At 69.6% G+C, this 56,045-nt stretch carries 63 protein-coding genes (1 of these 63 running past the window's edge); 53 read left to right on the top strand and 10 right to left on the bottom strand.

From position 1 onward, the window contains the following. Both ACH34W_RS50695 and ACH34W_RS50690 read right to left on the bottom strand, forming a co-directional pair. On the bottom strand, window positions 1-142 hold the 5' portion of the coding sequence (locus ACH34W_RS50695; protein ID WP_395968472.1) for a YdcF family protein. Its footprint begins 779 nt before the window's first position; 142 of the gene's 921 nt are visible here — the first part of the coding sequence; the start codon lies at window positions 140-142; its stop codon lies off the left edge, out of view. Window positions 143-151: 9 nt separating this feature from the next. Beyond that, the gene (locus ACH34W_RS50690) at window positions 152-916 is read right to left on the bottom strand and encodes a GntR family transcriptional regulator (protein WP_395968471.1); all 765 of its coding nucleotides are present in this window, start codon (window positions 914-916) and stop codon (window positions 152-154) included. A gap of 240 nt (window positions 917-1,156) precedes the next feature. Here ACH34W_RS50690 and ACH34W_RS50685 point away from each other — a divergent pair, with 240 nt between their 5' ends. The 28 genes from ACH34W_RS50685 (at window position 1,157) to ACH34W_RS50550 (ending at window position 27,883) form a co-directional block, all read left to right on the top strand. Further along, window positions 1,157-1,369: a BldC family transcriptional regulator gene (locus ACH34W_RS50685; RefSeq protein ID WP_395968492.1), complete on the top strand. Its 213-nt coding sequence runs from the start codon at window positions 1,157-1,159 to the stop codon at window positions 1,367-1,369. After that, window positions 1,366-1,674 (top strand): hypothetical protein, encoded by a 309-nt coding sequence (locus ACH34W_RS50680; protein ID WP_395968470.1) that lies wholly within the window; start codon window positions 1,366-1,368, stop codon window positions 1,672-1,674. Before ACH34W_RS50685 ends, ACH34W_RS50680 begins: the two co-directional genes overlap by 4 nt. After that, complete coding sequence (locus ACH34W_RS50675) at window positions 1,671-2,198, top strand: hypothetical protein (protein WP_395968469.1); 528 nt, start codon at window positions 1,671-1,673, stop codon at window positions 2,196-2,198. Before ACH34W_RS50680 ends, ACH34W_RS50675 begins: the two co-directional genes overlap by 4 nt. Further along, window positions 2,195-3,799: a winged helix-turn-helix domain-containing protein gene (locus tag ACH34W_RS50670; protein ID WP_395968468.1), complete on the top strand. Its 1,605-nt coding sequence runs from the start codon at window positions 2,195-2,197 to the stop codon at window positions 3,797-3,799. The genes ACH34W_RS50675 and ACH34W_RS50670 overlap by 4 nt, the downstream gene beginning before the upstream one ends. Further along, the gene (locus ACH34W_RS50665) at window positions 3,796-4,245 is read left to right on the top strand and encodes a hypothetical protein (protein WP_395968467.1); all 450 of its coding nucleotides are present in this window, start codon (window positions 3,796-3,798) and stop codon (window positions 4,243-4,245) included. Before ACH34W_RS50670 ends, ACH34W_RS50665 begins: the two co-directional genes overlap by 4 nt. Beyond that, on the top strand, window positions 4,242-4,547 hold the full coding sequence (locus ACH34W_RS50660; protein ID WP_395968466.1) for a hypothetical protein: 306 nt from the start codon (window positions 4,242-4,244) through the stop codon (window positions 4,545-4,547). The genes ACH34W_RS50665 and ACH34W_RS50660 overlap by 4 nt, the downstream gene beginning before the upstream one ends. Beyond that, on the top strand, window positions 4,544-5,038 hold the full coding sequence (locus tag ACH34W_RS50655) for an ATP-binding protein (RefSeq protein WP_395968465.1): 495 nt from the start codon (window positions 4,544-4,546) through the stop codon (window positions 5,036-5,038). Before ACH34W_RS50660 ends, ACH34W_RS50655 begins: the two co-directional genes overlap by 4 nt. Window positions 5,039-5,051: 13 nt before the next feature. Next, on the top strand, window positions 5,052-5,753 hold the full coding sequence (locus ACH34W_RS50650) for a hypothetical protein (protein ID WP_395968464.1): 702 nt from the start codon (window positions 5,052-5,054) through the stop codon (window positions 5,751-5,753). Window positions 5,754-5,867: 114 nt separating this feature from the next. Beyond that, the gene (locus ACH34W_RS50645) at window positions 5,868-6,380 is read left to right on the top strand and encodes a hypothetical protein (RefSeq protein ID WP_395968463.1); all 513 of its coding nucleotides are present in this window, start codon (window positions 5,868-5,870) and stop codon (window positions 6,378-6,380) included. Further along, complete coding sequence (locus ACH34W_RS50640; RefSeq protein ID WP_395968462.1) at window positions 6,377-6,658, top strand: hypothetical protein; 282 nt, start codon at window positions 6,377-6,379, stop codon at window positions 6,656-6,658. The genes ACH34W_RS50645 and ACH34W_RS50640 overlap by 4 nt, the downstream gene beginning before the upstream one ends. A 132-nt stretch (window positions 6,659-6,790) precedes the next feature. After that, window positions 6,791-9,139 carry a hypothetical protein gene (locus ACH34W_RS50635; protein ID WP_395968461.1) on the top strand — a complete coding sequence of 783 codons (2,349 nt, stop codon included), beginning with the start codon at window positions 6,791-6,793 and terminating at the stop codon, window positions 9,137-9,139. A 39-nt stretch (window positions 9,140-9,178) separates the two neighbouring features. Next, on the top strand, window positions 9,179-9,643 hold the full coding sequence (locus ACH34W_RS50630; RefSeq protein WP_395968460.1) for a hypothetical protein: 465 nt from the start codon (window positions 9,179-9,181) through the stop codon (window positions 9,641-9,643). 46 nt (window positions 9,644-9,689) lie between these two features. Continuing rightward, complete coding sequence (locus ACH34W_RS50625; RefSeq protein ID WP_395968459.1) at window positions 9,690-10,784, top strand: hypothetical protein; 1,095 nt, start codon at window positions 9,690-9,692, stop codon at window positions 10,782-10,784. Beyond that, window positions 10,781-12,523, top strand: coding sequence for a hypothetical protein (locus ACH34W_RS50620; RefSeq protein ID WP_395968458.1), 1,743 nt, complete (start codon window positions 10,781-10,783; stop codon window positions 12,521-12,523). The genes ACH34W_RS50625 and ACH34W_RS50620 overlap by 4 nt, the downstream gene beginning before the upstream one ends. Then, entirely contained in the window at window positions 12,520-13,146 is a 627-nt protein-coding gene (locus tag ACH34W_RS50615) for a hypothetical protein (protein WP_395968457.1), read from the top strand. The genes ACH34W_RS50620 and ACH34W_RS50615 overlap by 4 nt, the downstream gene beginning before the upstream one ends. Next, a complete protein-coding gene (locus tag ACH34W_RS50610; RefSeq protein WP_395968456.1) occupies window positions 13,143-14,015 on the top strand; it encodes a hypothetical protein in 873 nt (290 codons plus the stop codon). Before ACH34W_RS50615 ends, ACH34W_RS50610 begins: the two co-directional genes overlap by 4 nt. A gap of 37 nt (window positions 14,016-14,052) precedes the next feature. Continuing rightward, the gene (locus ACH34W_RS50605) at window positions 14,053-14,844 is read left to right on the top strand and encodes a hypothetical protein (RefSeq protein ID WP_395968455.1); all 792 of its coding nucleotides are present in this window, start codon (window positions 14,053-14,055) and stop codon (window positions 14,842-14,844) included. A 91-nt stretch (window positions 14,845-14,935) separates the two neighbouring features. Continuing rightward, a complete protein-coding gene (locus ACH34W_RS50600) occupies window positions 14,936-15,505 on the top strand; it encodes a hypothetical protein (RefSeq protein WP_395968454.1) in 570 nt (189 codons plus the stop codon). Beyond that, window positions 15,502-15,675, top strand: coding sequence for a hypothetical protein (locus tag ACH34W_RS50595; RefSeq protein WP_395968453.1), 174 nt, complete (start codon window positions 15,502-15,504; stop codon window positions 15,673-15,675). Before ACH34W_RS50600 ends, ACH34W_RS50595 begins: the two co-directional genes overlap by 4 nt. Then, window positions 15,672-17,000, top strand: coding sequence for a DUF5131 family protein (locus ACH34W_RS50590; protein WP_395968452.1), 1,329 nt, complete (start codon window positions 15,672-15,674; stop codon window positions 16,998-17,000). Before ACH34W_RS50595 ends, ACH34W_RS50590 begins: the two co-directional genes overlap by 4 nt. Further along, entirely contained in the window at window positions 16,997-17,284 is a 288-nt protein-coding gene (locus tag ACH34W_RS50585; protein ID WP_395968451.1) for a hypothetical protein, read from the top strand. The genes ACH34W_RS50590 and ACH34W_RS50585 overlap by 4 nt, the downstream gene beginning before the upstream one ends. 1,167 nt (window positions 17,285-18,451) lie before the next feature. Next, entirely contained in the window at window positions 18,452-20,773 is a 2,322-nt protein-coding gene (locus ACH34W_RS50580; RefSeq protein WP_395968450.1) for a hypothetical protein, read from the top strand. 642 nt (window positions 20,774-21,415) lie between these two features. Beyond that, window positions 21,416-22,108 (top strand): hypothetical protein, encoded by a 693-nt coding sequence (locus ACH34W_RS50575; protein ID WP_395968449.1) that lies wholly within the window; start codon window positions 21,416-21,418, stop codon window positions 22,106-22,108. 252 nt (window positions 22,109-22,360) lie between these two features. Then, on the top strand, window positions 22,361-23,137 hold the full coding sequence (locus ACH34W_RS50570) for a hypothetical protein (RefSeq protein WP_395968448.1): 777 nt from the start codon (window positions 22,361-22,363) through the stop codon (window positions 23,135-23,137). 55 nt (window positions 23,138-23,192) lie between these two features. Further along, window positions 23,193-24,305, top strand: coding sequence for an XRE family transcriptional regulator (locus tag ACH34W_RS50565; protein WP_395968447.1), 1,113 nt, complete (start codon window positions 23,193-23,195; stop codon window positions 24,303-24,305). A 235-nt stretch (window positions 24,306-24,540) separates the two neighbouring features. Beyond that, window positions 24,541-26,070, top strand: a complete 1,530-nt coding sequence (locus ACH34W_RS50560; RefSeq protein ID WP_395968446.1) for a DUF2637 domain-containing protein — start codon at window positions 24,541-24,543, stop codon at window positions 26,068-26,070. 89 nt (window positions 26,071-26,159) lie between these two features. Next, window positions 26,160-26,870 (top strand): ParA family protein, encoded by a 711-nt coding sequence (locus ACH34W_RS50555; RefSeq protein ID WP_395968445.1) that lies wholly within the window; start codon window positions 26,160-26,162, stop codon window positions 26,868-26,870. Between the two features lie 2 nt (window positions 26,871-26,872). Then, the gene (locus tag ACH34W_RS50550) at window positions 26,873-27,883 is read left to right on the top strand and encodes a hypothetical protein (protein WP_395968444.1); all 1,011 of its coding nucleotides are present in this window, start codon (window positions 26,873-26,875) and stop codon (window positions 27,881-27,883) included. Window positions 27,884-28,117: 234 nt separating this feature from the next. Here ACH34W_RS50550 and ACH34W_RS50545 read toward each other — a convergent pair whose 3' ends face one another. Next, window positions 28,118-28,978, bottom strand: coding sequence for a hypothetical protein (locus ACH34W_RS50545; protein ID WP_395968443.1), 861 nt, complete (start codon window positions 28,976-28,978; stop codon window positions 28,118-28,120). Window positions 28,979-29,059: 81 nt separating this feature from the next. Here ACH34W_RS50545 and ACH34W_RS50540 point away from each other — a divergent pair, with 81 nt between their 5' ends. Continuing rightward, window positions 29,060-29,548, top strand: coding sequence for a hypothetical protein (locus tag ACH34W_RS50540; protein WP_395968442.1), 489 nt, complete (start codon window positions 29,060-29,062; stop codon window positions 29,546-29,548). Between the two features lie 313 nt (window positions 29,549-29,861). On the opposite strand, the gene ACH34W_RS50535 is transcribed toward ACH34W_RS50540, so the two are convergent. The 3 genes from ACH34W_RS50535 to ACH34W_RS50525 all read right to left on the bottom strand — a co-directional run bounded on the left by ACH34W_RS50535 (window position 29,862) and on the right by ACH34W_RS50525 (window position 32,163). After that, a complete protein-coding gene (locus ACH34W_RS50535) occupies window positions 29,862-30,542 on the bottom strand; it encodes a hypothetical protein (protein WP_395968441.1) in 681 nt (226 codons plus the stop codon). 325 nt (window positions 30,543-30,867) lie between these two features. Further along, window positions 30,868-31,275: a hypothetical protein gene (locus ACH34W_RS50530; RefSeq protein WP_395968440.1), complete on the bottom strand. Its 408-nt coding sequence runs from the start codon at window positions 31,273-31,275 to the stop codon at window positions 30,868-30,870. 123 nt (window positions 31,276-31,398) lie between these two features. Then, on the bottom strand, window positions 31,399-32,163 hold the full coding sequence (locus ACH34W_RS50525) for a hypothetical protein (protein WP_395968439.1): 765 nt from the start codon (window positions 32,161-32,163) through the stop codon (window positions 31,399-31,401). Window positions 32,164-32,677: 514 nt separating this feature from the next. Between ACH34W_RS50525 and ACH34W_RS50520 the strand changes: the two genes are divergently transcribed. The 4 genes from ACH34W_RS50520 (at window position 32,678) to ACH34W_RS50505 (ending at window position 35,251) form a co-directional block, all read left to right on the top strand. Then, a complete protein-coding gene (locus ACH34W_RS50520) occupies window positions 32,678-33,898 on the top strand; it encodes a sigma-70 family RNA polymerase sigma factor (protein WP_395968438.1) in 1,221 nt (406 codons plus the stop codon). Window positions 33,899-34,057: 159 nt separating this feature from the next. Beyond that, complete coding sequence (locus ACH34W_RS50515; RefSeq protein WP_395968437.1) at window positions 34,058-34,258, top strand: hypothetical protein; 201 nt, start codon at window positions 34,058-34,060, stop codon at window positions 34,256-34,258. A gap of 278 nt (window positions 34,259-34,536) precedes the next feature. Then, window positions 34,537-35,076 (top strand): RNA polymerase sigma factor, encoded by a 540-nt coding sequence (locus ACH34W_RS50510; RefSeq protein ID WP_395968436.1) that lies wholly within the window; start codon window positions 34,537-34,539, stop codon window positions 35,074-35,076. A gap of 1 nt (window position 35,077) precedes the next feature. Beyond that, the gene (locus ACH34W_RS50505; protein WP_395968435.1) at window positions 35,078-35,251 is read left to right on the top strand and encodes a hypothetical protein; all 174 of its coding nucleotides are present in this window, start codon (window positions 35,078-35,080) and stop codon (window positions 35,249-35,251) included. Between the two features lie 158 nt (window positions 35,252-35,409). Here ACH34W_RS50505 and ACH34W_RS50500 read toward each other — a convergent pair whose 3' ends face one another. Together ACH34W_RS50500 and ACH34W_RS50495 are read right to left on the bottom strand one after the other, a co-directional pair. After that, window positions 35,410-35,898, bottom strand: coding sequence for a helix-turn-helix domain-containing protein (locus ACH34W_RS50500; RefSeq protein ID WP_395968434.1), 489 nt, complete (start codon window positions 35,896-35,898; stop codon window positions 35,410-35,412). Window positions 35,899-35,962: 64 nt separating this feature from the next. Then, a complete protein-coding gene (locus tag ACH34W_RS50495) occupies window positions 35,963-36,193 on the bottom strand; it encodes a hypothetical protein (protein WP_395968433.1) in 231 nt (76 codons plus the stop codon). 2,273 nt (window positions 36,194-38,466) lie between these two features. Here ACH34W_RS50495 and ACH34W_RS50490 point away from each other — a divergent pair. The 4 genes from ACH34W_RS50490 to ACH34W_RS50475 all read left to right on the top strand — a co-directional run bounded on the left by ACH34W_RS50490 (window position 38,467) and on the right by ACH34W_RS50475 (window position 44,362). Beyond that, window positions 38,467-39,897, top strand: coding sequence for a pentapeptide repeat-containing protein (locus ACH34W_RS50490; RefSeq protein ID WP_395968432.1), 1,431 nt, complete (start codon window positions 38,467-38,469; stop codon window positions 39,895-39,897). 44 nt (window positions 39,898-39,941) lie between these two features. Then, window positions 39,942-40,766, top strand: coding sequence for a hypothetical protein (locus ACH34W_RS50485; protein ID WP_395968431.1), 825 nt, complete (start codon window positions 39,942-39,944; stop codon window positions 40,764-40,766). A 352-nt stretch (window positions 40,767-41,118) separates the two neighbouring features. Continuing rightward, entirely contained in the window at window positions 41,119-42,615 is a 1,497-nt protein-coding gene (locus ACH34W_RS50480) for a pentapeptide repeat-containing protein (protein ID WP_395968430.1), read from the top strand. A gap of 337 nt (window positions 42,616-42,952) precedes the next feature. Further along, window positions 42,953-44,362, top strand: coding sequence for a pentapeptide repeat-containing protein (locus tag ACH34W_RS50475; RefSeq protein ID WP_395968429.1), 1,410 nt, complete (start codon window positions 42,953-42,955; stop codon window positions 44,360-44,362). A gap of 235 nt (window positions 44,363-44,597) precedes the next feature. Here the strand turns inward: ACH34W_RS50475 and ACH34W_RS50470 are convergent, their stop codons facing one another. Further along, window positions 44,598-44,912 (bottom strand): rodlin, encoded by a 315-nt coding sequence (locus ACH34W_RS50470; protein WP_395968428.1) that lies wholly within the window; start codon window positions 44,910-44,912, stop codon window positions 44,598-44,600. 363 nt (window positions 44,913-45,275) lie between these two features. On the opposite strand from ACH34W_RS50470, the gene ACH34W_RS50465 reads away from it, so the two are divergent. The 13 genes from ACH34W_RS50465 to ACH34W_RS50405 all read left to right on the top strand — a co-directional run bounded on the left by ACH34W_RS50465 (window position 45,276) and on the right by ACH34W_RS50405 (window position 53,867). Beyond that, entirely contained in the window at window positions 45,276-45,599 is a 324-nt protein-coding gene (locus ACH34W_RS50465; RefSeq protein WP_395968427.1) for a hypothetical protein, read from the top strand. Continuing rightward, complete coding sequence (locus ACH34W_RS50460; protein ID WP_395968426.1) at window positions 45,590-46,231, top strand: recombinase family protein; 642 nt, start codon at window positions 45,590-45,592, stop codon at window positions 46,229-46,231. Before ACH34W_RS50465 ends, ACH34W_RS50460 begins: the two co-directional genes overlap by 10 nt. Then, window positions 46,228-46,869 (top strand): hypothetical protein, encoded by a 642-nt coding sequence (locus ACH34W_RS50455; RefSeq protein WP_395968425.1) that lies wholly within the window; start codon window positions 46,228-46,230, stop codon window positions 46,867-46,869. The genes ACH34W_RS50460 and ACH34W_RS50455 overlap by 4 nt, the downstream gene beginning before the upstream one ends. Before the next feature lie 42 nt (window positions 46,870-46,911). Continuing rightward, window positions 46,912-47,061: a hypothetical protein gene (locus ACH34W_RS50450; RefSeq protein ID WP_395968424.1), complete on the top strand. Its 150-nt coding sequence runs from the start codon at window positions 46,912-46,914 to the stop codon at window positions 47,059-47,061. Between the two features lie 5 nt (window positions 47,062-47,066). Continuing rightward, a complete protein-coding gene (locus tag ACH34W_RS50445; RefSeq protein ID WP_395968423.1) occupies window positions 47,067-47,549 on the top strand; it encodes an ATPase in 483 nt (160 codons plus the stop codon). Next, on the top strand, window positions 47,546-48,337 hold the full coding sequence (locus ACH34W_RS50440) for a hypothetical protein (RefSeq protein WP_395968422.1): 792 nt from the start codon (window positions 47,546-47,548) through the stop codon (window positions 48,335-48,337). The genes ACH34W_RS50445 and ACH34W_RS50440 overlap by 4 nt, the downstream gene beginning before the upstream one ends. Window positions 48,338-48,381: 44 nt before the next feature. After that, the gene (locus ACH34W_RS50435) at window positions 48,382-48,672 is read left to right on the top strand and encodes a hypothetical protein (RefSeq protein ID WP_395968421.1); all 291 of its coding nucleotides are present in this window, start codon (window positions 48,382-48,384) and stop codon (window positions 48,670-48,672) included. Window positions 48,673-49,351: 679 nt separating this feature from the next. Next, a complete protein-coding gene (locus ACH34W_RS50430; RefSeq protein WP_395968420.1) occupies window positions 49,352-49,588 on the top strand; it encodes a hypothetical protein in 237 nt (78 codons plus the stop codon). 155 nt (window positions 49,589-49,743) lie between these two features. After that, on the top strand, window positions 49,744-50,352 hold the full coding sequence (locus ACH34W_RS50425; RefSeq protein WP_395968419.1) for a hypothetical protein: 609 nt from the start codon (window positions 49,744-49,746) through the stop codon (window positions 50,350-50,352). A gap of 644 nt (window positions 50,353-50,996) precedes the next feature. Continuing rightward, entirely contained in the window at window positions 50,997-51,302 is a 306-nt protein-coding gene (locus ACH34W_RS50420; protein WP_395968418.1) for a hypothetical protein, read from the top strand. 46 nt (window positions 51,303-51,348) lie between these two features. Continuing rightward, complete coding sequence (locus ACH34W_RS50415; protein ID WP_395968417.1) at window positions 51,349-52,209, top strand: hypothetical protein; 861 nt, start codon at window positions 51,349-51,351, stop codon at window positions 52,207-52,209. Window positions 52,210-52,538: 329 nt separating this feature from the next. Continuing rightward, entirely contained in the window at window positions 52,539-53,018 is a 480-nt protein-coding gene (locus tag ACH34W_RS50410) for a hypothetical protein (protein ID WP_395968416.1), read from the top strand. Window positions 53,019-53,201: 183 nt separating this feature from the next. Continuing rightward, entirely contained in the window at window positions 53,202-53,867 is a 666-nt protein-coding gene (locus ACH34W_RS50405; protein WP_395968415.1) for a 2'-5' RNA ligase family protein, read from the top strand. A 70-nt stretch (window positions 53,868-53,937) separates the two neighbouring features. On the opposite strand, the gene ACH34W_RS50400 is transcribed toward ACH34W_RS50405, so the two are convergent. After that, on the bottom strand, window positions 53,938-54,225 hold the full coding sequence (locus ACH34W_RS50400) for a hypothetical protein (protein ID WP_395968414.1): 288 nt from the start codon (window positions 54,223-54,225) through the stop codon (window positions 53,938-53,940). A gap of 410 nt (window positions 54,226-54,635) precedes the next feature. Between ACH34W_RS50400 and ACH34W_RS50395 the strand changes: the two genes are divergently transcribed. From ACH34W_RS50395 to ACH34W_RS50385, 3 genes are all read left to right on the top strand, one after another. Continuing rightward, window positions 54,636-54,866, top strand: a complete 231-nt coding sequence (locus ACH34W_RS50395; RefSeq protein ID WP_395968413.1) for a hypothetical protein — start codon at window positions 54,636-54,638, stop codon at window positions 54,864-54,866. Between the two features lie 85 nt (window positions 54,867-54,951). Beyond that, on the top strand, window positions 54,952-55,497 hold the full coding sequence (locus ACH34W_RS50390; RefSeq protein ID WP_395968412.1) for an RNA polymerase sigma factor: 546 nt from the start codon (window positions 54,952-54,954) through the stop codon (window positions 55,495-55,497). Beyond that, on the top strand, window positions 55,494-56,045 hold a 552-nt coding region (locus tag ACH34W_RS50385), incomplete at its 3' end, for a hypothetical protein (RefSeq protein WP_395968411.1). The genes ACH34W_RS50390 and ACH34W_RS50385, both read left to right, overlap by 4 nt.

The following is a 56,045-nucleotide window of genomic DNA, read 5'->3' as shown; positions in this document are numbered from 1 at the left end:
TCTCAAGGTGCGCGGAACGGACCCGCTGGGCCAGCTCGGTGAGGCCGTCGTCCATGCGGGGGCGGCGTTGGTTGGTCAACGCGTGCCGCAGTTCGAGGTCTGCAGCCGCCCATCGGTCGGCGAGGTCGCTGGGGATGTGCATGGTCGCCTCTCAGTCCGGGATGGGTGTGGTGTAGGTCCAGCGAAACCGCGGTCCGACGTACAGGCCGCGGGCGTATTCAACGACATAGGTGCCGTGCCGGGCCCGGCGGGTGAAGTCCACGACCGGGATCGAACCAGGCAGTTCCAGCAGCTCGCGTTCGGCTGGCGAGGGCATGCGAGGCCAGAGTTCCTCCGTCACCTCGGTCGGCCCGATGCCTTTTTGATCCAGTACGGAGTAGCCGCCGCCGGATCCCGCGGTTCCAGTGGTGCTGGTTTCGATCTCAGTGCCCTCCACGTCGCTGATCCGGTACCAGCTGGTCAGCCAGGTGGTGGGGCGCCCGTCGGCGTCACGGACCAGCCGCGCCCGTTCGATCACCTCGGCGCCGGCCTCAAGCCCGAGCGCATCGGCGATCTCGGCTGTGGCAGCCGTACGCCGGACCGTGGGGGTCTGATCGGTCCGCCGCCAGGTTTCGCCGCTGGCCTCACGATCGGCAGCGAAGGCAGGGACACCACGGGCGCGCAGGGACCGGGAGTACCGCTCAGCGCCCAGCCAGCGCATCGGGGCCTGGTAGGTCACCACCGTGCCGGCTCGCCGCTTCACCTCCACCAGACCTTCGTCGGCGAGCTGCTTGTAGGCATCCAGCACGGTCTTGCGATCGGCGTCGAATTCCTGCGCGGCATCGACCGCTCGGGGCAGCGGCTCCCCCACCGCGTACTGACCCGCCCAGATGGCTTGCCGGTAGTGCGCCGCGAGCTCTTCGGCAGTGATCCGCAACCGCGCCTCCTTCAGATCTTGCCCTCATTCTATGGTCCGTTCAACGGACCTATTGACTCGGCAGTTCGTCTGGCTCCACAATCGCCAATAAGTCCGTTGAACGGATCTATTGAGGGTCAGGTGGCGCTCGTGGGTGCTGATGTCCGTTTCTGGCTCTCAAACGTGCGGTCCCGGCGGGTGCCACCGCCGGGACCGCTGGGTCGCACCACACCCGATTCAAGGAGGACACGACCCGTGAACATGATTCATGAGCTGCGGCATGAAAACGACCCGCTGCTCTTCCCCAAGGAGATCGCGGCTCTCTTCCGCGTCGACCCCAAGACGGTCGTCCGCTGGATGAGGAAGGGCAAGCTCCCGGCCGTCCGCACGCCAGGTGGCCACCTTCGCTGCCGCGAATCCGCCGTCCACGCCCTGCTGCGCGAAGACTCCCAGGCCGAGGGGGTGTCGGCATGAGCTACACCACCAACGTCTTGGTCTTGGAGGGCCGCCTGGAGCGTGAGCGTCGGGCGGAGGACATCCGGCGCGCTCACGAGCAACTGTGCGAGCGGGCCACCGTCCAGCACACCCGGGCGCTGGCTGAGCTGGCCGCGCAGCGGCTTCAGGCCGAGCTGGCGCGCCGGGCGGTTGACGAGATCGCCGCCCGTGTCGGTGACGCCGGCCTGGGCGAGCTGCTGACCGCGATCGGCGAGCTGACGGCGACGGTGCGCCGCGCCATCAGCGAGGCTCCCCCGACGTTCTCCGAGGGGGTGTCGGCATGACGTCGACGTACTTGGAGAACCTCGCCCCGGAGCACGCGCAGGGCTCGGCTGTTGAGCGGGCGCGTGCGGCACTGGCGGCCGCGCAAGCGGCGTCCACCGACCTGGTGTCGTCCTACAACGGGACCGCCACCACCGAATACGGCCTGCCGTTGCAGGCGCTCCGGGACGCGCAGGTCGCGTCCGGGCAGGCCACCCTCGCGGTCGCCGAAGCCATCGCGGAACTGACGTCAACGCTGCGCACCCAGGTGTGCGCGGAATTGATCGACCTGCGCACCGAGGTGTGCGGAGAGCTCAGCGAGCTGTACACCGAGGTCAGCGAGACCCGCGCGGCCGTCGACGTCCTGACCGACGCCACGGCCGAGTCGGTCGTGGCCGAGCTGCGTGACATCGCCGGTGCCCTGTGCTCGCTGGCCGACCGGGCTGACCGGCCCCGCTGGTGGCAGTGGCGTCGACGCCGCGCGTTCCGGCGCGTGGTGGATGAGGTCTGGGCCGCCGAGACCGGTGAGGAGGTGTCGGCGTCATGACCCGCAAAGCCAAGAACCCCCAGCAGGATGTCGTCGCCGACGTGCAGTCCCAGAGCGGGCAGGCCGAAGCGCTGGCCCAGATCGCCGGGCAGCACCGGCTGAGTGACCCGCGCACGAACCCGGCGACGCGGCGCCACGCCGACAAGCTGCGCGATGAGCAGCAGCGCCGGGCCCTGGACGCCGAGCACGCCCGCATGCTGCGGCGGCACCGGGTGACCGACCAGCGGGCCGCCGACGCCGAACGCGCGTTGGAGGCCGTCCAGGCCGCCCGTGAGGCGGCCAGCCCGGCCCGGTCGGTGCTGGCGCTGCACACCGGCAGCCGCTGGTACGGGCGGCTGTCGCTGGCCGCGTCGCTGGTGTTGGCGGCCGGCAGCGCGATGGGCGTGGAGGACACCGCGCAAGCGCTCAACGCGCCTGTTGGGTCGGGGTGGATCGCCGAGGTGGGGCTGACCGGCCTGGCCACGGCGGCGATCAGCTACCGCGCGCACCTGGCCCGGCACCGCGGCCCGCTGGAGTCCGGCAGCTGGCAGTCCAAGACCCTGTGGGCGCTGATGACGGTTCCGCTGCTGGTCAGCGTCGCCTGCAACCTGGGCACGCTGAACCTGATCGGCGCGGCCTGCGCGATCGGCGCGACCGCGTTCGCGTTGCTGTCGTGCGTGGTCGCCGACCGGTCGGCGGCGGCGATGCAGGCCCGCGCCGCCGAGGTCACCGACACCGACGCCGCCGACCTGCACGCCACCGCGATGGGCGATGACCTGTTCACCCCCGTCCCGGTCCTGGCCGACCCCGAGCCACACGAAGACGACGAGGACCAGGACGACGAGGACCAGTGGCCGACGGCCGCCCAGCACACCGCGCAGGACCCGGACGCGCCCGAGACCAGCACGGACAACGGGCCCGAGGCCAGCCAGGAGACGGCCGATCGTGAGATCGCCGCGTTCGTCGAGGCGGTCAAGAACGCCGCCCGCGAGGCGGTGGTGGAGGTGCTGTCCCCCCGCCCGGCCCAGCGCGACGACACCACCGGCAATACCGCCGAGGCCGACGACGACGCTGAGGAGATTGCGGCAGAGGTCGCCGCCGAGGTGACCGAGGGCTTGGAGCAGCTGGCCGCGTTCCTGGACCGGCCCGATGACGACCCGCCGAGTGGACCCGACCCCGACCGCCCGCCGGCGGCCGACGACGGCGGCCAGGGCGCCGCGCTGGTTCCCTCAGCTGAGCAGGGCATCCCGGGGCGCGCATCGTCGGCGCCGCAGGGTCACATCGAGGATCACATCGAGACTGAGCAGCACCCGGGCCGCTCTGCCGAGGAACCGGCGCCAGAGGGGTCAGCTCGGGTGGCGGCGGCTGCGCAGGCCCGCCGGGACGCCGGGGCATGGCGGCGCTACGAGGTGGCGGTGGTGCTGAACAGGCTGCCGCACACCACCAACGGCGCGCTCGCCCAGACGCTGGGCGTCAGCGTGCCGACCATCAAGCGGCACCGTCGCGTCCTGCGCGAGGCCGGCTGGGACCAGATGACCCACCAGGAGCGCCAGGCGCTGATGGCCGAGCTGCGCACGCAGGCCGAACGCGCGTCGCGCGGTCAGGCAGGAGGCGCGGCATGAGCCAGCTCATCGGGATCAAGAGGCTGCAGGACCTGCAGTCCGTGCAATCGGTGCAGGCCCGGCAGTCCGTGCAGGTCAGGCGGGCTGTTCGGTCGGCTGGTAGGCCGACCGAGCTGGACCTGCGCCGCCGGTTGCGAGAGGCGCGCCAGGAGCTGCGGGCGCGCCGTGAGCAGGAAGAGGCCGTGCGCGAGAACGCCGAGGCGCTGTCGCGTGAGCTGGAGGTTTCCCGCGCGCTGTACGTCGAGTTGCACGTCGCCTACGTCGAGCTGCTCACGCACGCCCGGGCGGCGGCTGCGGCGGCCGCGCGCGGCGAGGTCGCGCCGACCGCCTACATCGCCGGTCACCTGGAGGAAATCGGCCTGCAGCCGGCGCCGGGCGCCGTCGCGGACGCGGTGGTGGCCGAGGGCCTGACCGTGGCCGCCCGGCTGAGCGGGGTGATCGCATGACCACCCGCACCGCTGTGACGACCGAGGTCATCACCACCACGACCAGCGGAAACGGTATCCACGGGGTCGCCGGCTGGATTCAGGTCACCTGTGTGGCCGGGGCGTGGCTGATGCTGGCCGCCGCGCTGGCCCTCACGCTGGCCGCGGCGGCCGGCTACGTCCTGGCGGTGTTCGACGCCCCGGCCGCGTGGCGTCAATCGCTGTGGTCGGGGGCTAGGACCCGGCGCCGGTGGGCCCGCGAGCTGTTCGGCGCGGCCGCCCTGCTGAGCCTGTTGGCGCTGGTAGCGGGGGTGTTCGCATGACCGCCGTGCAGCACTTGGACACTCCGCAGCACTACGAGGCCGCCTTCCCCGGCGACCCGCGCATGGTCGCCCAGGCCCGGCGCTGGACGCGCGAGGCGCTGGCGGGCGCGGGCGTACCCGATGAGCTGGTGTGCGACGCGCTGACCTGCGTGTCTGAGCTGGCCACCAACGCCACACGCCACACCGCCTCGGGCGAGCCGGGCGGCAAGTACCGCGTTGTGGTGGAGGTCGCCGGCGGGCGGGTGCACGTCGAGGTCGTCGACCAAGGCGGCGCCGGCACCCCGGAGGTCCTGCTGGGCGGCGGCGAAAGTGGCCGTGGCCTGTGGATCTGCGCCCGTTTGGGCGTCGTGCGGTACTCCCCCATCCCGTCCGGCGGCCACAAGGTGGCGGTCGACCTGACCCACCCCGCCGACGGCACCCACGACACCGCAGGGCTGCCCGAGCCCGGCCCCGACCGGGCCCCCGACTCTTCTCTCTCCCCTGGCCTTTAAGGAGGTCACACGCATGTTGAGCACGATGATCAGTCAGCGGCGCGATCGCGCCGCCTCCCGCCGTGGCTACCACCAGGCCGCGGCTCGGTTGGACGAGTCGCTCGGCGCCCTGTTCGAGGTCGCTGAGCGGGACCAGCGCGCCGGGCTGCTGGAGGCCGCCGCCGCGGCGACCGACACCCTGGCAGCCCTGCACACCCCCGCCTGGGGCGCCGAGCCGGACGCCGCTGGGCGGCCGCGCGAGGCGTCGCTGCGCGACCGGGCTGACCTGCTGCGTCAGGTCGCCGCGACCGAACGCGGCGTCCTGGTTGGCGTCCTGCTGGCCGAGGACGTCGAGGACAACGCCGAGGTCTACGCCGAGCTGCGGGTGTGGGCTGAGCTCGCCGATGCCGCCATGCCGGGCCGCCGCGCTGACCTGCTGGGCGAGCTGGCCGGCCTGTCCGCCCGCCGGGTCGGCGCCGACGCCGCCCAGGTGCTGCGCGTGCTGGCCGACTGCGAGGCGCACCTGGCCGCCCGGGCCGTCGGCGGCTGCGCGCGGCCGCACCCGGCTGACGAATCGCCGCGGTTGCTGGTGGCGGCGGCGCTGGCGCTGACCGGCGCCATCGCTGTGGCGCCAAGCCTGACCTGGTGGGACAGGACCGGGCTGGGCGCCGTCGTGGCGGCCGCCTTCTGGGGCGCGGTGTGGCTGATCGACCGCCGCCGTGGGGCCGCCGGGTGACGGCCGGTCCGAGCGCACCCGCCCGTGCGGGTGCGCTTCACCGGCCGCCGACGCGAGCGGCTGAACTGCACTAACACCCCTGATGAACGGCTGTGACGAGTGAGGGAGATCCAGATGACGACGCCGTACGACGACGGTCCGCAGTGGGCCGGGGAGATGCTGGACCGGCCGGAGATGGTGGACGCCTTCGCCCGCCAGTTCCGCCAGTCCCTGGCCTACTACGTGGAGTACTTCGCCCGGATCCGCAGGGACGCCGAGGCCATGTGGGACGCCAACCCGGTAGAGGGCTTCAACACCTTCGAGGCCTGGTGGCGGGCCCGGTGGGTCAAAGCGCCGTGGGCTGACATCCAGGAGCACCTGGAGGCCGCGGTCGCGGACACCTTCAAGCTGGAGGCCCGCTACCGCAAGGGCCGCCACGAGCTGCCCGAACGCAAGCAGGCGTCCCGGCAGGCCAAGGCCCTGCCGCAGGGCGGCGGCCGGGGCCCGGCGCTGGGCTCGGGCCAGTTCGGCTACCGCACGCCTGAGCAGCAGGCACGCCAGGCCCACCCCGGCAGCGGCCCTGCCCCTGACCAGGGCGCCGATGAGGGCGGCGGGTTCCTGGACATGATCCGGGGGCGGTCGGCGTGACGACCCCGACCAGGAGGCTCAGGAAGGCGGCCCGAGCAAAGGATTCGGCGAAGCGGCGGCGCGCCAACCTCGCCGCGACCTGGCAGCGACGCTACGAGCAGGCCCAGGGTGATCACGGCGCGCTGGCGGCGGTGGCGTTCGACCGGGCGCGGGCCGCCGCGGCCAGCGCCGAACGCGCCGGGATCAGCGCCCAGGCGCTCTACGAGCTGGCGCAGATGTGCCACCAGTTCGCCGAGCGGCTGGAGGAGGCCGAAGCCCGGATCGGTCGCTCTGCGTGATGTGCATGTTCATGTTCATGTCCCCGTACCCGAGCCCCCGCGCGGGCCCCAACGTGCGCGCGCGACGCGCGCGCGCGAGGGTGCCCGATCCAGTCACCCAGAGTCAACCCCTAGCGGACAGGAGCCGAGCCCGTGAGTGACCGCGACGACCGGAACCAGGACGGCCAGGACGGCGCCGAGGTCCTGCCGTTCCCCAGGGCACCACTGCCGCCGCCCGCCGCCGGCAGCGGCTCCTCCAGTGCCCCCTCCGGCGACTCTTCCGCCGAGGACGGCACCGGCCGGGACGACCGCACCGAGGGCGGCGCCGAGGATGGCGCCGGGGGTGCTGGCCGGGTGCCGGAGATGCCCGCCGCTGAGATGCCGGCGCCGCCGATCCTGCCGTCATTCGAGGTCCCTGCGGGTGAGGACGACAGCGACGGCGCCTACACCGGCCCCTACCCCGATGACCCGGGCCAGCCCGGTGTCCGGTACGCCCTGGCCACCGGGATGGCCCTGACCACCGCCCTGGGCGTCGCCGCCGCGCAAGGCCTGTGGCACCGGTCCAGGCACCGCCGGGCGCTGGCCGATGAGGCTCGCGCCCGCGCCGACAAGGCCCGCGGCAAGGCGGCCGGGGCGACCACGACCAAGACGACCACGACCAAGACCGCCGGCGGCGGCAAGTCCGGCGGATCCAGCGGCGGTTCTGGCCGCCGTGGCGGAGGCGGCTCACTGCTGGGCGGCGGCGGATCCGGCCGCAAGGGCACCGGCTCAAAAGGCACCGGGGCCAAGGGCACAGGGTCCAAAGGCGCCGGCGCTGGCAGTGGGTTCAGGGGCGGCGGCACTGGCACCAAAGCCGCTGGCACCAAGAGCGCCGGTACCAAGGGCGCTGGCACCAAGGGCACTGGTGCCAAAGCCGCTGGCACCAAGGGCATCGGCGCAAAGGGCGCCTCGGGGGCCAGGGGGGCGGCCGGAACCGGCGCCAAGAGCAGCTCGGGTACCAAGGGCGCCGGTACCAAGGGCGCCGGTACCAAGGGCGCCGGTACCAAGGGCGCCGGTACCAAGGGCGCTGGGTCCAAGGGCGCCGCGGGCGCTAAGGGGGCCTCGGGCGCCAAGGGCGCAGGCAAGGGTGCCAAGGGCAGCTCGGGCACCATGGGCGCCGCTCGGCCGACCGTAGGACGCAGAGCACGGTCGGCAGCGGGGAAGGCCGCTGCGGGATCCGCGCGCCGGGCCGGTCGGTCGGTCGGCCGGTCGGTTCAGGATTGGGCGCGGTCGTGGGATGACGCCGCGGCGATGGGCGCCGGGGCGGTAAGGAATCGCAGGGACAAGAAGCGGGCCGCCACAGGGCCCGATTCAGATGGTGCAACGGCGCCCGGCTCGTCCAGGCGCCGCTGGCGGTGGCGGTGGACGCCACCCGCTCCGGACAAGCCCGACGGTGCGGACAAGCCCGACGGTGCGGACGCCCCGCCCCCGCCTCCTCCCCCTCCTCCTCCTCCCCCGCCGCCCCCGCCGCCGGGGTGGACTCCGCCGGGTTGGCGGATGCGTCCGCCGCCGGGCGCGCATCAGCCGCCGCCGAGCTTCGAGGCGACGCCGGGCCCAGAGGACACCTGGACCGGTCCCACCACTGTTCCCCGTCCGCCTGCCGAGCCCGGGCCGGGCCGTGCTGGGCGGCGGGCTGTGGGCGGTCAGCCGCCCGCGCTCCCGGCGCCGCCGCGGCGACAGGCCCGGCCGATGCTCCCCGCCCCCCTGCGGCCCCCGACGGCCCCTGTCCCGGGCGTTCGCCCGGCAGCGGGCCCCTCAGCACCGGCCGCGCCCGCCGCGCCGGCGGCACCTGCGCCCCGCCCGATTCCGAGTGCTCCTCCGGCAGCAGGCCCCTCAGCGCCCGCCGCCCCGGCGGCGCCTGCCACTCCGGCAGCGCCCGCCGCGCCGGCGACGCCTGCGACTCCGGCGGCACCTGCTACTCGGGTGGCGCCCGCCGTTCCGGCACCGGCCGCCCGCCCCGAACCCCGTCCCGTACCTGCGCTTCCGCGGGTGCCCGGTCCACGACCGGGGCCGGCGGTACTGGTCCGGCCACGACCCGAAAGGCCCGTCATGACTTCAGCGAGGAACGTCCCCGTCGGTGACATCCAGTACCGCGATGCGGAGCTGACGATCTTCGATGTGATCGAGGCGGACGGCGATATGGCCGTTCAGATCCTGGAGGGCGTTTACGCCGCTCAGCGGACCGCCGATGGCTGCGATGTGCTGGTCACCAGGCTGGAGGCGGTCGGCGCGAAGATCGTCGAGCTGAAGGTGCCGGGCAGCTTGGCCGCGTGGATGTTCCGGCTGATTGAGAAGGCGATGACGGTCAAGGCCAAGGCCGAGGCGCTGGCCGCGCAGTTGCCCGCCGCGTCCGAGGCGATCGGCACCGCGGGCGCCAACGCCGAGGCGCGCCACAGGGGCCTGGCCGACGCCGTCCGCGACGCGGGCCACGTGCGCCCCGCCGAACGCGACTACCACGTCTAGCCCTCACCCCAAGCCACCCGATCCAAGGGAGAGAACACCATGTCAGGCAGAGACATCAGGGTCTACGCGGTAGACCAGATCCCCGTTGACGGGGAGACCGGCGGGTTCCTGGCCAAGGCTGGCGAGGTCATCAGCGAGGCCGTCAAGTACGCCGTCGTCGTCGGCCAGCTGACCCTGGCCGGGGCCAAGCTGGCGATGCTGTCGGACACCGTCCGGTCCACCTACCGCTACATCGAGCGGTGCTCGCGGGGAGTCGACCGCCTCGCTGAGCAGATGGCGCACCTGAAGGTCGACGTCGACACCGTCGCCGAGCATCACGACGCCGCGGCGGTCATGCGGGGCTGCCTGGCCGATGCCGAAGCGATGGCCAACACGATCGATGAGATGTCGATCGACTTCGGGCAGGCCGCCGCGGACCACCAGGCCGAGTACGGGTCGGTCGCCGAGGCCGCCGACAACATGCCCGTCCAGATGGCCGAAGCCGAGTTCTACAGCAACCGCTAACCAACCGGTAACACCGCTGACCACTCTTCCTCTGGAGGCGATCACGATGGCCACCACCCAATCCCGCGCCCAGACCGCCGGGGCTGGCCAGGGCGGCGCCGGGGGCAACGCCCAGGGGCAGGCCGGTGCGCAGGTCCGTACGATCACGGTGCAGCTCTCCCCGGGGCATCAGGCCGCGTGGGACCGGGGCCGCCGCCGTGTCGACGCGGTGCGCAGCCGCACCGGCCGCGTGGCGACGGCGGCCGGGACGGTAGCCGCCGCGATCGTGTTGATCGAGCCGACCAAGCCGGTCCTGCTGACCTGCCTGGCGTCGGCGACCACCGTGGTGACGTTCGGGGTGTGCACGCTGCGGGCCCAGATGCCGCATCGCGGGCAGCAGAAGGCGGCCGCGACCCTGCTGTACACGATGCCGGGCCTCCTGCTGGGCGGTGTGCTGGTCACCGAGTGGGCGACCGCCGGGTGGACCGGGGCCCTGGGGTACGGGCTGCGGATCCTGGCGATCGGGCTGTGGGCGGCGGGCACCTGGTTCCTGCGCCCGGGCCATGTCGCCCGCCGCATGGCCGTGCCGCCGCCGCCCCCGGCGCCGGCGGCGGAGGTCGACCCCTACCGCGACGCGCACCCGGCCGCGCGCTGGTGGGCCGCCAACGTCGCCGTCGCCAAGGGTGAGGCCAAGCCCGTCGCGCCCGGCACCGCGCTGGAGGACATCGCGCGGACCGGCAGCCAGGGCATGACCGCGATCATCCGCGCCACCACCCCTGGCCAGCCGGTCCCTGACATCTCCATCCGGCGCCTGTCGGCGCTGATGGACGTGCCGGAGAACCTGATCAAGATCGGGCCGGTGCCCGGGCGCGGCGCGGGCGTGCGGCGCCTGCAGGTCGGCGCCCCCGATGAGGTGGCCACCGACCCCGCGAGGTTCTGGGAGGAGAAGGTCGCGCCCAGGGCGATGCCCGGCGCGAGGCTGGTCGAAATCCGCGTCGGCAAGCTCGGCGGTCCCCCGCCTGCGTCGCCGCGCCTCCCGGTCGACACCTACGTGCCTGACGCCTTCACACCCGACCCCGGACAGGACCATCCCGAGCGTCCCTCCGGCCCCGTCGACCTGGCCGACCTGATCGACCTGAGCAAGGGAGAGGACGAGGAATGACCGCACTGCTCACCGGCCCCGGCGAGATCACTGAACTCCACATGGAGGCCGACCCAGGCCAGGTCATCACCTACGACATGGACCGGCTCCTGTCGGCCCTGGACATCACCGACCCGACCCGGGTGAGCGTCGAGGTCCTCGGCCGCCGCGCGATCATCACGGTCTACCCGGAAAACCCGGTCGCCGACGTCCGTGTGGTCACCCGCGAGGACCTGATCATGGACCGCAACGGCCGGATCGTGGTCGGCCGCTACCACCACGGCCGCCCGGTCAAAAGGCGCCTGTTCGACCCCAGCACCGGCTCGGCGCAGCGGTTCTGCCTGTTCGGCACCACCGGCGCCGGCAAGTCCAGGGCGCTGCAGATCGAGCTGATCGCCGAGAAGGTCAACGGGATCGTGTCCTTCGTCTGCGACCTGAAGAACGGGCAGTCCGTGCCCGAGGCGCGGGGCAACGTCGATTGGTTCGGCGACTCCCAGGCCGAGGCCATCCTCATGCTGCTGGTGGCCGTGGCCGTGGCCAACGAGCGGATGGTCCGCTACAGCGCGATGGGCCGGACCGCGTTCGTACTCGGCGACCCCGACCCGCTGCTGCACGTCCGGATCGAGGAAGCCAACCGGCTACTGGAGAAGGGCGCCCCGTACCGGGAGATAGCCGCCTACCTGGTCAAGGAACTGGGCCGGACCGGCCGGTCCGTCGGCGTCGGCGTCGGCCTGTCCGCCCAAGCGTCGCACCTGGAAGAACTCGGCGGCTCCGACACGCTCAGAGCCATGATCAAGGAAGGCGAAGTCACCCTGCTGCGCTGGAGCAGCAGCATGATGCGCCAACTGGTCGCCGACGGCCTGCTGCCCAGCGGCGAACAGCTCATGCCCATTCCCCCAAGCCTGCGCGAACGCAAGCTGGTCTCCCAGTTCGACGCCCACGACGGCGACGACGAGGACGGCCCCGGCACTGAGGGCATGGCGTATGTGCTGTCCAGCGCCCACCCGACCTCCCTGATGCGCCACCACCGCATCGGCTCCATCAAGCCGCTGCGCGGCCTGGACCCCGAGATCCTCGCGCTGTATGGCCCCGAGGAGCCCGCCCGCCTGGAAGTGGCATCGCGGCATGTCGGCGGCATGGCCTACGAACTGCGCGATGACCGCGACGCCATCAGGGCCCTGTGCGCTCAGGTCCCCACCGATCAAGAGCGTGCCCAGGCTGCCCGCGACGGCGAATCGACCGACCCCTCCGGCGGCGCGGTCCCTGGATGGTCGACCGGCGGCGGCGCGGTCAACGTGCCCGCCCCCGACACCGAACCGGCCGTGCCCAAGACGCTGGAGGACCGCATCCAGGCTGTGCTGGAGGCAGCCGACCATCTGCTGACCGCTGAGGAGATCCTGTCCGCCGTCAACGCCGCCGGCGCCACGGTGAAGCTCGGCAGCGTCCGCAACGCGCTGAGCGGCATGGTCGACGACGGCGACGCCGAACGGCCCGGCCGCGGCCGCTACGCCGCCCCCGGCCGCACCTTCGACACCACCGCCTCCCCCGCCGACGGCGCCCAGGAGGAAGCCCCCGCCGCCGACGGCCAGGACGAGGCCGCCGACACCGTCCCCGGCGGCAGCAACGTCGACGGCAGCGCTGGCGGCGCTCGAGGCGGCAACGCCACTGACCCGCCTCCCAGCCGTCCGCGCGGCCACAAGAAGAAGACCACGAACCGATCCCACGTCCACAACCCCGACCAAGGAGACACAGACCGTTGAACACCACCCCCACACCCACACCCACACCCGCCCCCGCTGCGGTCGGGCTCGCCGAGCTCGGCGAGCTGGCCGTCGCTCTCGTCGAGCGGTTCCGCGCGCACTTCCCGGTCGAGACCGAGCGCGAGCGCCAGGTCCTGGCACTGGCCGAGGAAGCCGGCGAGTTGGTTGGCGCGTACCGGCGCGCCGCCGGCATGGCCCGCCGCTCCGGCCCCTGGTCCGAGGTGGAGGCCGAGCTCGCCGACGTCGTCATCACCGCTTACGTCACCGGCCGCGTCCTGGACGTCGACCTGGACGCCCAGGACGACCCCACCAGCGTCAAGGCGGTCCCCACCGGTAGCCAGGCCGTCCTGCAGCTGTTTGCCGTGACCGGCTGGTTCGTCGACACCTACACCGCCGGCCGCCAGTCCCTGATGGCCGCCGTGCTCGCCGAGGTCGTCACCGCGGCCCGCCACACCGCCACCGTCCTGGACATCGACCTGGACGCCGCCATCGCGGCCAAGACCGCCGTCATGTTCAGCCGCGGTTGGCGCGACGCCCCCAGCCCCAGCGCCCCTGCGGCGGCGGCCACCTCCGCTCCCAAAGGCCGGCCAGCGGCGGCTGCCGGGGAGGAGTGGCCGAGGTGAGCACTCTGCCCGGAACCGAGACCGCCCCCTCCGAATCGTCGGCCACGACGGTCACCGCTGCGCTGCTGGCCGCGGTGCGCGGTCACTACCAGGTGTGCCGCGACGCTGCCACCAGCCCGGATCTGCTGGTTGAGCAGGTCGCCGCGCCGGGCAGTGAACGCCGCTGCGATCTGCTGCGCATCGGGGTCTGGCCCTCGCGCGGCCAGCACATCGACGTGCACGAGATCAAGGCATCCCGCAGCGACTGGCGGCGCGAGCTGAACGACCCGGGCAAGGCCGACGCCTGGTGGCCCTACTGCCACCGGTTCTGGATCGTCGCGCCGCTCGGCTTGATCCGCGTCGACGAACTGCCGGACGGGTGGGGGCTGATGGCCCCGCCCGCTCGCGGCCGCCGCAAATGCCGGATCATCCACCCCGCGAACGTCAAGGAACCCAAGCTGTCCCCGCAGCTGCTGGTGGAGATCGCCCGCCGCATTGACAACCGGTGGACCACCGAGCTGGACAAGCAGAACCAGCGGCACGCCCGTGCCCTGCGCGAGGCGGTGGACCGCGATCGCGCTGCCCGCGCTGAGCAGGGCCTCACCCCCGAGATCCAACATCGCCTGGCCCTGCTGGACCGGCTCGAACAGGCACTCGGCCTGACCCTGCACGAGTACGCCTTCGGCGGCCGCGCGCTGGCCACCGCCACCCCTGAGCAGGCGGCCGCCGCACTGGCGGACTACACCGCCGAGCACCTGGCGCTGCAGCGCCGCGCCAACGAACTGAACACCGCCGCCAAGCAGCTGCTGCGTGCCGCCACCCACGCCGCCGAGGCCGCCAGTCGTGGCAGCGAGTTGGCCACTCACCAGGTCACCGCCCCCTCACACTGACCCGGCCACCCGGGCCGGGAGAACGGAGAACCCCCAGATGGACACCACCACCAAGACCGTGACCGGGACCAGCATCACGACCGGGACCCGTGCCACCGGCCTGGCTGCCTTGGCCGCCGCCATCCCCCAGATCGGCCAGCTACGCCGCACCCGCGACGTGGCCGCCCGCGCCGAGCTCCTGCGGGAGGTGGGCCAGGTCCTGGACCGTGGCGCCGCCATCGGCGGCAGCCACGGCTACGGCGCGGCCGCCCTGACCGGCATGGCCAACATCGCGCATGCTCTGGCCGCCGCCGAGCTGGCACGCGCCACCGGCTGGCCCCGCATCCAGTGCAGCACCCACCCAGCCCTCCAAGACGCCGCCGGCGACGTCCTTGAGGCCATCGCCAGCGCCTGCGGCAACGACGCCGCAGGGTGGCTGACCGCCCACCGGTTCCGCGACGCCATCACGCCGGTCCTGGGCGCGCAGGTCGCCGAGATGGCGACCGTCCTTGGCCGTGCTGTTCCTCCCGTCGGCCTGGAGCCACCGGCGGTCACCGTCGCGTCCCTGCGGGCCGCGCTGGATGCGTTCCAGACCGCCACCGAGGGCCGGGCGGACTGGCTGGGCGACGAGACGGCCGGGCTGGGCCGCTCTGACCTCTGCGCCCTGCTGGATGGGTTCGAGTGCGTCCGGGGACGGCTGGCCGAGCTGCTCGGCGAGGTCCAGGGCGTGGACGAATGGGCTGCGGGCGCTGACAGCGACCTGAGCGACGTCGTCAACTACCTGCACCTGGCCGGGGAGCACCTGTACGGCCTCCTCACCCGGCTGATGCCCGAGCGGGTCACGCCGTGACTGCACATGCCGGAGGCCCCGGGCTCCGTCTCCCAAACGCCGCCCAAGGCCCCCAGATGATCCAGACCAACACCCTCGAGAGGCAAGGTCCATGACCAGCATCGCACCAACCACCACCCCACGCCCAACCACGCCCACGCCGAACGCCGTCGCCCAGATCCTCAACGAGGCCGCTGAGGTCCTGGACCGCAACGGCTGGATCACCGGGCGACTGTTCCTGGCTGAGGAGATGGAGGGCTACGAATGCGCCGCCCGGCAGGCGCCGTGTGATGCGTTCGCCGCGATCCTCATCGCCGCCGGCCACGATCCCGACGATGAGGAGTCCACTGACCCGCTGGTGGTGCGTGCCGCCGCCGCGGTGGTCACCTGGCTGGAAGTCCAGGACGAGCTGGAGCCCGCCGACCCCACCGCCGCCGACGCCGGCGAGTGCGAGCACGGCGAGGCCCTCGCCACGTGCGCGCCGTGCGGGATCTTCATCTGGAACGACAACCAGACCAGCCAGTCCCAGGTCACCGCGGCGCTCCGCAGCGCGGCCACCGACCTGACCCGTCCCGAACCAGTCCCCAGCCGCCAGATGACCGACGACCCCACGTGGCATCCCCGCAAGCGGCGAGCCCAGCGCCGCGGCCACCGGGCCCGCCAGGGCGGAGCGTCGGCATGATCCGGGTCCAGATGCCCACTCCGGACGTGCCGCGCCTGGTGGAGGCGCTCCTTGTCGCCGGCGGCGTCGTGCCCGCACCCGCCGACCCCGACGAGCGCCAGCACTACCTGGACCTGGCCGACGAGCTCGGCGACGGCCTGGACGCCCTTGACCGCCAGGAGCGGCCGTGAGCGCCATCAGCACGATCGAGTGGACCCAGGCCACCTGGAACCCGACCCTGGGTTGCGACCGCGTCTCGCCCGGCTGTGACGGCTGCTACGCCATCACCCAGGCCCGCATCCGCGCCGCGAACCCGCACCCGAAGGTGGCCGCCGCGTTCGCCGGCCTCACCCACCGGACGGGCGGCCGCGTCGACTGGACGGGCCGGGTCAACCAGCTGCCCGGCCGTCTCACCGAGCCGCTGCGCTGGCGCAAGCCCCGCAAAGTCTTCGTCGACAGCCTCTCGGACTTGTTCCACGCCGAGATCAGCGAGGAGTTCATCGCCCGCGTGTTCGCCGTCATGGCCGCAACGCCGCACCACACCTATCAGGTGCTGACCAAAAGGCACGGGCGCATGCGATCGCTGCTGGCGCGCGGCGGGCTGGGGACCGAGGGATTCCCGGACATGGTCGAGGAGGCCATGGCGGAGTTCACCCACGCCAGCCTGGACCACTGGCCCCTGCCGAACGTCTGGCTCGGCGTGAGCGCCGAAGACCAACAGCGCGCCGACCTGCGCGTGCCCGACCTGCTGGGCACACCAGCGGCCGTGCGGTTCGTGTCCGCCGAGCCGCTGCTGGGGCCGGTCGACCTGTCGCGCTGGCTCGGCATCGAGTACATGGACGCTTTGGAGGGCTACGGCGAAGAGCTCGGCGCTGCGCTGACCGGCCGCATCGGTCCGGCCGGCGGGCTGCACTGGGTCATCGTCGGTGGCGAGTCCGGCCCGCGGGCGCGCCCCATGCACCCCGACTGGGCGCGCACCCTGCGCGATCAGTGCGCCGCCTCCGACGTGCCGTTCTTTTTCAAGCAGTGGGGCGAGTGGGGACCAGCACCATGGTCGGTCCGGATCCTCGAACCTGCAGGCGGCTGGGAGGTTGCCGACTCGGCCTGGCTCGCCGCCCAGAAGGCCAAGGCCGAGCAGCGCGGCGCCACGCACGACCTCAGGCCATCTGGACACCTCTACGAGCCTGACCACAAGCCGTGGTCGCCCGAGCGTGACCCAGGCGGCCACTACCCGGGCGCCGTCCGCCGATGGGGCAAGAAGCGCGCTGGCCGCGAGCTGGACGGCCGCTCCTGGGACCAGTACCCCGACGCCTCCGCCGACCCGTCCGAGGTGTCGGACGTGCCGACCTGCCGCGGATGCGGGTGCACCGACGACGCCGCCTGCCCGGGCGGCTGCCACTGGGTGCCCGACCCGCAGATGGGCGACCTGTGCAGCCGCTGCACGCCTCCGGCAGACGCCGTGATCGACGCCCGCATGCCCACCCTGACCCGTGACGACGTTCGGAGAACCCGATGACCACCGTCAACCCGATGCCGCCCGACCAGCTCACCGCGCTGCAGGCCCGCGCCGAACGCGTGCACCCTGACGAGCCGGTGGCCACCGCCCGCGAAGTCCTGGCCCTCATCGCCCAGACCCGCGACGCCACCGGCACCGCCGCGGCGTATGCCACGGCCGCCCGCCGCGTCACCGAGATCGCCACCCAGTGGGCCGCTTCCCGTGACATCCAGCAGGCCGCCGCCGGGCGGATCGTGCTGGCCGCCCAGGGCGGCCGCCGCGCCGCGCTCACCGGCCTGATCTGAAAGACCGGCCCGGACCGCTCACCCCGTGGTGGTCCGGGCCTCTTTCGGGCCGTCAAGTCACATCAGCACCACAGACCACAGGGAGACGAGCGTCGGTGACAGATCTGGTGACATCGCTTCGGGACAATCGGCCCGTCCGGCCGTCGCGTGCAGGGCGCTTTTCGTCACGCTGCCGGCGGCCGCGGCCGCCGCGACGAAATGACGGTTTGCGGGCCATGGTGAGGGCGCTTTGGTGTGTCCCGGCGGGGCTTACGGGATTCACATACTCGGGCGCACTACGCTCTGGCCCGTCACGGCCTGCTCATCTCGCCACTGGAGGCACGCAAGGACAACCCCCAGAAACGAGGAAAGCGCCCCTTAGGGCGCCCCTCTTCATATCCGCTCCAGCTCGCCTGCTGTTCGCACTCCCCATGTCCGGCCAGACCGGAGTGCGGACCGCGCAGCGAGCCCTCTCAACGCTGGTGATGAACATAGCATCCACGCCCAGCGGTAGTCGCGCACGCCCTGCGACCGACACGCCGCCACTTCGCCGCCTGGCCGCCCGCGCCGAGCACTTGACGGGCGGGGGCCGCGCCGCGCCGACCCGACTTGAGATTCCGGCCCCTGCGGGCACGTGTGGCCGAGACGTTAACGGGATGGGCCTGTCAGCCTGCGTGGACGCCGGGAGGGTCCCGGCTGGCAAGGAGCCCCCGAGCATGTCCCCGGTCTTTCCCTGCCCTGGTCACAGCGGTGCTTGCGCCCGTGTGACAGGCGGCCGCGTACGGGTTTGCACAGTCTGTAAGGGAACCGCGCGTCATCCGTGCTCTGTGGGGCTGGGGGGCGTAGGGTTCCAGCAGCCGCGCCGATCATTGCTGTATTCGGCGATGGCGCCCACGTACGTCGAGCGGCCCAACGAGGAGGTTCCGCAGACAGACGAAAGGGCGACCCCCTCAGGGACCGCCCTTTGCATCTTCCACATCAACCCCGTTCCCGGAACCTCACGACTCCTTCGCCCTGGAAAAGCCTGGAGCGTGAGCGGCGGGATCAACGACGTCAGGAGCGACGATAACACCGCCGCCTGACGGCGGCGAGTCACGCCCAGAAGTTTCGGCGTGTCTCCCCTCCGTCCACCCAGCAGCACCACCCGGGCACGCCCCTGCCCGGGCGGGCGGCACGGCTGCGGCCGCCGTGAGGTTCGCCGCGGCTGATGTGCGGTCGGGTGCGGACGCGGCCGAGACCTGGCCGGTGTTGTCGCGGTTGCTGGCGGCTACGCCGTGGGCGCGGCGGTCGCCGGACGGTGGCGACAACTTCCCTGACGGCCGTCGGCTCCGGTTCGCGGTCGGGCAGGACGTACCGGCCGAGCCGTCCACGGTCTCGATCTACGCCACCGGCGCCGACGGCACCACCACGGGGCGGTTGTTGGTGGCCGACTTTGATGTGAGCCGGGCGGCCGCCGCCGGTGCCGCGGACCCGGCCGGTTTGGTGGCCACCGAGGCGGCCGCGTTCGCCGACTTGGTGGAGCGGTGCGGCGGCCGCGTGGTGCATGACGTCTCGCCGTCGCAGGGCCGTCATGTCTACCTCAAGTTCCGCCAGGCGGTCCCGTTTGAGGACCTGCGGATGCTGGCGCGGGCGCTGGCCGAGCGGTACACCACTCTGGACCCGGCGCCGATGCTGAACCCGTCCGGGCAGATCCGGATCGCCGGGTCCCCCTACAAGCGCACCCCAGTGGAGCAGGCCGACGGCTCGTTCAAGCGGACGGGGCCGCTGTTGGGGTTCATGGCGTTGACGATGCCGCTGGCGGCGGCCGAGGCGGTGCTGCGCCGCCCGTGCGGGCCGCGCGTGCTGGAGCGGCTGCAGCAGGTGGTGACGGCCGAGTTGGCGGCCGCCGACCCGGCGCCGTCGCTGTCGGCGCCGCTGCCCGGCGTGCAGCATCTGGACGGGTCGGGGCGGCCGTGGGTGCCGCTGCGCGGCGGCCGCCGCGCGCTGCCGCCGCGGCTGGCCGAGCTGGCAGTGACCGGTGGCTGGGACGCCCCGCGGCTGCAGCCCGACGGCAAGCCGTACGCCTCGCGGTCGGAGGCGCGGTACGCGGTGCTGCGGTCCGCGGCCGCCGGCGGCTGGACCCTGACCGAGGTCCAGGACGCCACCCGCCCCGGCGGCGCGTTCGAGGGTCTCGATGCGTTGCTGGGGAGTCGTTCCCCAGCCCAGCGCCGCGCCGTGCTGACCAGCGACTGGGACCGCGCTGTCAAACAAACACACGCCTCCCGCCCGCTGTGTCTCGGTGCCCATAACTTGCACACAAGCTCAGCTACACACCCCCCGCACAACCCCTCCTCTGAGCACCCGTCCTGGCCCATCCCCCGCACCCTGGCTGAGGCCCCCGCACGCTCCGCTCGCCAGTACCAGGAGCTGACCCGCTGGACCACCGCGGTGTACCTTTCGGAGCGCGACCCTATACGAAGTAAAGGCTGGGGGCGGCGGGCCCCCTCCACGCGGTTGGTGCTGCGCGCGCTGGCGCTGGCGGCGCGACTGTCGGGCTCGACCACCACGGCGTTCGGGTGTCGGTCGCTGGCGCTGGCGGCGGGCCTGTCGTGGCGCACCGTCGCGCTGGTGCTGGCCGACCTGCGCGAGGAGGACGACCCGCTGGTGGACCTGGTGGAGCGCGGCCGCGAGAAGGACGCCGACCGCTACGCCCTGCGCATCCCCGACGGCTACCGTGCCGAGTCGGCCCGCACCATCTGGCAGGCCGGCCGGATTGAGACCGGCCACCCGGCGTTCCTGGAGCTTGGCCCGGTTTGCGCGCTGGTCTACGAGGCGCTCAGCGACCTGCAGGCCCGTCCGGTCGACCTGGAACGCCGCGCGGTGTTGTCGTCCGGCGCGGTCGCCCAGGCGCTGGCCGACCTGGGCGCGCACGGCCTGGCGGTGCGCGGCCCGTACGGCTGGCGCCGCGGCGAGACCACCCTGGACCAGGTCGCTGGCGAGCTGCAGGCGTTCGACCGGTTCACCGAGCGCGTCCAGCTCTACCGCGACCACCGCGCCGACTGGCACGCCTTTGTCGAATCTGTCCGGCCACTGGCAGCGGCCTGGCGCGATCTGGAGGCTGCGTTCGCCGAACATGACCGTTACTTCGCCGAGCACCACATCGCCGTCCCCAGCGCCACCGAGGCGGCCGAACCCGCCGCCGAACACCAGGACCGGGTGGACCCAGCCGCACCTGCGACCGCTATGGCTGCCCCGGTCATCATGGTCGGCGCGATCCCGGCGCCGAGGCCACCGGCCGAGGACGGCCGCGCCACCGTGCCCTCGCCGAGGGCACGCGGACAAGGCCCGGCCACGGCGGTACAAGAGGCCGGTCGCGGCCCCGTAGCGGAGCCGGACGGCAGTATTCAGCCGTCCCCGCTGCCGCCGCCGGCATCGGAGATCATCACCGCCCACGGTGACTCCCACGCCGCGGCTGCAGCCCGTGGTGCTGCACTGGCCCGCCGCCTGCTGGCCGAAGCGCGAGAAGAGTGACGACCAGCAGGCCAGCCCGTCACAACGGGGGTTCGCGAGCACCTGAGCAGACCTCTGTACGCGAAACAGCCGCTGCGTCCCCCGGCAATGGGCGGAGGTATTACGTCGCAGCGGCTGTCTCACCAAGATCGATACTGCCGGAGCCAGCTCTCCCGACCCCATGGGGTTGTCGCACGGAAGGCCTGGACGCCGATCGGTCGACCTCGGCACGCCCCAGAGTGGCAGGCCCCGCTGCCGCTGTCAACCTATCTTCGGATGCTCCTCGAACTAGAACCCCCCACCAGCGTGCGCGCAACACCGGGCAGAAGGCGGTTCAAGCCGGATTGACCCCTGCGCTAGTACCGGGTCTACAGCTACACTAAAAACCGGCACTACTAGATAACAAGTAATGTCGCCAATAACTAAGCATGCCAGATCGCCCGGCCGCTAGCCGCGTACTTGGAGGGCACGATGAAGCGACCGTCTCCACAAGCTCTGGAGGCAGCACAGGTTGTCGCCCGGCGCCTGCGCGGCCGCAGTGGCCGTGAACGCACACATGCCCCGGTACGGCGCAGGTTTATCGAGCGCGCCAACGCTCAAGAACCCACCCCCTTGGCAAAGGCCCTAAGAGGGGGACGAGGGGGAGCGGTCCGGCTGAAACTCTTGATCAGCTTCATCTGGTTCGCCGCTAAGCCTCCACATGACCTGGCATATCCCGCCCGTGCCTGGGCGACCCTGCTAGATCTCCCCGACCCATCAGGCCGAGGCGCCCGCCGGATCAACGAAGCAATCCTCTGGCTTGAAGACAACAGCCTCATCGAAGTCGAGAACCGCGCTGGACAGCCCAGCATCGTCCGCCTCCTGTCAGAAACCGGGACCGGTGAGCGATATGAGCTACCAGGAGCGGCCTACAACCGGCTTCGCAACAAACCCGACGCCGATGCGCATCGATACATCCAACTGCCCAACGAACTGTGGACCAGCGGCTGGATCACCGTCTTGTCTGGCGCAGCACTGGCGATGCTGCTCGTCCTGTACGCGGAACTCGGCAACCAGAAACCCGAAACCACCAACCTATGGTTCAGCCCCCGCCAGGCCGACCTCCAGTACGGGCTCAGTGAAGACACCCGCACCAAGGGCCTGCGCGAACTCCGCGCCGCCGGCCTCGTCACCGCCCGCCGCCAATCGATCGCCCCAGACACCTTCGACTTCCAACGCCTCCGCAACGTCTATCGACTCGAAACCCACCACCTGCAGCAACCAGCCGAGCTCCCCGAAGACCTCACCCCGCCCCCCGCCCTCACACCAAGCGAAGCCAGTGTGGCCGACCTGTTCGGTCCCGCCTTCCGCCGCTAACGGAGTTTCGGCGGCGATACTGCCAGCTTCCTTCCCGACCTCCAGCCCGGCTGATTCGCAACCGCCGACGGTTGTTCGTTTCGGAAACGCCCACAGTCGTCGTATCGATTGAGCTAGACATGCTAAAAACTAAAGTGATATCAATCGATTGCTGCCTGAAACACAAGTAGTTGATCGTTAGGGGGCGTCACCGTGGCGGGACGCGATGGAGCATCGGAATGGGCTCGGAAGCGGTTCGGGGACGCGGCGGGCTTGTTGCGGGACAAAGTGCCGCAGGCACTGCAAGCTGCGCACCAGCGTGCGCTAGAAGCGCATCTGGGCTTGGGCGTCAAGACCAACGAAGCCTACGGGCTCATCTGGCTTGCACAGCATGAGGAGCTGGTCGCCCGGCTGCGGTACCTGGAGCGCGCACGTGTCTTCAAGCCCAAAGGCGCACGTTACGAGCTGGTAATAATCGGCAACGTGGTGGTGTACCCGTGGCGCTACGGCGACGGCACCCGTGTGCCGCTGGAGTATGCGCGGATGCGGCTGTCGGATGTTCGGCGCGCCCTACTGGCGCTGGCTGAAACCGAGGCCCCCGAGCAGCTTGCCTTGGAGTCGGCAGAGGTCCCCGACGACGAGCTGAACACCGACCGCGCACAAGCACGAGCCGACCTGCGCGAGCTCGCCGCCAGCGTGCGGGTGGTATTCGTCGCCTACGCCAGCAACCCCCGTGCAGGAATCTTGAACATCGAGTGGGGTGACCCCGCTCGGGCCGACGACGACGGCCACCTCACCTGGACCTACCATGAGGCCTTGCCGGTGGCCGCAGAGCCCGAGGCAGGGGATGCTCCTGGTGACGCTGGCGGGATGCCCGCCATCCCGCCTCGGCCTGTCGGTCCGGCAGGCGGAGCCGGATCGGCTTCTCGGCGCTTCGATGATGCTCCGCTGCTTGAACCAGATCTATCGTCCAAGTCTCCGCTCACCGAAGTGGACAGTGAGCAGCAGAAAACAAAGCCGACTGAGACCGGAACCGATGAGCAGAACTGAGCAACTCCGCCTACTGCCAGGACCTGATAGCTCGCCCCTGACCGCTGCGGACGTCGTGGCGGTGTTCGATCCGGCGCGGCTGACGCAGGCCCGCCAGCTGGCCGGCATGACCAAGGCGGCTCTTGCGCAGCAGGTAGGCGTCAGTGCAGCCGCCGTCGGTCAATGGGAAGCCAGCACCACGCCTCCTCGTCCCGACCATCTGAGACGCGCTGCAGAGGTGCTGGACGTCCCAATTGGCTTTTTCGCCCTCGGTCGCCCGTACGCCCAGTTGGACGCCTCGGCCGCTCACTTCCGTAGCTTGCGCTCCACGCGGGTCTCTCAGCGCGCCAAGGCCATCAGGTTCGTCGAGCAGACCTGGGAGCTGGCCTACGCGTTGGAGAAGCGGGTTCAGTTCCCGCCTGTGGACCTGCCTGGCTTCAGCGGCGGCGAGATCTACAACGAGGACTTTCCCACTGACCCCATGCGAGCAGCGCAAGCACTGCGCGCAGCATGGCAGCTGGGTAACGGACCAATCCCACACCTGGTGCGCACCATGGAAACGCATGGCTTGCTGGTCACCTTGGTGCCCTTCGCTGGCGCTGACACCCCGCGCATCGATGCCTTCGCCACTTCTCGGCTTCCACGGCCCACGGTTGTCCTCACCCCAGACCGCGCGAACGATGTCTACCGACATCGCTTCACCGCTGCTCACGAACTCGGGCATCTGCTGCTGCACGGCGACCCTGCGCCCGGAGACAAACAGCAAGAACGCGAAGCCGACATGTTTGCCGCCGAGTTGCTCACCCCACGCGAGGCCATCGGCCCACTGCTGCCCGACCGGCTGGACTTCAACGCCTTCAACGAACTCAGCCTCGCTTGGGGGGTCTCATTGAAGTCGCTGATCTACCGGTGCCGCGAACTAGGCCTGGTGTCAGAGGCCACCGCCCGCCGTGGCTATCAGCGCATTGAGCAGATGAACAAGCTCGGCCTCATCGTTCCCGAACCGGTCACTAACTACCCGGGCGAAACCCCCTGCCTGCTCGCCAAGGCCTTCGCCTTGGCCCGAGCGCAGGGGCTGACCCAGGTGAAGCTCGCCAATGAGCTCCAGTGGAAGGTTCCACGCGTCCGGCAACTCCTTGGTGAAGGCGATTCCCGCCCTGCGCTGAAACTCGTCGGCCAAGACGCGTGAATCTCGACAGCGGCATCGCCATCGCCCCGCAATCTGGCACGAGCTGATGGACCTGTCCGAGCCGGTCAGGCTGCGGCGCCTTGGGACTGGCTCCCTGCTCCGTGTCATCGCAGGGGCGCAGACTCGGATGAAGGGCGGTTCCTCCGCCACGCCCGTAATGCGTGATGCTCGTGCGCCTAATAAGGCTACGGTGACCACACTCCCGCAGTGATGGAACCGGAGGACCTCCCTCGCGATGATCACACTGACCCGACGTAGAACCGGTAAGCCCAACCCGGCGACGACACTCAACGAATCGCCGTCCGCCGTAACCGGGCCCGGCAGTCCCCGGTGGCGGCGATGGCGAGACCTCGCCGTCAGCGGGGTCGCGTACACGCTGATGTTCGGCTTCTGGGCGGTCGCGGCCGGGCTGAGCGCGAACGGGCTGATCGGATTCGGCCGAGACAACATGCAGCTCGCCGAGCCGTGGCCCTACCTCCTCTTCCTCGCCCTGGACGGCGCGGCCGGGATGTGCGCCGTGTTGTTGGTCCGCCGCGCTACCCGCGCCGAGTCGGCCACCGCGCCGCGGCTCGCCGTCTGGGGGCTGGTGGCCGCTTCTGCTTGGTTCAACTGGACGCACGCCCCCGACCGCCCAGGCGCTCATCAAGCCTTTGCGTTGATGCCCATCATCGCCGGCGTGCTCTTTGAGTTCGCGCTCCATGAGACCAGGCACCAGGCAGGTCGAGCCGACCGCAGGATGACCGCTGTCCGGTGGCTGCATCCCATCGAGCGGGTTCGCGTGCAGATGGAACTCGCGGGTGACGAGGGCCTGGCGGTCACCGAGGCCACCCGTCGGGTCCGTGTCGGCCGCGCCGCTCACCATCTGATCCGCCTGCGCCGCCTCACTCACGACGATGCATGGAACTGGCGGCAGCGGCTCGCGCTCCGCCGCGTTCAGGCAGCTCTGCACCGCGCTGACGTCGCCAATCCCGACATTGCCGTCGATGTGATCCGCCAGGTACAGGTTGCTGTGCAGGCACAGCGGCTGGCGACGCTGGACTACTCCTCCCCCGAGCCCGCCCGGGAGGTGCTGCACTCCCTCATTACCCCGGCCGCCGTCTCCGACATCGTGACCGTCCTGAACGACGCCGACGCCGCACGCTCCGCACGTCAAGCCGCGCGCCGGCGGGCGACACGTCAGGCCCACAGCAAGGGCGACGCGACACCACAGGCCGCATCGATGTCGCCTGACGCCGCCGCCCCAGACGGCGCTACGCCGCATGTTGCTGCTGATGACGTCGTGGCTGACGCCGGGCAGCGACATGCCGTAGGCGTCATCGTCTCTGGAATGCCGTCCTCCGGTGAGGGTGACAGCGCAGGGGACACGAAAGCGGCTGAGACCGCCGACGAGCAGGCCGGAGCCGACCCCCTGACGCAGGCAGCGCAGATCGTCGCCGACGAACCCAACATCACTGGTGCTGAGCTGGGACTTCGCCTGGGCCGCGGCGCCCGAACCGGGCAGCGACTCCTCAAACGCCTGAAGGAGAGCGACAGCGCCACAGCGGGCATCGGCGACACGACAAGCGACACGGGGCCTCGCGCGACAGATGCACGCGACGACATCAGGAGCCGGCGCAACGTCCCTGATGCCCCGCGTGAGGTTGTCGAAGGCGACAAGCGATATGACTCTGCCGTCCGGCGCAGCGACATCTCCGGCGACACTGTCGCCGGAGATGTCGCCTCAGGCGAGGTGGATGCGCGACACCTGGTCGGTGTCGGCGGGTGACCAAGAACATCCCTCGTGATGAACATGACGCGTTCATCGGCCGCGCAAGCGTCGCCGCAGTGGCTTCTGATCTGGCAATGTGACGCGGTATGACCGACATCGACGTGACCACCGTCGCCGCATGGAAAGGTGGCGTCGGAAAGACGACGCTTGCATTCGAACTGGCGTACCAGTTGAACGCGGTCCTGGTGGACCTGGACTGGGACCGCGGCGGCGCATCCCGCGCATGGGGATACCGGCATGAGACCCGGCGCCGCGCGATGCTCCTGGACTCCCTCGAGAATGGCAAGCCCCCCACCCCGCTTCGCGGCGGTGACCGCAAGCCCGACCTGGTGCCCTCTCACCCCGATCTCGCCGTGTCCCAGCCCGACCCTGAGACGCTCGCCGACCGACTTAGCGACTGGGCCAGGCACTGGGGCCGCCCGGTGGTCGTCGACACCCACCCCGGCGGTGGCGACGCGACCTTCGGGGCGATGGCCGTTTCACGCGTGGTGGCAGTCCCGACGGTGTTCGGCACCAAGGAACTCGACGCCCTAGAAGGGATGCTGGAGGAAGTTCCGGACTATCCCCTGATGCTGGTCCCCAACCTCGTTCGCGCACCGAACACCCGCGACCGAGCGCGGCTCCGCAAGCTGGCAACCGACGCCGACGTCCCCGTCGCCCCGCCCGTGCCATGGTGCGCGTGGATCCCCACACGCCAGATCCGGATCGCCATCACATCCGAGCCAGTGGCGAAACGTGCCGAGGAATACACGGCGCAGATCCAAGAAGTCGCCCAAGCGATACGCCAGTATTCGTAACTATGCCGAACGGACTCGACGATCTCGAAGCGCAGGCCGCAGCGCGTAAGGCCAGGCGCCAGCGCCAGGCGCCTCCCCCACGCAACCCGCGAGCCCGCCGCAGCCAAGGTGAGCCGACGGGCGACGAGCAACTCCAGGCCGCGCAGGCTCAAGACGAGCAGGCGCAGGTTCCGGACCCTCGCGAAGCCGCAGAAGGCCCGACGGACAGCGATCCTCCCTTCGAGACTCCAGAAGCAACGGCACCGAGCCACGCCGACGCGGGAACCGAGCAGCCAGGCGTCCATGTAGCTGCGGAGATGACCCCGGCAACGATCGCCGAGATGATCCCCCGGCCGCATCAGCCGCTGTCGTCCTCACAGGACCTGATCGAGGCTGAGCGCGACGAGCTGGAGCGCTGCGAGCGGGTGCTGGCCATCGCCGACACCTGGTTCTGGGTGAAAGGACGTGTCCTGCAGACGATCCGGGACGGCGACCTCTACCGCGAGACCCACACCCGGTTCGATGACTACTGCCAGGAGCACTGGGAGATGACGGCGCGGCGCGCCAACCAGCTCATCGAAGCCTGGCCCCTTGCCGAAGACCTAATGTTGATCTTGGGAACAATTGTTCCCAAGATCAACCTCAATGAGGGTCAGGTCCGGCGGCTCCTCCCCTACTACAAGGCGCACGGCAAGGACGCCGCGGTGTTCGTCTACGAGACGATCGCCCACTCGAACACGAGAGTCACCGCTGCAATCCTGGACGCGGCGCTGGCCGTGCTGCCCCCAGACCGCTTCGACCGCGACGAAGTCGCGCGTCTCCTGCGAGATTTCCTCGCTGCCGGCTCCCGGGTACTGTCCGCTCCGGCAACACCGGACAACTCACAGTCCGACTTCCTTACCACCGAGATCCGCAAGATCGAGACCCTTGGCCGCCGCATCGTCAAAAACGCCAAAGACGACCCCGACGCCGCGCGCAGGCTGGCCGACGAACTCGACCAACTGGCCAACCAGATCCGCGCCGAACTCACCTAACGCCCTGCGATGGTCTAAGGAACCTGCCCGGCATCGTCCGGGTGGGGGCGGCGCTCGCCGGCGTGCCACCGAACGAGCCATCGCCGCGGCGTAGGACCGCCCCGCCCCGGGAGGATCCCAGGGACCCCGCAATCCCGGGATCCGACGCCCAGCACCTGTTACGCCAGGTAATGACCTTGAGCTTCGGGGGCCATCGCGGGAAATCCTGACTTGCCGCTGGTACCCCGAGATCGGCTACCGCTCTGCCTTCCGGCGGCGACGTAGCTCGCGTTGAGCTTGTGCGCGGGCGCATTCACGCGAGCAGTACTTCACCCCGGAGGTGCGGTACTGGCCGTACTCCGCGCGCCCGCGCTGGCGGACGAAGTGCTGGCGGCAGGTCTCGTTGGAGCATCGCCGGATGTGAGCGCCTTCGGCGAGGTGGTTGTACATCTGCAAGAACGACACTGAGTAAACAGTGGGACGGCGGTCCGCAAGGTCACCGAAACCGATGCTGAAGTCACTGAGCGCGGCACGCATCGTTTCCTCCAGGTCGTCCAGGCGTAGTTGTATGAGCAGCTCGCGGTAGCTCTCCAAGGTCGGGACCAGGTCGGGAGCTTGCGCGTGCAGTGCGGCGCGGTTCTCTTCGGTCGCGTCGGGCTCCACCAGTTCCTCCAGGCCTCCGGGACGCTGAGTGGCCAGCAGGGTTTCCACGCTGGCGTGGGCAAGGTCTAGGTAGAGGTTGATCTGGTCGCGGTGCACACCGCCAGGTTTGCGCGAGTCTGCATCTGCAGGCGATCTGGGAAATGCGGCGACCTTCTCGATGAGTTCTTCGTTGTGCCGCAGATCCAGATCGTCATGGTCGAGGCTGAACAGTCGGCCGTATCGCCGGAAGAGATCAGCCGCGGCTTCAAGGTCATCGTGTGGGGTTTCGACCAGCTCGCGCAGGTAGAAGTCGTCAGGCAGCTCGGTCAGCGGCTGGTTGTAGGAAGCCCCTACGGGCCAGAGAACCCAGTCGCCCTCGACCCATACCTCCTTGAACGGGGCGAGTGGCGGGGTCGGCACGGCAGAGCCAGGCCAGAGCGTGGGACGAAAACGTGGGTCAACGTATGCCGTCATGTCGGGCATCTTAGGGTAAGTACCCGTGGTACGAAAGACCCTAGCTTCGTACTCCAGCATCCCCTGAGTGGAGGGACCCCGGTGGCCGACTGGCAGGCACGCAAGGTTCTGGGTGATCAACACGAGCAACGCGTCATCGTCGAACTGCAGCGTCGCGGCTGGACCGTCCAGGCATGCGGACAGGGCACCTTTCTCGCACCAATCCAGCAAGCGCTGCGCACCAGCGGCTCGGCGCTCCGGCAGTTTCCCGACATGCTGGCGGCCCGAGCCCAGGATCTAGTGGCGATCGACGCCAAAAGCCGGATGCGTTCGGACACTGGCCGCTACGCGATCTCAAGCCAGTGTCTACAGGCTGGCCTGCAGTTCATCGGAATCAACGCACCCGTCCCCTTGTACTACGTCATGGGTGACACGCGCACCGGCCTCAGCGTGCTGACACCCGCAGAAGTCGCGGCCTACCGTTCAATCGCCCACCCACACCCAGGCGGCGCCTATTTCCTGGTGGACGCCAGCCTCGCCCGTCCCTTCGACGACGTCTTTGGTGCCGGCCGCGACACCCTGACGGCCTGAGTCGCAAGGAGAAAGAGAACCCTCAACGAGATGCTCCGTGGCGCGGACGCCGAGGCGGCCGACCTGCGGCAACGCCGTCTCGCACGACAGCATAGGTAGTGCTCAGGCACCATCTCACCCATACCGATCTCGAAGAGGCCGTTGGGCGCCTGCCCACTGATCAGTAGCAAGGTCCCGCTGAGCTGGGCGAACTCAATCGCGTGTACCAGGTGGCACCAGTCTTAGCCTGGTACCCCGAATTGCCCGGTGGACTGCGGCCCCCGCCACTGGTGGGGCTCGGTGCATGCTGGGCAGCGGCGGTCGCTGGTGAGACTCATGGCTTCGCGGGCGGGGCTCCGAAGAAGATCAGCTGCGTGCCCAGGCCGACGGAGCCCCCTACGCCAGCGTCGCCCCTTGGCTCTGCGACGTGGGCTACCAGCGCCTCTGCTCCTACGACGTTGACGGCGATTATCAATGTGCCGCCGATGACGTAGAGCAGCCTGCGGCCTTTCATCCGGCGCCACCACGGCCGGGGGCTGGGCGGCATGGCGTCAGGTAGCGCTGGGGAGACCGGTTCGGGGAGGCCGAGCATAGTGCGGAACGTCGTGGCGTTTTGACACACGGTCTCTCGCAGGGTCGCCCACCTGTCCAGCAACTTCGCACCGCTCAACAGCTGAGGCGCGGAAGTTGGGTAAACCGCCCAGGCTTCGTGAATGAGGGCGCGCGCCTCGTCTTTCGGGAGCCCAGCGGCGCGAAGGAGCGCGACCTCGATGTCAACGAATTGCGTCCGTTCTTGAGGTGGCATGGCGACTGGATTGCGCGCACCAGGCAGCTGCACGGTCTCCATCTCGGCGACAAACGACTCGTCCACGAGCACGGCACCCAGGGCGTCACAGGCCATCGCCGCTGCCCGCTCCCGCAGCACGGTAGCCGCGAAGGGATCCGCCGGGGTCAGGCGTTCGGCCTGCGCCAGCAGGCGCGCGATTCCCAGATAGGCGCGGGTGAGCGACGCCATGCAGGTGTCTGGCGGAGCGGCAGCAGGCCCGGGGGGTTCCGACCGCTCAGTCTCTAGCAGCCTGTTCACGGAACCGCCGATTTCTGCGACGGCGGACTGAAGGCCGTCGAGTGATGCGCGCAGCTCCGTCAGATCTTGGAAGTGCCGCTCATCTGGCATGCCGCCTCTTTTCGGAGTAAAAATGCTGCCGCGTGCACCGGTGTGCGTTGCAGCGCCATGGCCGCCAAAGGAGCATCGCGATGTCACCGGCCAGCCGGTCAGTGCGGGGTGAGGGCGCAAGGGTCGTCATGCTCTTGCTGGTCCGGCATGGTCATCGAGGCCCTGGTCAGAGATGAGGTGGGGCCAGTGTGTTTGGATTCTCTGTGGGGAAGCCCCAGTACTCCTCTCCTGCGCGGCTTTCGTAGCGGTGAGCGCCGGCGGTGATGAGCAGACGGCGCAGTTCGTCGTCGGAGAAGCCGCCGATCCGTCGCTTGATGGCGGTGAAGCTTCGCTTGTCCCAGCCGTCGGCCACCAGCAGCTGGCGAATCGCCCGATCGACCTGGTCCTGCTGCCGCCTGCCTTCCCGAAGCTGGCCGGCTAGGGCGTCTATCTCGGCCTGGAGGCGCTTTTCGTCCAGACGTATCTGTTCTCGGAGGTGCCGGTCCTGCAGGCGCGCGTTGACCGTGATGCTCAGCACCGAGACCACAAGGGACACGGCGGTAGAGATCAGCACCGCAACGAGTTCAGTCGACATGGCTTCGCCTCCGCTTCCCGACTCCCCAGTGGTCGTGCCGGTCGACGGCAAGCGAACCGGGGTTACGAGGCTGGTGGCCGGGGGGCCGGTCCGCACGATGCGTGCGGACCGGCTGCGCGTAGGTCACTTGCGGTAGACCAGGTAGCGGATCGGGATCCGGTGCTTGAACCCGGCGGGCTGGGCGGGGATGCCGGCGAACGCGGGGTCGTTGTCGAGGTCCAGCACGTTGGTGGCGAACGCTGCGAACGGCTGTTGGGGGTCGTCGATGTCGACGGTGATGTTGGCTTCGAACAGGTTGGGGTTGGGGCCGGGGTCGGCACCGCTGATGAGGAACGGCGCGAGTGTCAGTGGCAGGCCGGTGAATGTGCCGGTGAAGGTGTCGTCGGGTCCGTTGGCGACGGTGGACAGGTTGACTTGTTCGAGGCGTACGCGGAAGTCACGGCCACTGAGCTGGGTGGTGGGCGGCATGAAGTAGCCACAGGCCGCTGATGACAGGGGGTTGACGAACACGACGGCGAGGATCAGTGCATTCTCGGTGTGCCCGATGACCTTGTGTGGGGGGATGGCTTGGCCCGGCGGCGACCCGAAGGTCTGGATGGGGCCGATCGCGACGACGTCGAAGGGCACGTACAAGGGGCAGATCGGGGAGACTGCGTCACCGATCCTGGCCACCGCGGCCGCCTCGGTCGTTCCCGCAGCGCTCTCCTCGGGTGCGTCGCTGCCGGTCCGCAGGAACTCCAGGTACTTCTCCACGCCCGGGGCCAGCCGTTCGATCTGCACGTTGGCGGCTTTGGCGGCCAGTTGGAGGACGTCTTCCTCTGGTTTGGCCTCGCCCACGACGATGACCTGTTCGGCCGACACCGTCGGCAGTTCACCGATGATCGACATAACGTCTCCCCTTCAGCCGCGTTGCTGTCGCCTCAGGCATGTCACGCGCCAGAACGGCTCGCACCCAGCAAACGGCGTAGTCCCAAACGTAGGGACACGACTGTCACCTCCAGGGATCTAGACTTTCGCCCATCGCACCCCTTTGACCTCGGGACCATCGATCTCCCCCCATCGCTCCGCGGGCACGCCTCAGCCTCACCTGGGTCAGGAAACCTCCCCAGGTCACGGGAGAAGGAGCCGGCGTCGTCCGCCGCGGCTACAAGCCAGCGGGGGTGCGTCGCAGCCGCCCAGCATCGACCAGCCAAATCACAACAAGATCAGCACGGTTTGGGCTCATGACGCGTTTCTTACCGGCACCCCAACCAGCGGGCGCGGGGGTATCCGGTTCTGGATTGCGGTTAAGACAGAGCTCCACTGGCGGCCTCGCGAATCCGTCCAGCAGAGGCGGAACGACAATGGCGTCTTATGCCGTGATGTAGACATGGCAGACACCCTCGACCAAGGTTCCGGGCCGATGACCGACGAACGCGAGTTCACCGACGCGGAGATCGAAGTCCTCCAGCGTGAGGATTTCTACGCCGACTCCGACGCCGTCACGGCCGAGCTCTACCCGCGCGCCACCAACCTGTCGGCAGGCATGCTGTATCGCCGCGTGATCCGTCCGCAGGCGCCTGTCCCGCCGGAGTACTTCACGCTGCCGCTCTCTCGGTTTCGGAATGAAGCACGGGTGCTGCTGGATGTGACGGTGGCGCAGTGGAACCTGCTGTGGGAGGCGGCGCAGCTGCGGCGCCGGTTCTTCGCCGAGGACGACCTGCCACCGGTCATCGGCCAGATCGCCGATCGCGGCGACGTGAATGTCGTGTTCGTGCCCCGGACCGACAGCCGCTACCACGAGTACTCCCCGCTGTTCCACCTGCTGCCCCACCCGACGGTCCAGCGCTACGGGCTGCCGCCGCTGCGCTGCGGCCAATGGCCGTACGTGGCGAACGCCACGCCGGTCGACCGGTTCCTGCCCGCCGACTTCGAACACCGGTTGTCACGGGCGTGGGCGACCACGGTATGGCGGCATCTGATCTCCGGTTCGCCGCTGCGAGCATTCTCCAATACCGACCCGATTCGGCTGCTGGCCCACAACCTGGACTTCTGGATCCCGCCGGTGACCGCCGCCATCCAGGACATCCTCGGCGGCTTCCCCCGCGTGGACGACACCGTCGGAGAGGAGCCGGTTCCGTTGGAGGACGGCTCGGTCCTGGAGGACGCGGTGGCGGTCAGCCCGCGGGTGGGCAGTGAGCTATGGCAGGGCCAAGCCGAAGCGGCCGAGGTGGTACGGGCGACCGTCGAACACGCTGACGCCGGCGGCCAGCTGTGCGGCATCTTGGAGGCGGTACGAGCACACCGTGTGCAGGACGACTTCTCCGAACACTGGTCGTACGCACGCGAGGACTTCGAACGCAAGCTGTACAGCAAGCGCTCCAAGGTCACGGTGCGGTTCGTCGAGCTCACCGACACCATCCCGGTGCAAGGTCCTGAGACCGAGGTCTTGGACGGCCTGGTGTACGGCGACTTCCTGGCCCTGCTGGACCCGCGCGAACGGCAGGTGGTGGTCCTGCTGCGCAGCGGCGTCACCAAACTGACCGAGATCGCCGATCTGCTGGGCTACGCCAACCACAGCCCGGTATCCAAGCGCCTGGCGCGGATCCGCAGAAAGGCCAACGCCTACTTCCGGGAGATGTAGTGGTCTTGCCGACCGAGGCGAGCAGAGCTCGTCGGCTGCACGATCGCCGAGTGCAGGCCGGGTCGGTGAGCGAGCAGCGCCCGCCCAGGCAGGGATTTGCACGCCTTTGCCCTCAGTGCGCACTTCCTTGTCAACGTCATCGACCCGAGGAGCAAAGGCGTGCCTGAGCAGACCCCACTCCCGCAGGATCAAGGAGCGCAGCCGGACAGCGACGCGGGGTCGTCACGGCTGATGGCTGTGGCGAACACGGCGCTGGTCGGGATCCCCGCCGCGTACGCGACCTCCGGTTCGGTCACCATCACGGCGATCGCCACCGTGGCGGCGTTCGGGTTCGTCATCCTCGCCCGTCGTCGCAGGTAGAACGCCCTCGTACACCCGCTCCAAAAAATCTTGATGGCGGATTGCACGATCGGCCTTCCTGATTGCACTAACGCCGCGAATCCCTCGTTCAGCCGGCGCTCGACGCCCCGGAACCACCTCCGGAGCCCAGAGCGCCTGACATGGGCGAGGATTCCTTCCCAGGAGCACGTGGTCAGCCCAGAGCGCGTGGTCCAAGGGGCCCACCTCACGAAAGGAGTCTCGCCTATGACAAGGCAACCCAGGCCCACACGCTGGGCTAAACAGAAAGGACGAGACCCATGTCCAACCGAGCCAACGAGTTCCTCATGCTCGGGCCGACCCACCCGTTCGACTCGTTCGACGACTACTACCGCAGCGACCTGACCACGCTGACCCGCTTCCTCCTGCACCTGGGAGCCTCCATCGAGGACGCCCAGGACGTCGCCCAGGAAGCCATGCTCGCGGTCCTGAGCCAGTGGCGTTCCGTGGACGACCCTCAGGCCTACGCCCGCGCCACGGCCAAGACCATCTTCATGCGCCGCATCGGCAAGGCCAAGCGGGACCAGGACGCCGCCAAGCGCGCCTGGATACCCGAGCAGCTCCGCTCCCCGTTCATCAGCTTCGCCGCCGAGGTCGAGAGCGTCATGCAGATGCTTCGCACGCTCCCCCTCGAACAGCGGGAAGTCATGGCCTGGACCCTCGACGGCTACACCCCGAGCCAGATCGCCGAGGCCACCAACCAGAAGGCCGCCACCGTCCGGTCGCACCTGCGGCACGCCCGCACGTCCCTCAAGAACCAGCTCGCCCGCAATCGCAACACGACCCGGGAGGAGGAATGAGATGGAAAGCAACGCCGATTTCACACTCGACCAGATGCTGCAGCGAGCCTCGGCCTCCCTGCTGACGTCCCTGGAGGCCGCGGTCGACGTCGAGGAAGGTCTCGCCGAACTCCATCGTCAGGCCACCGAACGGCAGGCCGACGCGGACGAGCCCGGACAGGCTCCCGCGCGCTGATCTGCCTTGTAGCCCGAGCAGAAGGAAACGGCCGCCCCTACGAGGCGGCCGTTCCTCTACTTCGCCCCTGGTGGCGATCCTTAACGGCACTCGAAACGGGAGAGGGGCCTCCCCTTTGGCCTGTGGGAGACCCCTCTGCTGGTTGTGGGTGGTACGGGTCAGCCCGAAGCTCGGCGCAGTCCGTGCTGGTGCTGCCCGGCGGGCGGAAGCGGGCGGGTGGAGTTGCTGCGGACAAGCGCGGCGTGCCAGGCCTGGTGCCGCAGCGGGTTGACGATGAGTGCTCCGCATTCGCGGCATTCCATGGTGGGTCTGCCGGGGCCTTCGCCGGGGCCGGTGAACTCCTCCTCTTGCTCGTCCTTGTCGTCGTAGGGGACGGTCTCGCCGATCGGCGAGACCAGCTCGGCGATCTCCAGCCACCGTGCGCGCCAGCGGCCGTCGATGGCGTTCTCGGTGACCTTGCAGGCCCGCAGGAACTGTTCGACGGTTCCCCAGCGCGGGAACATCTGCCCGTTGAGCATCCGGCTGACGGTGGAGTAGGAGTAGTTCATCTTCTGGCTCAGGGCGCGGTAGGAGGGGTCGCCGGCGCGCCGGCGTACGTGCCGCAGTCCCAGAGCGAACCGCTGGATCTTCTCTTCGATCTCGTTCATGAGGGTGCTCTCCCTGCCCTGTTCCCGGGCGGCTTTGTGGGCCGCCCGGGAACCGATGGCCGACCTAGAAGCTGCTGCCCGGGGGCAGCGTCGGGGGCCATTGCGAGGGCCCCTGAGTGGGCGGCTGGGGAGGCGGCGGCGAGCTTGGCCCGTCTCCGCCGAGGAGCCGCAGGATGATCTGCGCCATCACGCAGACCGCACCGGCTGCGGTGAGCGCCTGCACCAGGTCGTAGCCGGCGACCAGCAGCTCGGCCACGAACAGCTGCGTCAGCAGCAGCACCAGGAGCGCCCTCATGATCCGCCAGTGCGGAGCAGGGCACGAACTGTTCAACCCAAACACCTGTCTTTCTTTGTAGTGGCCCGGACGGCGTCTTGTGCGTTCCTTTCCTCGGAGTCGAGGGCGAGTAGTCAGCTCGCCTCTCTCCGATCACCGCTGGTTTATCCCCTGATGGTAGACGAGTCGACCTCGGAACGGCACCTAGGGGTGGCTGGGAACTTTAACGCCCCGTTGCCCGTCTCGCCTATCTTGATGATCACGCAGATATGGGAACGTTCCATTGGTAATGGTCATAAACTTTATGATCATTGCTGGACCGGTGATCGACGTGAATGAAAGCCAGCTGTGAAAACGAATGAAATCGGCGAGGGAAATGCGCCGCCGATTTGTCTATCGCATAGGGACGGCCCCTCGTGACTAGCGAGGGGCCGTCTTTTCCCGTGCGCCGTCCGGGCCAACAGACAGGTGCGCGGGAGTCTCTATTTACGTCACCTATTTTAGGTGTGCGGGTGACATTGTTGCAACTTGCGGGCATGGCAAAGCACGAGCCGCTGTGCAGGTTGAAGGCAGGGGCTCGTGCAGCGGGTGTCCGGCCGGGGGCTCCTAGGGGGCTCCGATCCACGCAGGTCTGGCTGGGCGTCTGTGGCGCTGTCGCATCCCGGGTGGGCACCGTAGAGGCGTGTGGGACTGGGCGGTGCAAGCGATGGGCACTGGCTTTCGGGCCCGCTGGTCAGGGCCACAAGCCAGTGCTGCGGCTGGGGAAACGGCCAGGTGATTCGGCGTGTGGTGGGAGCCGCCACCCTGCGGGCCGACGGGGCAGCGGGTTTGTGTATCGGTGGTCAGGCCCGGTGAATCAGGTCCGCGGTCGGCGGTGCGTCGTCCTGCGGCCACCGGCCGCTCGAACGCGCCTGGGGCGCGGCATTCGGGCAGGTGACGGTGTGTTTGGGGGGAGGGGGCGATGCTGTCTTGGGCTGGGAGCGTTCCGCCCCGCCGCGCCTCCCCGCCGGCCGATATCGATGAGCTGCAGCGCCGCGATGGGTGGGCGCTGACCTGGCCCGATGCCCCACCAGATGCCTGGCGCTGGAGCGTCTCGCGCGGGCACCCGGTGCGATGGACCGCAGTTGCAGCCTGTGCGAGTGCCGTCCACCCGCTGGCCAGGGCCGCGAGCCGGGCCACTGTTGGCTCCAGGAACACATCAAGGGGCGTGCGCCGGGATCCGGCCAGTCCCCGCTGGTCACCGAATCTATGCTGGTCACAAGGTGCGACCAGGCCGATCGCTAGGACACCGAGCCGCGAGCCCAGCACCATTGCGAACAGCGGCACAAGCGACAGAGCACACAGTTGGGCGATGCTCGCTGACGTGGTCATTCGCCCCCCTCTCCCGTCCTTGAGCTTGGGCTGGGCGCCTTCGACCGTAGGCTGAACAGCAGCCGGGCCCTTGGCTGGTGAGCCCCTGCTCTATTCCTCAAGCGCCTCGGCAAGTCATCCCAACCTTTTCGAAGGCAGATTCTCAGCGTGCAGTCCCGGCAAAGAAACTTGAACCCCTGGGACGGGAATAGACATCATGACCGCAAAATGAGACGGGATGAAACACTCTACCTCTGTTGAGGGGGGCGGTCGCGTGTTAACCTCCCTGCCTTCGCGTACCCCGTGACCTGATGTGAGCAGGCGGAGATACCCGCAACAACGAATCTCAAACCTGCCCATCCAAATACCTTGCGAGATCACACCCCCCAGAAGCCACATCGATGCGCCATTTGAATACTTAATATGACGCCCTTCAGAAGAGTTTGTAATCCGCTGTCCGATCGCGCCATGGCGGCTCTAAGGGGCGAGGGCGGCGCCATTTATGTGTGATCAGAAAATGAGCTCGCCCCGTATACGTTCGGGTTCTGTCAACTGTTGTGTCCCTATCTTCGCGGAGACATTGATCTGTCTCGCCCGCCCTACGGTCGAACCGGGGGGCAGCGGGCCGAGCGGGCAGCGCAGCTTCCACCTGAGAGCAAGCAGCAGAGCCAGTGCAACGCCTCCCGGAACACGATCCGCGGGGCCCTGGGCTTCCTGGCCGGCAGTTGGCCGGCAGTCTCGTGTCCGAGCCGGGGGCAGGGCACCTTCGTCGTCTTCTGGCCGAAGCCGTTCTACACGACGCTGACGCTGCCGGATGATCACGCCCCGCAGCTGTCCTAAAACGATCGTCGTGAACGCGGCGAGGTGGTTCGTTCGCCCTGTTGTGGCCAAGCGGCGGCGGCGCTGGGGAGGGCGCCGTTGACTGGTCGACTGTGAGCGGACGAGTGAGACGCGCGCTGGAGTCGGTACGGCGCCGCTGGACCAGCGTGGGAGAACGACGTGAGGGCAAGGCGTTGCGGCGGGTACGGCCGTTGGCGGCAGGGTTTTGGATGCTCGCGGCCGCCGGGGCCGCCGCAGCGGCGATCTGGTTGACCACCGCGTGGCTCCTGGACGTCGCCGATGAGGCCAAGGCCGGGACCGATCGGGCCCGAGTCCGAGTGGACGCGGTCCGTACTGGCCTGGCCGCCGGCGGCGGCGCCGCGGCCGCGGTCGGGTTGATGCTGGCGTTCCGACGGCAACGCCACCAGGAACTCGCCACCGCGTTGAACGAGCGGGACGCCGCCGAACGCCGCCAGGACGCGGTTGAGCGACGGATCACCGAGCTGTACAACGCCGCCGCCGAACACCTCGGCTCGGACAAGGCCCCGGTCCGCCTCACCGCGCTGTACACCCTGGAGCGCCTGGCCAACGATAACCCCGAGCATCGGCAGACCATCGTCAGCATCATCTGCGCCTACCTGCGCATGCCCTTTGCCTTGCCCCCTGACCAGGACAACCAGCCAGACTCACGCGAGGGACAACGCGCCGCGGTCCGCCGCTTCCACACCGCCCGCGCGGCGGCCCGCGCCGGCACCTGGCCCGCCGCCCCCGCACCGGCCGCCGCCGAGCCCGACCCGCACGCGGAACGCCAGGTCCGCCTCACCGCCCAGAGGCTGCTGCACACCCATCTGCAGCCTGATGCCTCCGTCCACTGGCCCGGCATCGACCTGGACCTCACCGGCGCCTCCCTGATCGACTTCTCTCTCCGCGACTGCACACCGGACATCGCTGACTTCAGGCAGGCGACTTTCGTCGGGGACGCCAACTTCGCCGACACGACCTTCGCCGTGACCGCAGACTTCCGTGAGGCGACCTTTGTCGGGGACGCCGACTTCCCCCGCTCGACCTTCTCCGTGTTCGCCAACTTCGGGAAGACGACCTTCTCCAGGTACGCCTACTTCCCCGAGTCGACCTTCTCCGGGCCCACCGACTTCAGCGAGTCGACCTTCTCCGGGCCCGCCGACTTCGAGAAGACGACCTTCGCCCTGTACGCCAGCTTCTTCGAGGTGACCTTCTCTGGGGACACGAACTTTGAGGAGACGGCCTTCGCCGAGACCAGCTTCTGGAGGGCGACCTTCACCGCGGACACCGATCTCCGCGAGGCGACCTTCGCAGGGAAGGTCGATCTTAGGAAGGCGACCTTCGCCAGCGACGTTTGCTTCGGCGAGTCGACCTTCGCGGGCGAAGTCGAGCTGGAGAACACCATGGTGGCCAACGCGGCCGCGAACCACATCTTGCCCGCAGGGTGGCGGATCGAGCCAGCCGGCAACGGCGGCGGACGCATCGTCGCAGGTCCCATCCCAGGCGGCGAGTCGAGGGTGGGGCCGAGTTCATGAGCTCGGGCTGATGTCTGAAAACGATCGGATATGAGAGTTGCCGAGTGGCGTCCGCTCGGTTGGCGTTCGCGCAGGTCGTGTTGTCTCACACCGAGGTCCCGCCACCCACTCCGCCCGCGGACGACGTCCCTGCAGCGACGACGGACACCGCGCACGCCGAGCCCAGCGGGACCGGCCCGGCCGCCATCCCGGTCCCCTACGACTCGGAAGCCACCGGCGACCTGACGCCCCAGGAGGAGAGTGACCTCGCCACGTGCGAGGCCGCCGTGGACGGGCTCCGGCTGGCGTTCTGGGCCGCTGGGAAGGCCCTGCAGGTCATCCGCGACGCCCGGCTCTACCGTCAGTCACACGACAGCTTCGAGGCCTACGTCGCCGAGCGCTGGGACATGTCCCGTCCCCAGGCATACCGGCTCATCGCTGCCTGGCCGCTCGCCGAACGTCTGTCTCCAATTGGAGACAGACTGAGCGAGAGCCAGATCCGCGAGCTCCTCCCCGTCGCTGACCGGCACGGGACCGACGCCGCCGCCACGGTGTACGAGACCGTGGCCGAGACCGACGGCGTCAAGGTCACCGCCGCTGTCCTCAAGGGAGCCGTGGCCGTCCTCCCCAACACCGATCGGTTTGACCCCGCCGAGGCATCGACGCAGATCCGCGCCTACCTGGCCGGCGAAGCCGATCCTCTCGCCCCCGTCGAGGCCGACCCTGCCGAGGTGTTCGCTGCCGACGTCGCGCGTGTCCGGTCCACGATCCGCCGCGCGTTCCGTCGCGACAGCCTGCGCGCTGTGGCGTCCACACGGCCGGACGAGGCTCGGAAGCTGGCTGCCGAGCTGCGCGAGCTGGCCGCCGAACTTGACCCCGGCGATGGGTGAGCGGCGCGTCACTTACGTGCGGTAATGCACAGCGACGTCAGCCGCATCACACGCCTCGCGCATGACGAACGCGCGCGAGTCGGATCGCGGATCAACGCTGAGCGGGTTGGCTCCCCCTCCCCGAGCTCGGGGGTGTCGGACAACCCGAGCTGGTAGTCCAGGTGGACAGCGACCGCCGGGGCGCTGGCCGCGAACGCGCGCGATACCGAGAAAAGGGGTGGCGCGGCTGAGTGTCGCCACCGAGCGGATTGATCTATCGCGCATCCGAAAACAACACTCGACGGGCGTCCGGATGTGGGCAATCAGCGGGTGCTCTGGGCGCAGGGATAGCTGATCTCCTTAAGTTCAAGTTGTGGCTGAGGGAGCGTCGGACGGCGAGGCGGACAACACCAGCGGACTACAGGAGCCGACGTGGACCAGACGGTGGGAGCGGTGGGCACATCTTGCGCTGGTGCTCGGCGGAGTCGCGGTCGCGGTTGCGGTGGCGTGGGTGTTGGGGCCTGGTGCGCAGTGGTGGCTGGTGCACGTCGACGGCGTCAAGGTCGGCGGTAACGGCGGGTTGCAGGGCAAGGAACTGGCGGACGCACTAGACACCATCCGAGGCCGGGCGCTGACGATGGGCACCGGGCTGCTGGCCGCGGTGGCGATCTACTACACCGCTGGCAACGCCACCTCCGCGCGCCGCACGGCGCAGGCCGCGATGGAGGGCGTGGAGGCCGCTCGGCGCTCCGCCGAAGCCACCGAGGCAGCGCAGCTACGCACCTTCGAGCTGACCCAGCAGGGGCAGCGGCAAAGCGAGGAAGCTCAACGCCGCACCCTTGCGCTGACCGAGCAAGGACAGCGCACCGACCGGTTCACCGCCGCCGTTGCCCAGCTCGGCGATTCCTCCCAAGCGGTGAGGCTCGGTGGCGTGCACGCACTGGCCGGCCTGGCCGACGACTCCCCCACTGCTGAATTCCGCCAAACCTGCATTGACGTGCTGTGTTCCTTCCTCCGCATGCCTTACGACTCTGACCCCGGTGACAAACCCGCCGAAGGCCAGGACCCGGCCCAGCACACCACCGCCCTCAAGCACTACCGGGCCCGCCGAGAGGTCCGCCACACCGTGATCCGCATCATCGGTAACCACCTGCGCGACGGCGCCTCTGTCTCCTGGCAGGGCCACGACCTGGACTTCACCGACGTCGTCTTCGACGGCGGTGACTTCCATGGCGCTGTCTTCGCTGCCAGCAACATCTCGTTCCGAGATGCCCGGTTCGTAAGCGGGAAGGTCAACTTTGAGGGAGCCGAATTTGAGGCGGACGCGGTCGACTTCCGCGGCGCCCGGTTCGAGGGCGGCATAGTCGATTTCAGCCTCGCCCGGTTCGGGGGCGGCACGGTCCTCTTCAGCCTCGCCCAGATCGAGAACTGTGTGATCTACTTCAACAGCGCCCGGTTCGAGGGCGGAACAGTCGAATTCAATCTCGTCGGGTTCAGGGGCGGCACGGTCCACTTCAACCTCGCCCGGTTCAGGGGCGGCACGGTCAAGTTCGGCGGCTCTGTGTTCGCAGAAAACGGCACGGTCAACTTCGAAGAAGCTGTGTTCGAAGGCAGCACGGTCAGTCTCGGTGGCATCGGACTCATCGGCGGTGCGCTCAACTTCGGCGGCGCCGGGTTCGAGGGCGGCACGGTCCAGTTCGACGGCGCCCGTTTGACGAGCGGCACGGTCAACTTCGAAGGAACCACGTTCGGAAACGGCATAGTCGACTTCAGTAGCGCCGGGTTCGGGGGCGCCACGATCGAGTTTGCTGGCTCGACTGGCCGACGCCCTCCGGGGCTACCGAACGACCTAGCTCCTCACCTGTCGTAAAACGATCGTCGTGAACGCACGAGGCAGGTCCGTGCGCCCTGTTGTGGCCACCTGGCGGCGGTGCTGGGCCGGGCGCCGTTGACTGGTCGGCTGTGAGCGGACGAGTGAAACGCGCCCTGGAGTCGGTACGGCGCCGCTGGACCAGCGTGGGTGAACGTCGTGCGGGCAAGCCGTTGCGGGTGCGGCCGCTGGCGGCGGGATTTTGGATGCTCGCGGCCGCTGGGGCCGCGGCGGCGGCGATTTGGTTGACCACCGCGATGCGCGTCCCATGGGGGCACGGTGCGGCTGGGCGGTCTGGCTCCAGCGGACCTGCCCCATGAAGCAGGGAGTCGATGCGGTGTTGGAACGGAGGCCCCAGGAGCGGCGGGGTGGTGAGCAGGCCGGTCCGGACCGGACGCGGGCGGGTGCGCCGGTGTCGGCGGTGCGAGTGTTGGCGTGGTGGGCGTATCTGCTGGGCGCGGTGGTGGCCGCTGCGCTGACCGGGGTGGCGATCTGGTTCCTGCTGCAGGAGGCTGCTGGTGATCCCAAGTTGCGGATCGATGCGATCCGGACCGGGCTGACGGTCGGACTGGGCGCTGGCGGTGCGTTCGCGTTGTTGATCCAGGCCCGCCGCCAGTGGTTGCAGGAACGCGCGCACAACCACCAGGAACGCACCGATGTGCTCGCGCACGCTCACCAGGAGCGGCTGGCTGATGCGGCTGACAAGGACGCGGCCGAACGTCGGATCACCGAGAAGTACAACACCGCCGCCGAACACCTGGGCTCGGACAAAGCTCCGGTCCGGCTGACCGCGCTGTACACCCTGGAGCGCCTGGCCAACGACAACCCCGGGTACCGGCAGACCATCGTCAGCATCATCTGCGCGTATCTGCGCATGCCCTTTGCCCTGCCCACTGACCAGGAGGGCGGGCCCGACCCAGTTGAAGGGCAACGCGCTGCGGTCCGCCGTTTTCACACCGCCCGCGCCGCGGCCCGTGCCGGCACCTGGCCCGTCGCTCCCGTGCCAGCCGCCGGGGCTGGCCCGCACGAGGAACGCCAGGTTCGTCTCACCGCCCAGCGGCTCCTGCACACCCACCTGCAGCCTGATGCTTCTGTTCACTGGCCAGGCATCCACCTGGACCTCGCCGGCGCCACCCTGATCGACTTCACTCTTCGCGGCTGCACACTGGCTGGTGCCGACTTCACGAAGGCGACCTTCTTCGGGGATGCCGACTTCAGGGAGGCGACCTTCTTCGGAGATGCCGACTTCACGAAGGTGGCCTTCTCCAGGGACGCTGACTTCAGGAAGGCGACCTTCGCCCATTTCGCCGACTTCACGAAGGTGACCTTTCCCGGGGATGCTGACTTCAGGGAGGCGACCTTCACAGGGCACACCAGCTTCCTCGCGGCGACCTTCTCCGAGTACGTCGACTTCGAGAGAGCCTCCTTCTCCGGGCACACCGAATTCAAGGGAGCGACCTTCTCCGGGCCCACCGACTTCTTTGAGGCGACCTTCACCGAGGACATCGATCTCCGCGAGGCGACCGTCGCAGGGAAGATCGATCTCCGCGAGGCGACCTTCGCCAGCGTTTGTTTCGGCGAGGCGACCTTCGCGGGCGAAGTCGAGCTGGAGAACACCACGGTGTCCGACACGGCCGCGAACCATGTCCTGCCCTCCGGGTGGCGGATCGAGCCAGCCGCCAACGGCGGCCACATCGTCGCAGGTCCCACCTCAAGCGGCGAGTCGGGCGTTGGGGCGAGTCGGTGAGTTTGGATCCGCGTCCGAAAAACGATCGGATGTGAGACGCCGCCCGCTCTTACAGGTCGGGCGGCGTTCTCGCTTGTCGTCTCGTCTCAGAACTCGTGTGCGTTCGAAGGGACTATGGGCGGGCTGTGGTCAGGGGCCCCGGCTCGTTCGGGCTCAGGTAGAGCGGTGGCTGCAGGACGCCGGATCAGCGATGACCTCGGGCGGACCGGGCGGGCGATGCGGGACGGCGAGGTGTTCAGCCGTTCCCCGCGCCGTTCCCCGGCAGCACGGGGATGTCGGAGAGGATGTGCGACACCGGTTCGTCGACAGGGGTTCCGGTGTTCGCGCAGACCTGGTTGTTCGGGGCGGACAGGATGGGGATGTCCTGGACGGCGATGTTGATCAGCCCCACGAGGCTGCCGATGTTCGCCTTCACGGGCAGGCCGATGCACGGCTTGTCGCCAGGGACTGCGGCTGATTCCGTGTGGGCCGCGGCGGCGGGCAGGGACAAACTGACGACGGCAGTGCCGGCGGTGAAAGTCAGCGCTGCCAGCCGGATAGGCAGGTTCATCGGAGGCTCCATCGGTTGGGGGGTTGACGTCCGAACATCCGCAACAATAGCCGCCTGTAGTCAACTGGTCACGATTGGTGGATAGGGCGTCGAGATGGCCCGTGCCAGCCACGCGCAGCATGACGGTCCGCAGGCTGGAGCGGCTGGGTAGTGGCCGGGCCGGAGTGACAGCCTGGGGTTCCGGTGGGGGCCTTGCTGGGCGTTTATCGCGTTCGTTTAACGACCGTCTGATGAACAATCTTCGAGGGCGCGGGTGTCGACGGGTGACCTGCGGGATCTTCTGGTCGGACTGTTCATTTTTCCGTTCATCTGGAATAGTGTTCATCAACTCCGGTCTTTACCGTTTGGCGAACAGGAGTCGACGTGGACGATCTGCACCTGATCCCCAGCCTCACCGACCAGCGCAAGCAGCGGGCCGCGCACGCGTTGCTGGGGGAGGTCTACGCCCAGGCGCACCGGGATGACCTGCCGTCCATCACCTGGAGCATCGCGACCACCGGCACCCTCAACGGCAGCATCGACCCGTACGTGCCCGCCGACACCGCCGAGCGGATCTTCCATGCCTGGGCGGCGGCGCTCGGCTTGGAGGTGGTGGGCGGGACGCCGGCGCGGGCGGTGGGCCGCCAGGGCGAGGTGTCGGTCCAGCTGCGTCTCCCGTCAGAGCAGGAGACCGCGCCGTGGCGTTGATCGGCCTGGTCAGAGTCAGCACCGACAAGCAGAACACCCAGCGGCAGCACGACGCCCTCGACCCCATCTGCTGGAAGGTGTTCGAGGAGAAGACCTCCGGCAAGCTGAAGACTGTCGACCGGCCCGAGCTGCTGCTCGCGCTGTCCTACATCCGCGAGGGGGACCTGCTGGCCGTGCAGGAGGTCGACCGGCTCGGCCGCAACCTCCTCGAGGGGCTGATCGTGCTGAACGACCTGTTCCAGCGCGGGATCGGGGTGAAGGTCCTGGAGGGCATCGCGGCCGGTGAGCACACCGAACGCTCCCTGATCCTGGACCTGGCGCTGGCCCTGGCCGAGGACCGGCGCCGCGACATCGCCCGCAAGACCAAGAACGGCCTGGAGGCCGCCCGCAAACGCGGCCGGGTCGGCGGCCGCCGCCCCGTGGTCGACGACGACAAGCGCGCCGCCATCCTCGCCCGCCGCCAGCGCGGCGAGTCCATCCGCACCATCGCCGCCGGCGTCGGCGTCTCGGTCGGCGTCGTACACAAGACCCTGGCGGCCGCCGCGGCGCCCGGCCCGGACCTGGACGAGGCCGACGCGGACCACATCGAAGCGGACGAGGCGGACGGCATCCTGGAAGGCCGGTCCCGGTGAGCGCGCGTACGGTCCTGATCCCGGATCTGGACGAGGAGATCACGCACGCACTGACGGCGCTGGAGGAGGTCCTGCTCACCTTGGACGGCGCCGAGGCCGACGGCATGCCGGTACCGGGAGCGCTGGCCGGTGGCGCCGCGCTGGCCGCCGTCCGGCGGCTGTGGAGCGTGCTGGCGCCGACGCAGGGCGACCGCGCCCGCCGCGCGGGCCTGACCGGGCGGCTCCTGGCCCCGGACGGACGCCACGAGCACATCCCGCTTCGCGTGGTCGACGTCGAGGCCGCCGACGTCGACCAGCTGGCCGCCGCCGCCCGGGCGCTCGGCGACCCGCACGCCGACGAGCTGGTCCATGACGCGGTGGACGAGGTCGGCGACGCGGTGTTCCAGCCCGGCGACATGCGCGCCGGGGTCGGCCGCCGCCTGGTGGTGGCGATCGCCGCGCTGGCCGGAGTCTTGGACCTGGCCGACACGCCCGCCGCGGTGATGCTCCGCGACCGCCTGGCCGCCGCCGCCCACGCCGACGGCCCGGCCGCCGACGTGGTCCTCACCGAAGCCGAGGAACGCGCGTACGGCGAGACCGTGACCCGGATTAACCAGATGTGGAGCCAAGGTGACCCCCTCCAACGCTGGGCCTACTGAGACCACCGCCCCGGCTCCGACCGTGAGCGCCAGGCCCTCGCCGTGGCGCACGATGCGCAGACCACCGCGCTGAACGAGACCACAACGACTCACACGGAGGTGAGACCACCACAACTCAAGCGGGCCCCGGCAGGTGCGCCAACACCCACCGAGGCCCTGATCCTCACCCAGCTCTACCTGGACAAGGACTGATCACATTGCAGCACGAAGTGCACCTCCACACGTTCGGATACCTGCACGGCGCTCCGCCGCCCGGGCACATCACGATCGACCTGCGCAGCCACTTTCGCGACCCGCACATCTCCCCCGAGCTGCGCCACCTCACCGCCCATGACGAGCCGGTGCGCGCCGCGGTGCTGGCCACGCCCGGCATCCCGGTCCTGACCGAGGCCCTCACCGTGATGGTGCTGGCCTACCTGGCGGGCCCCTCGGCCGGGCCGGTCACCGTCGCGGTCGGCTGCCAGGGCGGCCGGCACCGCGCACCCACCGTCGGCGCCCAGGCGGCACAGACGCTCGCCGCCGGCGGCGTACCGGTCACCCTGATCCACCGCGACCTGGAGCGACCGGTCGTCGACCGCGCCACTTCCGCGGAGATGAGCGAGCGCGGGGCGGGCATGCTGCGCGCCGCGCTGGGCAAGGACGGCCCCAAGTTCGGCCCCCGCGGTTGGAGCGAGCGATGACGGCCAGGAGCGCCGCCCCGGGCCCGTGCCCGGTGTGCGGTGCCCCGCCGCCCGTGCGCCGCATCGGCCGCCCCGCCGTGTGGTGCGGCGAGGCCTGCCGACAACGGGCCTTCCGCGCCCGCCGCAACGCCGCCCGCGCCCTGCAGACCGCCGACGCCCTGTCCGATCAGATCGCCGGGCCCGGCTACCAGCAGGCCCGGGACGCGATGTGGGAGGTGGGCCGGGCGGTCACCGACATGTGCCAGCTGCCCCGCGACGCCGCCGCGCTGGCCGACGGGCACCGCTGGGAGACCGACCTCGCCGCCAAAGCCCGGGAGCTGGCCCGGGCCGCGACGCAGCTGGCCGCGCTGGCCGACCGGCACGCCCGCGCCGCGACCGACTACCGCCTGGCCCGCGCCGTCTTTCGTCACCCCGACGTCGCACTGCCGGCAGCAGACGAAAGCCCGCAGTCTTCCGTTGCCACCACCGCGGCGGAGACCTCGGCGACGAAACCCGGCCACGCGTCCGGTGCCGATGTTGACGTCGACGTGGACGAGTTGTTCGACGCCATCGAGGACACCGTGGCCTGGGCAGGCAAGGGCCCGTTCGGCGGCGACCTGAACGCCATCGCTGGACCCTTGGACCGGCTCGCCGAGGCGTTCGCCACCGCCACCGGCGACGGCCCCCTCGACGACCTCGTCACGGCCGCCGCGGCCGTGTGCGCGGCCGCCGACCCCGCCCAGGTGCCGCTGCCGTCCTTGGCCGACGCGCTCACCCGCCTGCGCGCCGCCCTACCCACCCGACCGTAGAAACGTCGCGGCGGCCGCCGCGAGCTCACAGCAACAAAACCCCTTTGGGCCCCCGCGCCGAGATGGACGGCGCCGTCGCCCAACTGCCCACCCCGCGCGGGGTGCGGGTACCCGACCGGCTGGCCCACACGATGGCCGGCCGCACCGCCGCCCAGGTGCGCCACGAGCTCGGCAACGAGGCGTTCACCAACCGGCACATCGGCAAGGTGACCTCACCCGACGAGCGGCGGGCCGCCGCGCTGGCCCGCATCATGGCGTGGATGCACGCCCGCGGCGCCGACACCTACAACCCCGAAACGCACGCACGCGACGACGCCGCCCGCGCCGAGGGCTGAGCGCGCCGCCCGAGACCAGGCCAGGCACGCAACGGGCAACCTGAAGTCGCGGGAACCTCAGGTTGCCCTCGGGCGTGCGCGGGGCCGCCCGCGCTCACGCGGACGGCCCCGCTCCGCTCCACTGGTTTTTGCCGAGGGTCGCACTGTCGGCACGGTCTGTCACGCCCCCGAGGTCCGGCGACCTAGACCCGTTCGGCATGAACCGCCAAGCAGCGCACACGAAGGGCCCCCGACCGTTGCCAGCCGGGGGCCTCCTTTTAGCGGTGTAGGGCTCCGGTAGCCGCCGGAGGCCCTGCGTCTGCGTCACACCTCAGATGCCCGCATCGGGACTTCCAGGAACCAACTAGGTCATCTCAGTCAGTGCACGCATTCCGTACCATGATTTCGCACGGTGGTACGAACCCACAATGTGCCCTGACTTAGGTGCGTTAGCAAGCCGCGTGGGCTCTTACCAACAGGTAATTACAGACTTTTACAGCCCTCTACAGGTTCGATCAGCGCTGGTCAGCCGGTCTCCCGGCCTACGGCACCGAAGGTTGCAAAGCCTTTTACCCATCGAGGATGATGTGCCCTGACACCCGGGCGCGGGTGCGTGAATCGCGGGTCTAGCCGGGCCCTCGAAATTGCGATCTTCGCCCCCGGATCAGATGCCCGCAAGGGACTTCCAGAACGAAGGGTCATGTCCGTGATCAGTGTGAACATCGAAATCAGGGGTGTGCGCAAATTCTTGCGCAGGGTGGGGCCGCAATTCCTTGCGACCCTCGCCTCGTTCAGCTCCGCCGTCGTCGTCGGGTACGTCGCGTACGCCAACGGCGTGCCCGAGGACACCTCGATCCTGCTCGCGGTCACCGCGCTGCCCAGCACCCTCCTTGCCCAGGTGCTTGGCTACCTCGGCATCCGGAACCGGCGGATCTGATGGGCCGGCAGGTTCAGCGCATGGAGATGCGTATCAGGGAGCTGAACGCCTGGGTCCACAGCCTCTCCTACGCGGAGACCACCCTCCTTCAGAAGATCGTGGTTCACCAAAAAGTGGGGAGCGGAAGGGTCCCCACGATGGTCTTGGCAGAATCCATGAGAATCCCCAGGAGCGAAGTAACCTCCCTTCTCGACAAGATGCGCGCCAACCTGCCCGCCGGGATCTCGCTGTGGGAGGCCGCACAGTACGTGAGCACGGCTTTCATCCCCGAATCCAAACCCCCTCGGTGGGTCACTCTGGGGACCGATGTGCAGGTACAGGCGGTCTCCTTGAATCCCGCCCTCTGGAGGGGCTCGACGCGGTCCCGGCTCCGCAAGGACGTGCCGCAGGTCATCGAGGATGCCCCGGATGGGGAGGGGCACAAGCCAGACCCGTACTGCGCAAAGTCCATGGACGATCTGCTGGACCTGCTTCAGGAATTCTGGGCCTGGGCGGGGGAGTACTCCTCACGTCGGGTGGCGGCCAACTCCGGCGGCCGCTTCTCGCACACCACCGCAACCAAGATCATGTACCGCAAGGCGGGGGTGAAGCTCACTCAGGAGTACGTCCGCGGGATGATCCGCGGGTGCGGCGGCAGCGAGGCCGAGGAGATGCACTGGGTCACCGCGTTCCGCCGCATCCGGAAGGCGGAGCGCAGGGAAGAGGCCCGGCGCGGCCATCTGCGTGCGCTTCCCGCCCCCGGAACGGCCACCGCCGTCCAATAGGGCGCTCACGCACGGGGCCCGGCCGGGCCCCGTGCGTGCTGGCGGTCAAGACGAGCGTTCGCCGGCTTGTAGTCGCGGTGGACGACGTCCCGGGGGAGGCGGCCTAGACCTCGAGCATTTCGTGAGAATCACTCACGTTGCTAACTAACGCAAATCAGAATCGCCGGAAATTAGACATCTGTCCAAGTGTGTGTTCCGGGGGTCTGAGGTGCTGACCAGGAACCGCTGAACGAAGCTGAACGTCGTTGGCTGGTCTTGGGTGCGATGCGCAGGTGCGGGGGGTCGCACCGGTGCCCGCACCTGCGTACCACGACAAGCCCGTGCCCTGCCGCAAACAGGGCCCCCCAGGGGGAAGTTGGGCCCAATCACGCCGTCCCGTCCGCGTCGTTGAACCCGCGCCGGCCTGCAGGGGCATAGGTGCAAAATCGGGCAATCGACATGCTGTCGACATTTATCCCGACAAAGTGATGACGTGGAGGGACGTCCTTATTAAACCCAAATCCCAACCGGGTGTCAGTGACTCGCCGAAAACTTGAATGAAGCTGAACGTACCTGATGTAGGGGAGTTTTCCCAGTTCACCGGCCGTTCACCCGTTAAATCGATGCGTGCCGGTATGTGGTGGCACAGAAGGCGATGCAGAGCCATGCCGATCTCCGGCATTCTGTTGGTCATCCTCTTCGCGCTGGCGATGTCGTGCCGCAAACCGACCCGCCGGCCGAGCACCCGCGAACACGCGTGTGCCGAGAGGCATCACGCCGTCCTGTACGGAGAAAGTGAACGTCACATGCTCAAGATCGACTATACGGGGGAGTTCGCCGCGAGCGCGGGCATCCAGCTGGATCGCCGGCAGCTGGCCCGGATCCTGGCCATCCTGGTGATCGTGGTGCTGATCCTGTTCCCCGCGCTCGCGCAGGAGAACCCGGCCCTGCTGTCCCTGGCCGGGTGGTAAGGCTCAAGGCCCCCTCGAACGAACGACGAAGCCACACACCACCGCCATGTGGTTCTGGCAGAAGAGATCACGCGAAGTCGAACGAGTGCGCCGGGAGCTCGAAGAGGGTAACCCCGGCGGCCCCGCCCAGGAGAAGCTGCACGGACTGATCAAGTGCGTGCGCTGGCGCCTGAAGAGCGGCTATGAACAAGAGGAGATCGCCGACCGGGCCCGGCTCCCGCACCCCAAGGTGCGGGAGATCGTCAAGGGCCGGTTCGTCTCGGTGAAGTGGGACTCGATCGAGGCTGTTCTGCGGGTCATGGGCGCCAGCCAGGCGGAGATCTCCGTCGCCCTGGACCTGTACAACGAGATGAGCCTCACCCTGACCCCTCCGCCGCACCGGGCGGAGTCTGAGGAGGAGTCGACGACGTCGGAGCCCCCCGAGCCCACGTCGACCAAGACCACCCTCCCGCTGCCGGTGACCGACCTCATCGAGGACACCAGCACCACGAGCGACAAGGAGCAGACCAACAAGAGCGAGGAGCAGGCCAACCAGAGCCAGGAGGATGCCGTCGACACCGGGGTGAAGTTCGACCCCATGCGGGCGACGACCGTGCAGGAGTTCACCACCTGCCTGGAGGCCTTCCGCGCGTCTAAGGGCGACAAGTCGTTCGCCCACATGGCCAAGCACTGCGCGGATTTGAACAAGGAGCTGCGCGACCACGGCATGGACGTCATCACCCGCTACAGCGCCGCGTCGTTCTGCACCTTGATCAAGGAGGGGAAGGAGGAGGGCAAGCTGGGCAAGCAACAGCGCGTGCTCGCCTTCGTCGCCGGCGCGGGCGGCCAGCGCCAGGACATCGAGCTGTGGGCCAACGCCTGGACACGCATGACCATGATCGACAAGACGGGGGGAGATTCCGCCTAGACCGTTGCAAGATCGTGTGAACGGGCCCTGACCTCGTCACGGTCAGGGCCCCCGCACGGGCTGGTTAGGCCGCGCGAGATGAACCAGCGCTGCCAGCCCGGCGAGCCGTCCCGGCCCTACCCCAACTGGCGCGACCCAGGCACGCGCGTCTACCTGGACCTGTACGTCGACCTCGGCTGAGCGCCCGCTGGCGCGGGGCAACCTGAAGGTGCGGGCCACTCAGGTTGCCCCCGCCTGGCAGGTGCCGGATCCGGTGAATCGTCGGCGTGCCCGGGCCGGGCTGCGCGATCCTTGGCCCTTTGCCCCGTTCTTTCCAAAGGAGGCGCAGAGTGGCTGAGGAGACGCACCCGGCCCTGGACGACGTCGTCGACGACCTGGCAGACGACGACCTGGACGACGACGAGGAGGAGGGCGAGGAGGAGGGCGGGATCGTCATCGTCGAGGAGCGTGATGGGCCGCCGCGCCGCCGGTGGGTGCGCTACGTCATGCCGGTGATGGTGGAGGTCGACCCCGACACCGACCAGATCACCCGGGTGGTGACGCTGCCCGAGGAGATCCGCGACGACCGCGACGACGGGGGCGACTTCCTGGTCTACGACGAGAAGTTCGTCCGCCGCCGCATGGACTACCACCCCGTCGACCAGCCCGAGCTGCACGCCTGGAACGTCGCCGAGCCGCGGTGGAACTCCCGGTTCCGTGTAGGCGGGCCGGACAACTGGCCCGACACCGGCCAATGGGAGGAAGGGTTCGACCTCACTGAGGCGGACGACGCCTATGCCGAGACCAACCCCTACGACGATCCCAAGTAACCACCCCGCTGGCACCAACCTCAGCGCCGGCCAAGACGGCCAAGACGGCCACGACGGCCAGGGCGACACCGGCCATGCTGTCCGCGCCGTGCTGGCCGCCGTGCTCGCCCCGGCACGCGCGGGCCGTTGACCGCCCGGCCGTGGCCACCAAACCGCCGAGGTCAGCGCGGATCCTCTGGTGTGGTGTCACGGTGTCGCACGGCCGCCGAGGCGCAGGGATGGCCGCTGGCTTTTGTCGAGCGGCCCTGGCTGCACGTCACGATCGCTCAACTCGCTGACCGCACTGCCGCCGAGTACACCGCGGCCGACCGGCGGGTGCTGGCCCAGGAGCTGCAGGCGGCGGCCGCGGAGATCGAGCCGTTCGAGGTCATGGTGGGCAGCTGCCTGTCGTCAGTGTCAGGTCTGGTCTTCGACCTGCATCCCGATGACCAGCTCACCGCGTTGATCCGAGCGGTCAGGGCCGCGATCGAGCGGGCCTGCGGCCCGCACGCGGCCGCCTACGACGTGGGCGTGCCGCACATGACACTCGCCTACGCCACCGGCGACGCCGACTCCGGCGAGATCCAGCGCCGGTTCCGGCGAGTCCGGCCCAGCCACGCGCCGATGACGATCGATGCGCTGCATCTGTTGGACGTGGCAGTGCACGCTGAGACGGCCTTCACCTGGACCGAGCCCCTCGCACGGGTGGAGCTGGGGGGCCAGCCACAAGGTGTGAGGCTTCAAGTCCGGTCCCGAAACGGGCGCCCGTCCGCTTCTGGAGTTCAGTTGGCCGATATCGACCCGTGGGAGCACTACCGGGACGCAGGCATTCCGGCCAACCAGGTGCACCTACGCACGCCGATCGTGTGACGGGTCAGCGCGGATCGTTCAGGCCCATCCACTAGCCCGCGCCGGTGGCGGCAACGGGGCAGCGCCGTCTTCAGGCCCGCATGCGGTCCTTCGCCGCCGCCAGCAACACCTGGTGAGCCTTGGCCTTGTCGCCACCGTCCCGCATCCATGGGTGAAGGTTGATTTTCATGGCGGTGTCCCGCGCGGTGGCCATGGCCTGGTCCCAGTTCTGGATGTCCTTGGGGTCGGCCTCGGCCGTGCCGGCCACGATGTCCACCGCCCGCGGCATCCGCGCGGCCAGCCCGCTGAGGGCAACCTCGGCCTGAAGGTTCGCCACTTTCAGATCAAGAAGGTCGTCGGGGATATCGTCGCTGCTCACAGCCGACACCCTATGGCCTCGACCTCGAACGCTTGTTCTATGTCGCGACTCGGCGTCCCGCTGCGGCTGACCCACCGAGACGATCGCAGAGCAGGCCACCGGCAAGGAACGAACCGACCCCGAACCTCTGGTGAGGCGGTACGCCCCGCACGCCAGCGCGGCGCTGGCCGAGGGCATGTGCCCCGACTTCCAGACCTCGACGATGCGGCCGCGTGAGGTGGTCCGACACTGGTGAGCTGGACGAACGCCGACGATCGGCGATGCCGTACGGGATCGGCCGGTTGGATCACCGAAAAGAATCTTGGCCTGGATTTACCGATCATGGGGGCTGGGGGCCACTTCTTCTCAAGACCGGTACGGCCCGCAGTTCCGCCCGGGGACCGCCCGCCGCCGGCATGAGGAGGACGGCGATGCCGGCTCACAGTTGGGCCGATCTGGTGATCGCGGGATTCGGCGTGGTGACCGCCGGGTTGACCGCGTGGGCCGCCTGGACCGCACGACACCGGCCCGCCACCGGCGGGCAGGCCGGGCAGGGCGGCCCGGACGCTCTCAGCGGTACGGGCGGCGGCACGCACATCCAGGGCAGCGAGCGCGGCACGGACCGGCCGGTCCGGCGGGAACCCGGCGATGAGCGGCGATGAGCTCCATGACGACCCGGCGGGCCGCTTTGGGCCATCGTCGCCATCGGCCAGACCGCGGGCGGGCGGAGCGGACAGGCTGGCGGCGATGCGCGAGGAGTTCCTGGAACTGCACGAGGCGGACCATCACCGGGTGGTGGCGTTCGTGAGGAGCAACGGCGCGTCCCTGGATCAGGCCCAGGAGGCCACGCACGAGGCGTTCGTAGAGGCCTGGCAGGCGGTACAGACCCCGGGCGCGTGGGAACGCATCGAGCATCCGGCCGCCTGGATCCGCACGGTGGCGCTGCGTCGGTACCGGCGGCCGCCCGGCGCGCGCGGCCAGGTCCCCATGGTCTCGACGCCGCCCGAGCTGCTCCCCGAGCATCACCCCGGGACGACGCCCCCGCCGGATCCGATGGAACTGGCCATCGGCCGCACCGATGTGCTGGCCGCGCTGCGCACCCTGGACGACGACTGCCGCGCCGTGATCGCCTTTGCGATGGACGGCTTCTCCGCGGTGGACACCGCGGCCGCGCTCGGCATGGATTACCAGAAGGTGTGCAACCTGCGGAGGAAGGCCCGCAAGCAGCTGGCCGCGCTGTTGGCCCCGGCCTGTCAGCAAGCTCGGCAGCAGGAAGGAGGGACGACCCGATGACCGGTTCCGAGCACGACCCGCATGCCGTCCCGCTGACCGACACCGAGCTCGACGCGCTGCTCGCCGCCACCCACGCCGACCTGGTCGAGCAGTCCCGTCAGCACACCGACCCCACCACAACCCTGCTGGCCCTGCTCGGCGCGCCCGACGGCACCCGCTCTGCACCAGCCCCAGACGCCGACGCACCCGAGGCCCGGGACAAGACTTCGCAGGCCGCTGTGGTGATCGCCTGCCGAATCCGCCTTCGCGACCTCGACCGTGCCCTCGACCGTGCCCTCGACCGTGCCCTCGTCCTCGACCGCGACCGCACCCACGCCCGCGTCCTCGACCGCGCCCGCGTCCGCGTCCTCGACCGCGCCCGCGTCCTCGCCCGCGGCCTCGTTCTGGATCGCGACCGCGACCTCGCCCGCGCGCGCTTCTTCGCCCGCACCCTCGCCCGCACCCTCGCCCGCGCCCTCGACTGCGCCCGCTCCCGCGACCTCAACCCCCTCGTCCGCCCCACCCCCGACCACGCCCGTGTCCGCGACCTCGCCCTCGACCTCGATCAC

The organism is Actinomadura sp. 6N118, assembly GCF_044326415.1.
Classification (GTDB): domain Bacteria; phylum Actinomycetota; class Actinomycetes; order Streptosporangiales; family Streptosporangiaceae; genus Spirillospora.
This window is presented reverse-complemented; position numbering and strand designations above follow the sequence as displayed.

Excerpts from the sequence above, each read along its gene's own strand:
- ACH34W_RS50665 (WP_395968467.1), top strand. The coding sequence starts at position 3,796 with ATGAGCCAGCTCATCGGGATCAAGAGGCTGCAGGACCTGCAGTCCGTG.
- ACH34W_RS50600 (WP_395968454.1), top strand. The coding sequence starts at position 14,936 with ATGACCAGCATCGCACCAACCACCACCCCACGCCCAACCACGCCCACG.
- ACH34W_RS50685 (WP_395968492.1), top strand. The coding sequence starts at position 1,157 with ATGATTCATGAGCTGCGGCATGAAAACGACCCGCTGCTCTTCCCCAAG.
- ACH34W_RS50680 (WP_395968470.1), top strand. The coding sequence starts at position 1,366 with ATGAGCTACACCACCAACGTCTTGGTCTTGGAGGGCCGCCTGGAGCGT.
- ACH34W_RS50605 (WP_395968455.1), top strand. The coding sequence starts at position 14,053 with ATGGACACCACCACCAAGACCGTGACCGGGACCAGCATCACGACCGGG.
- ACH34W_RS50425 (WP_395968419.1), top strand. The coding sequence starts at position 49,744 with ATGAGAATCCCCAGGAGCGAAGTAACCTCCCTTCTCGACAAGATGCGC.
- ACH34W_RS50655 (WP_395968465.1), top strand. The coding sequence starts at position 4,544 with ATGACCGCCGTGCAGCACTTGGACACTCCGCAGCACTACGAGGCCGCC.
- ACH34W_RS50510 (WP_395968436.1), top strand. The coding sequence starts at position 34,537 with ATGTCCAACCGAGCCAACGAGTTCCTCATGCTCGGGCCGACCCACCCG.
- ACH34W_RS50545 (WP_395968443.1), bottom strand. The coding sequence starts at position 28,978 with ATGACGGCATACGTTGACCCACGTTTTCGTCCCACGCTCTGGCCTGGC.
- ACH34W_RS50595 (WP_395968453.1), top strand. The coding sequence starts at position 15,502 with ATGATCCGGGTCCAGATGCCCACTCCGGACGTGCCGCGCCTGGTGGAG.
- ACH34W_RS50670 (WP_395968468.1), top strand. The coding sequence starts at position 2,195 with ATGACCCGCAAAGCCAAGAACCCCCAGCAGGATGTCGTCGCCGACGTG.
- ACH34W_RS50440 (WP_395968422.1), top strand. The coding sequence starts at position 47,546 with ATGACGGCCAGGAGCGCCGCCCCGGGCCCGTGCCCGGTGTGCGGTGCC.
- ACH34W_RS50525 (WP_395968439.1), bottom strand. The coding sequence starts at position 32,163 with ATGTCGATCATCGGTGAACTGCCGACGGTGTCGGCCGAACAGGTCATC.
- ACH34W_RS50560 (WP_395968446.1), top strand. The coding sequence starts at position 24,541 with ATGATCACACTGACCCGACGTAGAACCGGTAAGCCCAACCCGGCGACG.
- ACH34W_RS50650 (WP_395968464.1), top strand. The coding sequence starts at position 5,052 with ATGTTGAGCACGATGATCAGTCAGCGGCGCGATCGCGCCGCCTCCCGC.
- ACH34W_RS50520 (WP_395968438.1), top strand. The coding sequence starts at position 32,678 with ATGACCGACGAACGCGAGTTCACCGACGCGGAGATCGAAGTCCTCCAG.
- ACH34W_RS50390 (WP_395968412.1), top strand. The coding sequence starts at position 54,952 with ATGCGCGAGGAGTTCCTGGAACTGCACGAGGCGGACCATCACCGGGTG.
- ACH34W_RS50420 (WP_395968418.1), top strand. The coding sequence starts at position 50,997 with ATGCCGATCTCCGGCATTCTGTTGGTCATCCTCTTCGCGCTGGCGATG.
- ACH34W_RS50675 (WP_395968469.1), top strand. The coding sequence starts at position 1,671 with ATGACGTCGACGTACTTGGAGAACCTCGCCCCGGAGCACGCGCAGGGC.
- ACH34W_RS50500 (WP_395968434.1), bottom strand. The coding sequence starts at position 35,898 with ATGAACGAGATCGAAGAGAAGATCCAGCGGTTCGCTCTGGGACTGCGG.
- ACH34W_RS50585 (WP_395968451.1), top strand. The coding sequence starts at position 16,997 with ATGACCACCGTCAACCCGATGCCGCCCGACCAGCTCACCGCGCTGCAG.
- ACH34W_RS50415 (WP_395968417.1), top strand. The coding sequence starts at position 51,349 with ATGTGGTTCTGGCAGAAGAGATCACGCGAAGTCGAACGAGTGCGCCGG.
- ACH34W_RS50660 (WP_395968466.1), top strand. The coding sequence starts at position 4,242 with ATGACCACCCGCACCGCTGTGACGACCGAGGTCATCACCACCACGACC.
- ACH34W_RS50620 (WP_395968458.1), top strand. The coding sequence starts at position 10,781 with ATGACCGCACTGCTCACCGGCCCCGGCGAGATCACTGAACTCCACATG.
- ACH34W_RS50470 (WP_395968428.1), bottom strand. The coding sequence starts at position 44,912 with ATGAACCTGCCTATCCGGCTGGCAGCGCTGACTTTCACCGCCGGCACT.
- ACH34W_RS50625 (WP_395968459.1), top strand. The coding sequence starts at position 9,690 with ATGGCCACCACCCAATCCCGCGCCCAGACCGCCGGGGCTGGCCAGGGC.
- ACH34W_RS50645 (WP_395968463.1), top strand. The coding sequence starts at position 5,868 with ATGACGACGCCGTACGACGACGGTCCGCAGTGGGCCGGGGAGATGCTG.
- ACH34W_RS50430 (WP_395968420.1), top strand. The coding sequence starts at position 49,352 with ATGTCCGTGATCAGTGTGAACATCGAAATCAGGGGTGTGCGCAAATTC.
- ACH34W_RS50505 (WP_395968435.1), top strand. The coding sequence starts at position 35,078 with ATGGAAAGCAACGCCGATTTCACACTCGACCAGATGCTGCAGCGAGCC.
- ACH34W_RS50630 (WP_395968460.1), top strand. The coding sequence starts at position 9,179 with ATGTCAGGCAGAGACATCAGGGTCTACGCGGTAGACCAGATCCCCGTT.
- ACH34W_RS50395 (WP_395968413.1), top strand. The coding sequence starts at position 54,636 with ATGCCGGCTCACAGTTGGGCCGATCTGGTGATCGCGGGATTCGGCGTG.
- ACH34W_RS50530 (WP_395968440.1), bottom strand. The coding sequence starts at position 31,275 with ATGTCGACTGAACTCGTTGCGGTGCTGATCTCTACCGCCGTGTCCCTT.
- ACH34W_RS50535 (WP_395968441.1), bottom strand. The coding sequence starts at position 30,542 with ATGGCGTCGCTCACCCGCGCCTATCTGGGAATCGCGCGCCTGCTGGCG.
- ACH34W_RS50550 (WP_395968444.1), top strand. The coding sequence starts at position 26,873 with ATGCCGAACGGACTCGACGATCTCGAAGCGCAGGCCGCAGCGCGTAAG.
- ACH34W_RS50555 (WP_395968445.1), top strand. The coding sequence starts at position 26,160 with ATGACCGACATCGACGTGACCACCGTCGCCGCATGGAAAGGTGGCGTC.
- ACH34W_RS50495 (WP_395968433.1), bottom strand. The coding sequence starts at position 36,193 with ATGAGGGCGCTCCTGGTGCTGCTGCTGACGCAGCTGTTCGTGGCCGAG.